47 protein-coding genes (1 of these 47 running past the window's edge) are annotated in these 57671 nt (G+C 67.8%); 29 read left to right on the top strand and 18 right to left on the bottom strand.

Translation table 11 applies throughout. The features are described 5' to 3' along the window. Nucleotides 1-209: the 5' end (the start) of a hypothetical protein gene (locus J7J50_RS17045; protein ID WP_215060848.1), read on the bottom strand. It extends 259 nt beyond the left edge of the window; only the first 209 of its 468 coding nucleotides appear in the window; the start codon lies at nt 207-209; its stop codon lies beyond the left edge, outside the window. A gap of 174 nt (nt 210-383) precedes the next feature. Between J7J50_RS17045 and J7J50_RS17040 the strand changes: the two genes are divergently transcribed. After that, entirely contained in the window at nt 384-1220 is an 837-nt protein-coding gene (locus J7J50_RS17040) for a transglutaminase-like domain-containing protein (RefSeq protein ID WP_215060846.1), read from the top strand. Nucleotides 1221-1234: 14 nt separating this feature from the next. On the opposite strand, the gene J7J50_RS17035 is transcribed toward J7J50_RS17040, so the two are convergent. Then, a complete protein-coding gene (locus tag J7J50_RS17035) occupies nt 1235-1693 on the bottom strand; it encodes a hypothetical protein (RefSeq protein ID WP_215060844.1) in 459 nt (152 codons plus the stop codon). Nucleotides 1694-2201: 508 nt separating this feature from the next. Continuing rightward, on the bottom strand, nt 2202-3845 hold the full coding sequence (locus J7J50_RS17030; RefSeq protein WP_215097516.1) for a TonB-dependent receptor: 1644 nt from the start codon (nt 3843-3845) through the stop codon (nt 2202-2204). Nucleotides 3846-4232: 387 nt separating this feature from the next. On the opposite strand from J7J50_RS17030, the gene J7J50_RS17025 reads away from it, so the two are divergent. The 3 genes from J7J50_RS17025 (at nt 4233) to J7J50_RS17015 (ending at nt 9052) form a co-directional block, all read left to right on the top strand. Then, nucleotides 4233-5222, top strand: a complete 990-nt coding sequence (locus J7J50_RS17025) for a helix-turn-helix domain-containing protein (RefSeq protein WP_215060840.1) — start codon at nt 4233-4235, stop codon at nt 5220-5222. Nucleotides 5223-5839: 617 nt separating this feature from the next. Then, nucleotides 5840-6610 carry a response regulator transcription factor gene (locus tag J7J50_RS17020; RefSeq protein WP_215060838.1) on the top strand — a complete coding sequence of 257 codons (771 nt, stop codon included), beginning with the start codon at nt 5840-5842 and terminating at the stop codon, nt 6608-6610. A gap of 42 nt (nt 6611-6652) precedes the next feature. Further along, nucleotides 6653-9052, top strand: coding sequence for a two-component regulator propeller domain-containing protein (locus tag J7J50_RS17015; RefSeq protein ID WP_215060836.1), 2400 nt, complete (start codon nt 6653-6655; stop codon nt 9050-9052). Here the strand turns inward: J7J50_RS17015 and J7J50_RS17010 are convergent. Beyond that, the gene (locus J7J50_RS17010; protein WP_215060834.1) at nt 9022-10497 is read right to left on the bottom strand and encodes an ATP-binding protein; all 1476 of its coding nucleotides are present in this window, start codon (nt 10495-10497) and stop codon (nt 9022-9024) included. The two genes, J7J50_RS17015 and J7J50_RS17010, sit on opposite strands and share 31 nt — an antisense overlap. 1175 nt (nt 10498-11672) lie before the next feature. On the opposite strand from J7J50_RS17010, the gene J7J50_RS17005 reads away from it, so the two are divergent. From J7J50_RS17005 to J7J50_RS16995, 3 genes are all read left to right on the top strand, one after another. Then, on the top strand, nt 11673-20498 hold the full coding sequence (locus tag J7J50_RS17005; RefSeq protein ID WP_215060832.1) for an ESPR-type extended signal peptide-containing protein: 8826 nt from the start codon (nt 11673-11675) through the stop codon (nt 20496-20498). 141 nt (nt 20499-20639) lie between these two features. Next, nucleotides 20640-21473 (top strand): OmpA family protein, encoded by an 834-nt coding sequence (locus J7J50_RS17000; RefSeq protein WP_215060830.1) that lies wholly within the window; start codon nt 20640-20642, stop codon nt 21471-21473. A 46-nt stretch (nt 21474-21519) separates the two neighbouring features. Then, the gene (locus J7J50_RS16995; RefSeq protein ID WP_215060828.1) at nt 21520-22002 is read left to right on the top strand and encodes a DUF4019 domain-containing protein; all 483 of its coding nucleotides are present in this window, start codon (nt 21520-21522) and stop codon (nt 22000-22002) included. Here the strand turns inward: J7J50_RS16995 and J7J50_RS16990 are convergent. Further along, entirely contained in the window at nt 21992-22693 is a 702-nt protein-coding gene (locus tag J7J50_RS16990) for a TetR family transcriptional regulator (protein WP_215060826.1), read from the bottom strand. The genes J7J50_RS16995 and J7J50_RS16990 overlap by 11 nt on opposite strands. Before the next feature lie 307 nt (nt 22694-23000). On the opposite strand from J7J50_RS16990, the gene J7J50_RS16985 reads away from it, so the two are divergent. Continuing rightward, entirely contained in the window at nt 23001-23702 is a 702-nt protein-coding gene (locus J7J50_RS16985) for an O-methyltransferase (RefSeq protein ID WP_251044027.1), read from the top strand. A gap of 203 nt (nt 23703-23905) precedes the next feature. Here the strand turns inward: J7J50_RS16985 and J7J50_RS16980 are convergent, their stop codons facing one another. Both J7J50_RS16980 and J7J50_RS16975 read right to left on the bottom strand, forming a co-directional pair. Then, nucleotides 23906-24382, bottom strand: a complete 477-nt coding sequence (locus tag J7J50_RS16980) for an SgcJ/EcaC family oxidoreductase (RefSeq protein WP_215060824.1) — start codon at nt 24380-24382, stop codon at nt 23906-23908. A 108-nt stretch (nt 24383-24490) separates the two neighbouring features. Then, entirely contained in the window at nt 24491-24637 is a 147-nt protein-coding gene (locus J7J50_RS16975; protein ID WP_215060822.1) for a hypothetical protein, read from the bottom strand. Between the two features lie 93 nt (nt 24638-24730). Here J7J50_RS16975 and J7J50_RS16970 point away from each other — a divergent pair, with 93 nt between their 5' ends. Both J7J50_RS16970 and J7J50_RS16965 read left to right on the top strand, forming a co-directional pair. Then, nucleotides 24731-25702, top strand: coding sequence for a hypothetical protein (locus J7J50_RS16970; protein WP_215060820.1), 972 nt, complete (start codon nt 24731-24733; stop codon nt 25700-25702). After that, entirely contained in the window at nt 25699-26715 is a 1017-nt protein-coding gene (locus tag J7J50_RS16965; RefSeq protein ID WP_215060818.1) for a hypothetical protein, read from the top strand. Before J7J50_RS16970 ends, J7J50_RS16965 begins: the two co-directional genes overlap by 4 nt. Before the next feature lie 125 nt (nt 26716-26840). Here J7J50_RS16965 and J7J50_RS16960 read toward each other — a convergent pair whose 3' ends face one another. Next, a complete protein-coding gene (locus J7J50_RS16960; RefSeq protein WP_215060816.1) occupies nt 26841-27122 on the bottom strand; it encodes a hypothetical protein in 282 nt (93 codons plus the stop codon). Nucleotides 27123-27404: 282 nt separating this feature from the next. On the opposite strand from J7J50_RS16960, the gene J7J50_RS16955 reads away from it, so the two are divergent. Together J7J50_RS16955 and J7J50_RS16950 are read left to right on the top strand one after the other, a co-directional pair. Continuing rightward, on the top strand, nt 27405-27656 hold the full coding sequence (locus tag J7J50_RS16955) for a hypothetical protein (protein WP_215060814.1): 252 nt from the start codon (nt 27405-27407) through the stop codon (nt 27654-27656). A 217-nt stretch (nt 27657-27873) separates the two neighbouring features. Then, nucleotides 27874-29148 carry a DUF5077 domain-containing protein gene (locus J7J50_RS16950; RefSeq protein WP_215060812.1) on the top strand — a complete coding sequence of 425 codons (1275 nt, stop codon included), beginning with the start codon at nt 27874-27876 and terminating at the stop codon, nt 29146-29148. 70 nt (nt 29149-29218) lie between these two features. Here J7J50_RS16950 and J7J50_RS16945 read toward each other — a convergent pair whose 3' ends face one another. The 5 genes from J7J50_RS16945 to J7J50_RS16925 all read right to left on the bottom strand — a co-directional run bounded on the left by J7J50_RS16945 (nt 29219) and on the right by J7J50_RS16925 (nt 34072). After that, nucleotides 29219-29530: a hypothetical protein gene (locus J7J50_RS16945; protein WP_215060810.1), complete on the bottom strand. Its 312-nt coding sequence runs from the start codon at nt 29528-29530 to the stop codon at nt 29219-29221. Between the two features lie 82 nt (nt 29531-29612). Next, nucleotides 29613-30002: a nuclear transport factor 2 family protein gene (locus J7J50_RS16940; protein ID WP_215060808.1), complete on the bottom strand. Its 390-nt coding sequence runs from the start codon at nt 30000-30002 to the stop codon at nt 29613-29615. Between the two features lie 108 nt (nt 30003-30110). Beyond that, nucleotides 30111-32237 carry a M13 family metallopeptidase gene (locus tag J7J50_RS16935; protein ID WP_215060806.1) on the bottom strand — a complete coding sequence of 709 codons (2127 nt, stop codon included), beginning with the start codon at nt 32235-32237 and terminating at the stop codon, nt 30111-30113. Nucleotides 32238-32682: 445 nt separating this feature from the next. After that, nucleotides 32683-33486, bottom strand: coding sequence for a thioesterase family protein (locus J7J50_RS16930; RefSeq protein ID WP_215060804.1), 804 nt, complete (start codon nt 33484-33486; stop codon nt 32683-32685). A gap of 193 nt (nt 33487-33679) precedes the next feature. Continuing rightward, complete coding sequence (locus tag J7J50_RS16925; protein WP_215060803.1) at nt 33680-34072, bottom strand: nuclear transport factor 2 family protein; 393 nt, start codon at nt 34070-34072, stop codon at nt 33680-33682. Between the two features lie 196 nt (nt 34073-34268). Here J7J50_RS16925 and J7J50_RS16920 point away from each other — a divergent pair, with 196 nt between their 5' ends. After that, nucleotides 34269-35141, top strand: a complete 873-nt coding sequence (locus tag J7J50_RS16920) for an MBL fold metallo-hydrolase (protein ID WP_215060801.1) — start codon at nt 34269-34271, stop codon at nt 35139-35141. A gap of 3 nt (nt 35142-35144) precedes the next feature. Here J7J50_RS16920 and J7J50_RS16915 read toward each other — a convergent pair whose 3' ends face one another. Further along, nucleotides 35145-35561 (bottom strand): nuclear transport factor 2 family protein, encoded by a 417-nt coding sequence (locus J7J50_RS16915; protein WP_215060799.1) that lies wholly within the window; start codon nt 35559-35561, stop codon nt 35145-35147. A 475-nt stretch (nt 35562-36036) separates the two neighbouring features. Between J7J50_RS16915 and J7J50_RS16910 the strand changes: the two genes are divergently transcribed. From J7J50_RS16910 to J7J50_RS16855, 12 genes are all read left to right on the top strand, one after another. Next, a complete protein-coding gene (locus J7J50_RS16910; protein WP_148649061.1) occupies nt 36037-36228 on the top strand; it encodes a hypothetical protein in 192 nt (63 codons plus the stop codon). A 240-nt stretch (nt 36229-36468) separates the two neighbouring features. Continuing rightward, the gene (locus J7J50_RS16905) at nt 36469-38592 is read left to right on the top strand and encodes a cysteine peptidase family C39 domain-containing protein (RefSeq protein ID WP_215060797.1); all 2124 of its coding nucleotides are present in this window, start codon (nt 36469-36471) and stop codon (nt 38590-38592) included. Then, nucleotides 38570-39808, top strand: a complete 1239-nt coding sequence (locus J7J50_RS16900; RefSeq protein WP_215060795.1) for an efflux RND transporter periplasmic adaptor subunit — start codon at nt 38570-38572, stop codon at nt 39806-39808. The genes J7J50_RS16905 and J7J50_RS16900 overlap by 23 nt, the downstream gene beginning before the upstream one ends. Further along, complete coding sequence (locus J7J50_RS16895) at nt 39795-40484, top strand: ABC transporter ATP-binding protein (RefSeq protein WP_215060793.1); 690 nt, start codon at nt 39795-39797, stop codon at nt 40482-40484. The genes J7J50_RS16900 and J7J50_RS16895 overlap by 14 nt, the downstream gene beginning before the upstream one ends. 4 nt (nt 40485-40488) lie before the next feature. Further along, the gene (locus J7J50_RS16890) at nt 40489-41700 is read left to right on the top strand and encodes an ABC transporter permease (RefSeq protein WP_215060791.1); all 1212 of its coding nucleotides are present in this window, start codon (nt 40489-40491) and stop codon (nt 41698-41700) included. After that, nucleotides 41697-43022 (top strand): ABC transporter permease, encoded by a 1326-nt coding sequence (locus J7J50_RS16885; protein ID WP_215060789.1) that lies wholly within the window; start codon nt 41697-41699, stop codon nt 43020-43022. Before J7J50_RS16890 ends, J7J50_RS16885 begins: the two co-directional genes overlap by 4 nt. 9 nt (nt 43023-43031) lie before the next feature. After that, nucleotides 43032-43676: a thioredoxin domain-containing protein gene (locus tag J7J50_RS16880; protein ID WP_215060787.1), complete on the top strand. Its 645-nt coding sequence runs from the start codon at nt 43032-43034 to the stop codon at nt 43674-43676. Between the two features lies 1 nt (nt 43677). Continuing rightward, the gene (lanM, locus tag J7J50_RS16875) at nt 43678-46449 is read left to right on the top strand and encodes a type 2 lanthipeptide synthetase LanM (protein ID WP_215060785.1); all 2772 of its coding nucleotides are present in this window, start codon (nt 43678-43680) and stop codon (nt 46447-46449) included. Between the two features lie 369 nt (nt 46450-46818). Further along, nucleotides 46819-47556 carry a DUF3348 domain-containing protein gene (locus J7J50_RS16870; protein WP_215060783.1) on the top strand — a complete coding sequence of 246 codons (738 nt, stop codon included), beginning with the start codon at nt 46819-46821 and terminating at the stop codon, nt 47554-47556. Between the two features lies 1 nt (nt 47557). Beyond that, the gene (locus J7J50_RS16865) at nt 47558-49741 is read left to right on the top strand and encodes a DUF802 domain-containing protein (RefSeq protein ID WP_215060781.1); all 2184 of its coding nucleotides are present in this window, start codon (nt 47558-47560) and stop codon (nt 49739-49741) included. Continuing rightward, complete coding sequence (locus tag J7J50_RS16860) at nt 49738-50370, top strand: OmpA family protein (RefSeq protein WP_215060779.1); 633 nt, start codon at nt 49738-49740, stop codon at nt 50368-50370. The genes J7J50_RS16865 and J7J50_RS16860 overlap by 4 nt, the downstream gene beginning before the upstream one ends. A gap of 6 nt (nt 50371-50376) precedes the next feature. Further along, nucleotides 50377-51036 carry a DUF2894 domain-containing protein gene (locus J7J50_RS16855; protein WP_215060777.1) on the top strand — a complete coding sequence of 220 codons (660 nt, stop codon included), beginning with the start codon at nt 50377-50379 and terminating at the stop codon, nt 51034-51036. A 3-nt stretch (nt 51037-51039) separates the two neighbouring features. Here the strand turns inward: J7J50_RS16855 and J7J50_RS16850 are convergent, their stop codons facing one another. Continuing rightward, the gene (locus J7J50_RS16850; protein ID WP_215060775.1) at nt 51040-51360 is read right to left on the bottom strand and encodes a hypothetical protein; all 321 of its coding nucleotides are present in this window, start codon (nt 51358-51360) and stop codon (nt 51040-51042) included. A 168-nt stretch (nt 51361-51528) separates the two neighbouring features. Between J7J50_RS16850 and J7J50_RS16845 the strand changes: the two genes are divergently transcribed. The 4 genes from J7J50_RS16845 to J7J50_RS16830 all read left to right on the top strand — a co-directional run bounded on the left by J7J50_RS16845 (nt 51529) and on the right by J7J50_RS16830 (nt 54456). Then, nucleotides 51529-52026: a lipocalin-like domain-containing protein gene (locus J7J50_RS16845; RefSeq protein ID WP_215060773.1), complete on the top strand. Its 498-nt coding sequence runs from the start codon at nt 51529-51531 to the stop codon at nt 52024-52026. Between the two features lie 139 nt (nt 52027-52165). After that, nucleotides 52166-53464 carry an alpha/beta fold hydrolase gene (locus tag J7J50_RS16840; RefSeq protein WP_215060770.1) on the top strand — a complete coding sequence of 433 codons (1299 nt, stop codon included), beginning with the start codon at nt 52166-52168 and terminating at the stop codon, nt 53462-53464. 117 nt (nt 53465-53581) lie between these two features. Further along, nucleotides 53582-53962, top strand: a complete 381-nt coding sequence (locus J7J50_RS16835; protein WP_215060768.1) for a VOC family protein — start codon at nt 53582-53584, stop codon at nt 53960-53962. Further along, complete coding sequence (locus tag J7J50_RS16830; protein WP_215060766.1) at nt 53950-54456, top strand: bleomycin resistance family protein; 507 nt, start codon at nt 53950-53952, stop codon at nt 54454-54456. Before J7J50_RS16835 ends, J7J50_RS16830 begins: the two co-directional genes overlap by 13 nt. 67 nt (nt 54457-54523) lie before the next feature. Here the strand turns inward: J7J50_RS16830 and J7J50_RS16825 are convergent, their stop codons facing one another. The 3 genes from J7J50_RS16825 to J7J50_RS16815 are packed head-to-tail and all read right to left on the bottom strand — an operon-like array spanning nt 54524 to nt 57039. Next, nucleotides 54524-55315 carry a MetQ/NlpA family ABC transporter substrate-binding protein gene (locus J7J50_RS16825; protein ID WP_215060764.1) on the bottom strand — a complete coding sequence of 264 codons (792 nt, stop codon included), beginning with the start codon at nt 55313-55315 and terminating at the stop codon, nt 54524-54526. 36 nt (nt 55316-55351) lie between these two features. Further along, nucleotides 55352-56035 carry a methionine ABC transporter permease gene (locus J7J50_RS16820; RefSeq protein WP_215060761.1) on the bottom strand — a complete coding sequence of 228 codons (684 nt, stop codon included), beginning with the start codon at nt 56033-56035 and terminating at the stop codon, nt 55352-55354. Beyond that, a complete protein-coding gene (locus tag J7J50_RS16815) occupies nt 56032-57039 on the bottom strand; it encodes a methionine ABC transporter ATP-binding protein (RefSeq protein ID WP_215060759.1) in 1008 nt (335 codons plus the stop codon). Before J7J50_RS16815 ends, J7J50_RS16820 begins: the two co-directional genes overlap by 4 nt. Between the last annotated feature and the right edge of the window lie 632 nt (nt 57040-57671).

Here is a 57671-nt window from a genome sequence, read left to right as displayed (position 1 = left end):
AACGCCCGTCGATAGCTCGCCGGCGCCGGCGATTTGTCCAGGCTGTCGCCCTTGATCCGGACGCCGGCCTCCGCCGACACCGCGCCGAGCTTGCGGTAAGCGCAAGCGGGCGTCGCATCGAGGACCGGAACCGCGGCAGCCGCTTCACCGCAGGCGAAGCACCACCACAGCAGTGCAGCGGCGAAGACGCAGCGTTGCCGATCGGACATGACGATTTCTCGTGAGTGGACGGGCGATGATAGATTGCCGGCCGACAGGAATCTGTAATTAATGGTGCGTGGGACGCACGGCCGGGGCTTCATCGATCCGCAAAAGCAATCGGCGGCCCCGGACCAACCCGCGTCGATACCGATTAGCGGTCAGGAAGCCCGGGAAGCTGGCGCATGAAGTCGAAGCAATTTCTGCTATGGACGTTGCTGGTCCTGTCTTCGGGTTGGATTGGCGTCGCCGGCGCCGCCGATAGCGTCGCTTCCGAGGCCGAACTCAAGGCGCAGATCCAGGCGCTGCTGGTGCCGTCGCCGTACCGGATGTCGCCGGCGGCGCGCCACGGCACCATCCGTTACCGGCTGAGCGAGCGCGACGCGGCGGTGGGCTGGCCGTGGCCGCAGACCGGCGAGCAATACGCGATGCGCTCCTCCGATGGGCTGGAAGTGACCGTCTGCAGGGATTGCGGCCGCGAAACCGCACCCGACGCGGAAGCGCTGCGGCGCTACCTCGCGCCCACGCCGTGGCTGCAGAGTGGCGATCGCGCGGTGACCCGCTTCGCCCGTGCCGCCGGCCGCGGCAGCACAGACGCGCGCATGCGCCACTTGGTGGCGGCAGTGCAGGCGCACCTGTCCGGGCCGGTGGTCTATCGGGATTACCTCAGCGCGCGCGAGGCCCTGGCCGGGAACGAAGGCGATTGCACCGAGTACGCGCTGTTGCTCGCCGCGGCCGCACGGGCGCGCGGCATACCGGCTCGGGTGGTCGCCGGCTTGGCCTACGGCAGCCGCTTCGTCGGCCGCGCGCATTCGTTCGGGCCGCATATGTGGGTGCAGGTCTGGAACGGGGAGCGCTGGGTCAGTTACGACGCCGGCATGGGCGAATTCGACGCCGGCCACCTTGCGTTGGTGGTCGGCGACGGCAATCCGGAGAGTGTGCGCGGAGCGATGCAGGCGATCGCCGGGCTGCGCATCGAGGATGCGGTCGGCGTGTTAGGCGAGGACCGCGCCGCGAACTGAGACGTCGCGAGCGCTTACTCGCGCGGCGGCGGTTCGCGCCGCATCGGCAGTTCCGGCAGGTCGCGATCGTCCTCGACCCATTCGGCTTCGTCGGGCCGGCTGATGCCGCCGACGAAGATGGATACCAAGCCAGGGTCGGCCAGGGTCTCGGGCGCTACCGGCGACTGCGCCTGCGACGCGGCGTTGGGCGCGGTCAGCGGCGCCGTCTGCGATGGCGTCGCCGGGGCGGCGGCGTCCGTCGGGCCGGCCGCCGTCGGCGCGACGACCGACAAGGCCAGGGCCGTGCCCAGCGCCAACCGATACGAGACGCAGATCGGGCCGCTGGCTTGCCGCAACAAGGCCGCGCGCTCCGCGTCGCTGCGTCCGTCCAGGCAGTGCACGGTCTTGCCGCACAGGCCGCAATGGCCGTCGATGCGCAGGCGCGCCTGCGTGTCGAGCGGGCAGGGCTGGTCGATCCTTGGGTAGCGGGCCATGGCGGGGTCTTTTGCGCCGAATGATGGGCCTTTGTAGCACGAGGCCGGCGGTTTGCGCCGCCCGGACGTCGTGTGCGGCCCGGCCGGCGAGTTTGTCGCCGGGACGCCGATTCGGACTGCGCGGCCATGTCGTCCGCGCCGGTGGTCGCCGGTAACGTCGAGGCGCCCGATGCGTCCGCGACGATGGAGTGAGTTGGTGCTTGACGAACCTCGATTGATTCCCGCGGCGCACCACGATGATTCCGTTCGCGGATCTACAGGGCGATCGCCCGGCTCTGTAAGTTCATCGTCATCAAGAATGGCCAACTGGGCGTACTGATGCCAAGGCGACTGGATGGAAAAGCCCCGCGATCGCGGTGTTTCTTCTGAATATCCGTCGCCCGGCTGGCTTGAGCCTTGGTCGGCTCAAGCCAGCGTTCTCGATCCCGTTTTCGGTGCGTCCAGGCCGGGGGCATCGGTCGCCAACGCAAACGATGGAAGGACGATGGTGAGCCCTGCCGGAACCAGCTCACTCACTCGGCCCGAAGGTGAGCGTAAGCACGGCCCGGATCGTCGGCGGCGCAATCGGCGACAGCAGTCCCGAGCGCGCGGCCAGATAGCCATCCGCCCCGGTAATGTTCGAGGCCACGATGCGCAATGCGGCGGGCCGACCGGCGAGTGTGAAGTTATGGCGCAGGCCGATGCCCAGTGTGGTGACCGCCGGCGCCCGCAAGGTGTTGGCGGTGTCGGTCCAGCGTTCGCCGGAATAGTTGAGGTTGGCGTCGAGCGACCATCCGTCGCGAAGCTGATACTCGATGCTGGCGCTGGCCGCGCGCTGCGACACGCCGACGCCTTCCGAGCCGACGATGCCCGCATCCACCAGCGCACCGGTCACCGCGGAATCGAAGGCGACAGCGCCGACGACGATTTTGATCCGGTCGTTGAGTTCACCGGCGATCGAAGCTTCGACGCCGCGATGGTCGACTTCTCCGACCAGCCCGAACGAGCCGTCGGAGCGAAGACCCTGGCTGGGTTTGGAAACATCGAAGAACGCGCCGATGAAGGTCAGCCGCGGCGAAAGCGCATGACGCACGCCCAGTTCGAATTGCTCGACATCGCCAGGCGGGAGCACTTCGTCGCCGTTGCTGGCGAACAGCGGCGCCACGCCGCTTTCTTCCAGTCCCGTCACCCAGCTTCCGAACAGCGCTGTGCGGTCGGTCAGATTGAACACCGCCGAAGCGTTGTAGTGCGTGCTCTTGCTGACGCGCCCGGTCTGGGTGCCCAAAATGGAACGTACCGCTTTGTCGTAACGGATGCGATGAATCCCAAGACGAAGCTGAAGGCGGTCGTCCCAGGCAAGCGTATAGCCCGCCGACGCGGTGACCTGTTCGACCCGGTCTTCGCCGCGCATGCCCGACCACTTGATTTCCGGCACCTCGGGCGGATCGCCCGGGAGCTGGAACGCGCCCAGGGGAACGGCGAGGTTCGAGCCGAATTCCGCGGTTGTGCGGCCGCCTCGCAGCGACAGGGTGACGCGCTGGTCGAGCGCGCCGGCTTCGAACGGGCGTCCGATCCGGGCTTCGACCGAGTCGGCGATCTTCGTGCGCCCCGGGCTTCGCAGCGTGGTTGCCGTCGCTCGCCCCGCGCCGTCCGACGAAATCAGGGTGAAGTCGTTTTGCTCGATGTCGAAGATCGAACGAAACGCCGACGCATCGACGCTGAAACGGCCGAAGCGGGCATCGTAGAGGACGCCCATGTTCGTGCTGTTGGCGGCCGTCTCGGCCCAACGCGGCGAGTACTGATGCAGCCTGCGCAACGGCGGCGGCATCGCGCCCGCGTTGGCGACCACCGCATAGTCGCCGTCGTAGTGGCGCTTGTACATCGATGCGAACGCGCGCAGCCGCTGATCGGGCGCGATGTCCCAGGCGAACACACCGCCCAGATTGAAGGCGACGCCTTCGTATCCCTGCGGGTGCCGGTGCAGCGGACGCCACAGGAATCCGCCCGCGAAGCTGAAGGCTCCGCTTCGGTATGAGCCGTCGCCCTGCAAGACTTGGGTGCCGAAATCGCGAACGCCCGCGCCCAGCCGCAGCTCGTTCGCCGGGCCCGCTTCGCGCAGCCGGTAGTTCACCACGCCCGACGGCGCGGGATAGGCAAGACGCGCGGCGTTCACGCCGACGCGCACGCTGGCGCTCGACAGCACCGTGTCGTCCAGGGCCGCGGCGCGGCTGAAATAAGCGTCGTCGATGCGGTAGGCGCCGCTGTCGTTGAGATCGAAACCGCGGACTTGGCTCTCGCTGTACAGGCCGGATTGTTCGATTCCCGCGCGTTCGCCGAAGGCGTCGACCGCGGATGTGAGTGCGTTGTCCTGCGCCGTCGCGCGCATCGCGGCGGCGTACATGATGACAAGACCTGCAATGCGTCGAACGTGGTGGCTCATCGACTACTCCCGGTGCCTTCGCGTATCGGCCGGGCAATCTTGCAGGCCACGCAAAGCGCCGAGCGACGCCATTACGATTGATTAGATTGCATTTCTTGCCACCTGGCGTAATGTGCGCGAATGCGCAATCGCACTCGCGAAGTATGGTTCGTGGTGTTCCCGGGCTCTGAGCTGCTCGACCTCAGCGGGCCCTGGTCGGTGCTCGGATATGCGAACGAAGTGCTGGGCCGGCCCGCATACGCGCCCAAGATCGTCGCACCCGCGAGCGGGGCCGTGCCCACGCGTCACGGCGTCGTGCTGGGCGGCGCCTGTTCCATCGACGAAGCCGCGCGCGACGGCACGCCGAGCACGGTGGTGATCGCCGGCGCCACGCCGGCCAACGGCCGTTCCGCCGGCGAAATGCGCGTGGCGCAGTGGCTGCGCGCGAATTCGCGCCGCGTCTCCCGGATCGTGTCCATTTGCACGGGAGCGTTCGTACTCGGCGAGGCGGGTTTGCTCGATCGCCGCGCGGCCACCACGCATTGGGTCTATCGCGACGAGCTGCGCAACCGGTTCCCGCGCGCGCGCGTGGAAAGCGACGATCTGTTCTTGCGCGACGGACGCATCTGGACATCGGCCGGCATCACCGCCGGTCTCGATCTGATGTTGGCGATCATCGAAGAAGATCACGGCCATCAGGCGGCGCTGACCGTCGCCAAAAGCCTGGTGCTGTATTTGCGGCGCCCCTATCAACAGGCGATGTTCTTCGACGAGAGCATCGTTCCCGAGCGCGGGCCGGTCGGCAGAATCCACGCATTGACCGCGCTGATCCAGGGCCATCTGGCCAAGCCTTTGCCGATCGGCAAGCTGGCGAAACTCGCCGGCATGAGCACCCGCACGCTCGCCCGGGTATGCGAGCGGGAGTTCGGGCAAACGCCGTCGTCCGTCGTTCGTCAAATGCGCCTGGAGCAAGCGCGGCGCATGCTCGAACACACCTCGTTGCCGCTCAAGACCATCGCGGTAAGAACCGGGGTCGGGGATGAAGCGACCTTATGGCGGCTGTTCCGCCGCCAACTCGGCATAGCGCCGGTGGAATACAGAAGGCGCTTCAAGCCGAGCGCGGCTGTTTGAAGGCGGTGTCCGCAGGCTTGCGCGATGCTCCCTGTGTCCGTTGATGCGGCGGGAGCAGGGCCGCCTGGCTCTGAATTCTTCCAAAGGACTCGCATGCACCCGCAAATCAGCCGCGGCGACATCGCTCAGGCCCGGGCCAATCCGCGGCTCGGCTCAATCCGGATGTCGGCCGCGACGACGCCCCGTTTCCGTCGCCGATTTTCGGGGCTGATCTTTCTCGCCTCCCTGTCTGCGTGCGCGTGGCCTGCCAGACACCCGCCCGTCCCTGTGCCCGACTCGAAACGAGAGCGCGCCGAGAACTGCGCGCTGGCGAAAGAACGACAGAATCAACTGGCGATCGATCACTGGTGCCAGGGGCGGGAGTAGAGAAAGCGGGCTCGACGCCCGGCCGTTGCTTCAAGCCGCGAGGCGAGCGCGGCCGCGAGGTGTCGACGAACGAGCGCGAGGCTACCCCGATTCGAAGACGCGTCACTCCCGACGACTCATCCATTAGTCGAATGCCGCTGAGTTCGGCCAACCTCCAGCCGCCCGGGCGATGTGATAATTATCACGAAAGCAGGTTTCGTAACGATTCGCCTTAAAGCGCGATGCTAGGCTGACTCGAACGCGGATTTGCATTGGGGTGTCCGCGCATATCAGGAAGCCGGCACAGGCTTCCTTCGGGGGAAATGATGATGAGCGCTCGCTTGCGAGAGGCCGCGCGGCGGCTGCCCGTGCTTGCGGTGGTGGACGACGATCGTACGTTCCGCGAAGACGTGCTGTTGCCGGTGCTGTCCCATTCCGGGTTCTGCGTCGTCGGCATGGACGGGGCGCTGGAGCTGTACCGGTCGATGACGCTTCGCTCCTACGATCTGATCCTGCTGGACGTCGGTCTGCCCGATGAAGACGGCTTCAGCATCGCCGCGCATCTGCGCAGGCTGTCTCCGCGGGTCGGGATCGTCATGTTGACCGGATACGACTCCGCGCAGGATCGGATGCGCGGCTTGCGCGCGGGCGCGGATGCCTACCTGCCCAAGCCGGTCGATATGGATGAGGTCGTGACGACCTTGCACAATCTGGCGCGATGGGTGATTCCGGACGCGAGCGCCGCGCCGGCGTCCAGCCATTGGCGACTGGACGAACGCGGCTGGTGCATATTGACCCCCGGCGGCGTCGAAATCGAATTGAACCTGGCGGAGCGGCAAGTCATGGCGATGCTGGCCGCGGCCGCCGGCCTTCCGGTGCAACGCGAGACCTTGATCGCCAGCCTGGTGAAGAACGCGTACGACTTCGATCCGCACCGATTGGAAATGCTGGTTCACCGCCTGCGCAAGAAATGCCAGCAGGCGGCGGAAGAGGAGCTTCCTCTGCGCGCCGTGCGCGGCATCGGATACGTGCTCAACTGGTAATCGATCATGCCGGCGCCATGCCGGCGGCGGGGAAGAGGCAGGGTGAGAGCCATAGAAGTCTGGCTGCGGTCGATGGCGTGGGTGGTCGGTCTGTTCGTCATAGGCGCGAGCGCCTCGGCATCGTCGAAGATCCAGCCTCGCTACCGCGCCGGCTTGCACGTGTTCACCGCGGACGACGGGCTTCCGCAGGCGGGCGTGAATTCCGTGGTGCAGACGCGCGACGGTTATTTGTGGATCGGTACCTTCGGCGGCCTGGCGCGTTTCGACGGCCTGGCCTTCACGGTGTTCCGCGGCAAACCTTCGCTCGATACGCCGGGGCCCAAGGTCGGCGCGCAAGGCGGGCCGCCCAGCGATCGCGTGCTGGCGCTCCATGAGGACGACCGCAAGCAGCTGTGGATCGGCACGCAGGACGCGGGGCTGAGCGTCTACAGCCAGGGGACGTTTCATCACTTGTCGATTTGCGGCGGTACCTGCCAGATCAACGCCATCGCGCAATCGCCCGACCGCAGGCTGTGGGTCGCGAGCAACGTCGGTTTGTTCAATCTGGACCCCGTGCGCAAGCGAGCGACCTGGGTCGATCCGGTGAGGACCGGCCATGCGGCCATGGCGTATGACGCCACGGGCCGTCTCTACGTGGGCGGCGGCGAAGGTTTTTTCGTCCTGGACGATCGGCGGCTTCGCCGCATCGCGCTGCCCGATGGCGACCAATGGGTGCAAACCTTGCACGCCGACGGCGGCGCCTTGCTCGTCGGCACGGATCGCGCGCTGTATCGCTATGAGCCCGATCCAGGGCGATGGCGCCGGCTCGGTGTCGCCGTCCCCACCGCCGCGGCCAAGGATGCGGACGGCCGGTGGTGGGTGGCCACGGCCTCCGGACGAGTGGTTCGCGAGAACGGCTCCGGGGAATGGCAAGACGTCCCGGAATTGTTCGGCATGGGCATTTCCAGCCTGGCCAGGGACGACGAAGGCAATCTGTGGCTGGGCAGCGGCAGCAAGGGCCTGTTGCGCGTGCGCAAACCGTTGTTCGGCCAAGTTCCGGTGTTCCGGGACGCAGTGATCATGGCCGGCCGCGCGGTGGTCGCGGACGGGCAGGGCGGCTTGTGGTTCGGATCGGCTTGCGGCGGGCTGTACCACTGGCAGGCCGACGGCGCGATGGCGCGGCGGCCGCTGCAAACCTGGCCGCATGTCGATTGCGTCACCAGCCTGGCGCTGGATCGCGACGACGCGCTGCTGGTCGGCACCGCGGAAGGGCGCCTGGTGCGCATCGCCAACGGCAAGCCGACGCCCGTCGGCGTGTGGACGGGCGTGGGCGCGATCAACGTCTGGCGGTGGGGCGAGGGCCGTTTCCTGGTCAGCGCCGGACGCTTCACCTTCGAGGTCTGGATCGACGGCGAAGGACGCATCACCGGGCAGCGCCGCATCGACGCCCTGCGCGGCATGAGCGTGAACAACGTCGTGCCCGCCGCGAACGGCGGCGAATGGTTCGTCGGCGACCGCGGCGTGTGGCGGTTGCTCGATAACCGCATCGTCGAGCGATGGACGCCGCAAGAGGGTTTGTCCTCCCGTTTCGCCCGCGCCTTGTTCGAAGACAGGCAGACCGCCACGCTGTGGGTGGGAACCTACGGCGGCGGCTTGAACCGGATACACGCCGGCCAGGTGCATCACTACGACACCCGCAACGGCCTGTTCGACGATACGGTCTCCTGCATCCTGGCCGACGGCCGCGGACGGTTGTGGCTGGGAGGCAATCGCGGCGTCACCTTGTTGCCGAAGCCGCGCCAGGCCGCGGCCGACATCGAATCCGTCGGCTACGCCGTGGACGACGGGCTGGTTCCGTCGGAAATCAACGGCGGGCATTCCACCGCCTGTCATCGCGATACGCGGGGGCGGTTGTGGTTTTCGCTGGTGGAAGGATTCGCCGTGATCGATCCCGCCGAGGTTGCGCCGGTCGCGTCGGTGCCGCTGCGGCCGCGCATCGAAGAAGTGGCGATCGCCGGGCGCGTGCAGAAGATCGCTGGATCGTCGCTGGTCCTGGAGCCCAACGCGCGCAGCCTGGAAATTCATTACACCGCCATCAACCTGAGCCGGCCGCGGGAGACGTACTTCCGCTTTCGCCTGCGGGGCTTCGATCCGGACTGGGTGGAGGCGGGGCAGAACCGCAGCATTCTGTATCCCCTGATTCCGTGGGGAGAGCACGTGTTCGAAGTCCAGGCGCGTACCCAGGGCGGGCGATGGTCGCCGGTGCCGGCGCGATTGCAGATCCTCAATCCGCAGCCTTGGTATCTGCGGCCGTGGATCTTGATCCTGGCGACCTCGTTAGGGTTGCTGGTGCTGGTGATCGGCACCCAGCTCGGCGCCGGCCAGGAGCGCAGTGGCGGCGACGAACCGCCGCAGGCGAACAATCGCCGCGGTCAACGCGTTCCCGAGCCGATATCGCGATAGCCACCGGCGGTTCGGCGTTCGATCGCGGACGCAGCGCCGCCGTAATCGCCGGCCACCGCCGGCGCCGGCGGAATGTCCAGGTCGGCGCCGTCCCCGATCTCGCTCCCGGCCTGCGCCAGCGGCAAGCGGATGCGCATGCGCGTGCCCTGGCCCGGGGCGCTGTCGACATCGATCTCGCCGCCGTGTTCGGCCACGAAGCGCTGCACGGTCGTCATGCCGATCCCGGTGCCCTTGTCCTTGGGCTTGGTGGTGAAGAACGGTTCGAACACGCGCGCCAGCACCTGCGGTGTCATGCCGGTGCCGGTGTCTTCCAGCTTGAGCGCGGCATGCGTTCCGTCGGCTTCGACGGACAAGAAGAACCGGCCGCCTTGCGGCATCGCATCGCAGGCGTTGCTGACGATGTTGAGCAGCGCCAGCACCAGTTCGTCGCGATCGGCCCTGACCAGCAGGCCGGACGCGGAGGTGTCGAGCGAGGCCTGGATGCCGCGCGGGAACATCGGCAGGATCAAAGGCCGCACCTCGTCGATGGCTTCGGCCAGATCGAACGTGGACACCTGGCGCACGTGCGTGCGGCTGAAGCTGAGCAGGCGCCGGGTCAGCGTGGCGCCGCTGCGCGCGGCCTGGCGGATGCCCGGAAGCACGGCGTCGATGGAACCGCCTCGCTTGTCCACCGAGGTCGCGTGCCCCAGGATCACGCTGAGGATGGCGTTGAAATCGTGCGCGATGCCGGTGGACAACCGGCCCACGGTTTCCATCTTCTGCGTCTGCAGCAGGCGTTCGTAGGCGCGCTCCTTTTCCTCCACCTGGCGAGTGAGCTCCAGGCAGAGCGCGTTGAGTTCTTCGCTGCGATTGATCGCCCGCTGCGACGACAGGATCAGCCGGTCGAGAATCATCACCAGCACGAGAAAATTCATCCCGGCCAGGAGCAGGTTGGACAGCACCTGCGAGGCCTGCATGGAATCGGTCGCCAGCCGCAGGTCGGTGTGCGCGCCGATACCCAGCACCGCGGCGTTGGCCAGCGCCGTCCACCACACCGCGCCGCGGCCCAGGAACAACCCGGAAAACAGCAGCGGCAGCAGCAGGGTGATCTGCAGTCCGGATTGCGCCTGCAATCCGTAGGCCTGATAGCTCGCGCCGATCAGGAGCAGGCCGCCGGCGACAGTGAGGCTGGTCGCCAGCCGGAACCAGCCGTTGCGCAGCAGGCAGAAGCACAGGCCGGTATAGGCGCTGATCACCAGGATCAGGCCGTTCTCGCCGCCGCCGCCCCGGTCCGCGCCGGCCGCGCACGACGCGATCGCCATGAACAGCGTCGCGGTCGTGGCGACGGCGAGGATCGCCTGCAGGGTCAGCGCGTTGCGCCGGTCGCGCCTGGCGTGGATGGGCACGCGGTTCATCCAGCCGATGAAGCCGTGCCACAGGGACAGGAGCGATACGCGGGCGATCATCGGTGCGGTCGATGCGAGCAAGGGGGTGATGGCCAAGGGCCGGCCGGTACCGCGGGAGGACGAGCGGCCCAGGAGCGATCCGCCCCTTCCCGCTGCGACGCTCGCGCGATCGACGGACTCGCCGTGGCAGACGCGATCTGCCTTGAATGACATCGGTAGTCAGACTAGCACCGCGTTTCGGCACGGTAACGCTGGAATAGGTGTGCCGGGAAGGAATCGCGATCTGCGTCACCTTTTATGGGGCGCCATTGGGCGAATCGGCGGTGCGGGTTTGCTTGCATTTCTCACCATCGGTGAGGAAAGGGAAATTTCTTGGGTGGTGGCGCGCCGGGGCGCGCTGCGCCGACCTGCTTCGCGAAGGGCCCGGCGACGGTAAGCCGCTGATCCGCGGGCGGCATGGCGCAGACCCGCCGACGACCCCGGCGGCGCCGTGGGCGCGGCACCTCTGGCGAGCGGGTGAGGATCTCCACGTCCCCGCTGGACGCCACGCTCGCGAGCGGCGCGCTCGATCGGCGCCGCGCCCATTGTCCGCGCGGCAACCGTTCGGCGAGGACTCGGGATGCGAACGCGCCGGTCGATACCGCCGATGCCGCGCGGGTTTGATTTGTCGCCGAGCCATCGGCGCTTCCTCGGTTGCGCGATAGCGATTGCGCTCGCGCCGCATTTGCCGCCGACGAAAAATATTCATCGTCATCGCACAAAACCGATCGGGCCCATGTCTCGATAAAGCGACGAATGCGATGCCGATCGCCGAAATTATTCGTGAGGGCTTGTGCGTGTAATGGCGGAAGTCGATCGCTAGTGTTCGACGCGCATGAGCGGTGCGCGATTCGTAAATCACAAGGATTGCGCGCTTCGAACACTCCTCACGATGGGCGGCGCATGAAACGGAAATTCGACGTGCGTGATGGTGCCTCGGCGCGAAGCGAACGTCCGGCCCGCGCCGGCATCGCCACCATCCGAACCGTCCGCGTTCCGGCGACGCCATCGTCCAGGCCGCCTCGCGCGAGGCCGGCCGGCGCATCGCCGGCAGCGACGACCCCACCCATTGCGCGCGCGGCGCCGGGCCGGGCCGCGCGGCCGCTACGACTTTCATCGAAAGAGCCGGCAGGCCTGATCCTGCCGCTCTCAATCCCACAGCCCATCGGATCGGCTAGTAACTGGGGAAGCATCCAATGAATAAAATCTACAGCGTTGTCTGGAGCCGCTCGCTCAATCAGCTGGTGGTCACGTCCGAATTGGCCGGAGGCGGCGGCAAGGCCTCGCGCGACCGTCGCAAGGGCCCGCGCCCGGCGGCGAGCTTGAGCGCGGGGGTCATGACCGCGCTGCTGGCGATGGGCGGGACGGGATGGGTGCCATTGGCGCAGGCGCAATCGGTGGACTGCACCGCAGCGCCGTACAACCAGTACAACGACTCCGCCTCATGCATGGGCTGGCAAGCCAGGGCGACCGCGCCCGGCGCCACCGCGCTCGGGTATCAGGCGGTGGCCTCCCTCAACTGGGCGACGGCCGTGGGTTTCCAGGCCGTGGCATCGGGACAGTACACGGTGGCTGTCGGTCGGCTGGCCTCGGCCACGGGGCCGGGAGGCGCGATCGCCATAGGCGGCAGCACGGTCTCGAACAACGTCAATACGATCGCGATGGGCGTCAACGCCAGCGCCACCGCGGCCGGCGCCAGCGCGTTGGGCACGTTCTCGGTTTCGTCCGGAGGAAATTCCACCGCGGTGGGTGTCAGTTCCCTGGCCAGCGGCGCGACGTCGTTCGCGGGAAGCTGGGGGAGCGTCGCGTCCGGCCAGAATTCCGTCGCCATCGGCGCGCAGGCGCGCGCCTCGGCATTGAACTCCATTTATCTGGGCTCTCGCACCGCCGCCGGAACAGGCGCGCTGGCCGAAAGCGCCATCGCCATCGGCACGGACGTGGAGGCCAGTTCTACCAGAACCGTCGCCATCGGCATTCAATCCAAGGCAGTGGGCAATCAGTCGATCGCACTGGGATTGAACGCACTCGCGGGCGTTGTCGGTACGCCCGCCACGCCGAACGACATCGCCATCGGCGTTAATTCGCGCTCTACCGGGGGTTTCGGCGTCGCACTCGGCACTGCCGCCAATGCGGCCGCGCAAGGTAGCGCTGCGATGGGTAACACGGCTGCCGCCACTGGGATCAACGCGACCGCATTGGGCGCCCAGACGAACGCGAGCGCCACCAATGCGGCCGCGGTCGGCGCGGCCGCCGAGGCCACCGGAGCCGCCGCCAGCGCCTTGGGTTCTTTCGCCAACGCCAGCGGCGGGTTTTCCACTGCGATCGGTTCTGGCGCCAATGCCAGCGGCGTCAATACGTTCGCCGGCGGCCGTTTGGCGACGGCGACCAGCGCCGCCGCCACCGCCCTGGGCAACGCCGCTCGGGCGGAAGGCAATAGTTCGCTTGCGCTGGGAGCGCAAGCGATCGCGTTCGGGGCCAGCACCGTCGCGGTCGGCCAGGGCGCCGGCGCGGGTTCGACCACCGCCAATACCGGTTCGGCCGCACTGGGCGTCGCCGCCGGCACGCTGGTCAGCGGCGCGCGGAACGCCGCCGTGGGCGGCGGCGTCGCCAGCGCGATGCGCGGCGCCGGTTCGGGCGTCACCGGAACGCGCAATCTCGCCTTCGGCACGGGCGACGGCACGGTCGCCTACGATGCCACCTTGAGTGCCGCGGCCGGCAGCCTGGTAAGCGGCAACGACAATATCGCCATCGGCACCAACGCGGGCATCGGTGTGGCGGACAACGCGACGACGTCGATCGGCCTGAACGCGAATGCCAGCGTGGGCAACGCGATCGCCGTCGGCACCCAGGCCAACGCATCCGCACTGGATGCCATCGCGCAAGGCAGCAGCGCCAACGCGGGCGGCCGCAACGCCATCGCCATCGGCTTCCAGTCGATCGCGTCCGCGATCAACTCCATCAATCTCGGCGCGCGCACGTTGGCCGGATCGGGCGCGCTGTCGGCGGGTGCCATCGCCATCGGCACGGACGTGACCGCGTCGCAGGATCGCGCCGTCGCACTGGGTGTCGGGAGCCGGGCAACCGGCGTGGACGCGCTGGCGGTCGGCACCCGGACGAACGCGGCGGCCGACTTCGCGACAGCGCTCGGCTCGGGCGGCAACAGCGCGGCAACAGCAGTGCGCGCCACCGGCATCGGTTCGGTCGCCGTCGGCGGCAATTCCACGCTGGGCGCGCTCGCCTCGGGCGCCAACGCCATCGCCATCGGCGGCGAATCCGTCGCCGATGCCGATGACGCGGTCGCCATCGGCCGCGGCTCCACCGCCACCGGCGGCCGCGCCGTCGCTATCGGTTCGGGCAACTTCGCCAGCGGCAACGGCGCCGTGGCGATCGGCGACCCGAACACCGCCAGCGGCAATGGCGCGGTGGCGCAGGGCCTGGACAACACCGCGACCGGCAACGGCTCGATCGGCATCGGCAACACCAACATGGTCGGCGGCGGCGGTCAGGCGGTCGGCGTGGCCGGCACGCCGGCGCAGGGCGCGGTTGGCATCGGCTTCCAGAACGCCGTGGTCGGCCAGGGCAGCGTCGCCATCGGCAGCACCAGCCGCGCGCTGGCGGCGGGCGCGGTCGCGTTCGGCGACACCGCGGTGGCCAACAATGCGCGCGACGTGGCGCTGGGCTCGGGTTCGGTGACCGCGGCAGCGGTGGCGACGCCCAGCGGCACCATCGGCGGCACGACTTACAACTTCGCCGGCATCGCGCCGACCAGCACCGTCAGCGTCGGCAACGCCGGCACCGAGCGGACCATCACCAACGTGGCGGCGGGGCGCATCTCGGGCGGTTCGACCGATGCGATCAACGGCAGCCAGCTGTTCGCCACCAACCAGGCGATCGAAGCCATCGCGGCCAGCACGCCGCTGCACTACTACAGCGTCAACGACGGCGGCACGCACGGGGCGAACTACCTCAACGACGGCGCGACCGGGGCCAATTCGATGGCCGCCGGCATCGCCGCCACGGCGTCGGGCGATCAGGCCGTGGCGCAGGGCTATCAGGCCAGCGCATCGGGCGGCGACGCGGTCGCGCTCGGCACCGGCACCGCGGCCTCGGCGGTCAGCAGTGTCGCGATCGGCGTCGACGCCCAGGCATCGGGCGTCAGCGGCTCCACCGCGGTGGGCGCCTTCGCCAATGCCAGCGCCACCAACAGCCTGGCGCTCGGCGAGTTCGCCAGCGCATCGGGCGAGTTCGCCTCCGCGATCGGCCCCGGCGCGAGCGCCACGGCGGCGCGCGCCACCGCGATCGGCGCGTCCACGCAGGCGTTGGCGGCTTCGACCGTGGCATTGGGCGATACCAACACAGTGGCGGCGACGGCCGGCCCGGGCTCGGTCGCGATCGGCCGCAACTCGCAGGTGCTCGGCGGTACCGGCGCGGTGGCGATCGGTGAGAGCCAGAGCGTCAACGGCGACGGCGCCGTGGCGATCGGCGATCCGAACACCGTCAGCGGCACCGGCGCGGTGGGCGTGGGCGCGAACAACACCGCCACCGGCAACGGCGCGGTGGCGCTCGGCAACGCCAACATCGCCAACGGCCTCGGGGCCGTGGCGCTGGGCAACACCGCCAACGCCGCCGGCGCCAGCGCGCTCGCCTTCGGCAGCACCGCGGCGGCCAGCGCGGACAACGCCATCGCGCTCGGCGCCAACAGCGCCGCCGCCCAGGCCGGCGCGGTCGCGCTGGGCTCGGGTTCGGTCACCGCGGCAGCGATGGCGACGCCCAGCACGACGATCAACGGCACGAGCTACAACTTCGCCGGCGTCGCGCCGACCAGCACGGTTAGCGTCGGTACGGTCGGCGCGGAGCGGACGATCACCAACGTCGCCGCCGGCCGGGTATCGGGTGCCTCGACCGACGCGATCAACGGTTCGCAGTTGTTCGCGACCAACCAGGCGATCGAACAGGTCGCCACCACCGCCAACGCGGGCTGGAACGTCAGCGCGCAGGGCGCCAACGCCAGCAACGTGGCGCCGGGCGAAGCGGTCGATCTGAACAATACCGACGGCAATATCGTGGTCAGCAAGACCGCGGCCAGCGATAACGTCAGCTTCGATCTGGCCGACGACATCACCGTCAACAGCGTCACCGCCGGCAACACCGTGTTGAACAATAACGGCCTGACCATCACCGGTGGGCCCAGTGTTACCACTTCCGGCATCAATGCCGGTGGGTTGGTCATCAACAACGTCGCGCCCGGCGTGGCCGGCACGGATGCGGTCAACGTCAGTCAGTTGACCGATGCGACCACGGCGGTGCGCACGCACTACTACAGCGTCAACGACAACGGCGTCGTGGGCGGCAACTACAACAACGACGGCGCGAGCGGCGTCAATGCGTTGGCCGCGGGCGTGGGCGCGACCGCGACCACCGCCGGCGCGACCGCGGTGGGCTTCGGCGCGACCGCCGCGACCCAGGCCGGCGACGTGGCCCTGGGTTCGGGTTCGGTCACCGGTACGGTTGTGGCGACGGCCGGCGACACCATCGCCGGGACCGCGTACAACTACGCCGGCATCACGCCGACCAGCACGGTCAGCGTGGGTACGGCCGGCGCGGAGCGGACGATCACCAACGTCGCCGCCGGCCGGGTGTCGGGTGGCTCGACCGATGCGATCAACGGTTCGCAGTTGTTCGCGACCAATCAGGCGATCGAACAGGTCGCCACCACCGCCAATGCGGGCTGGAACGTCAGCGCGCAGGGCGCCAATGCCAGCAACGTGGCGCCGGGCGAAGCGGTCGATCTGAACAACACCGACGGCAACATCGTCGTCAGCAAGACCGCGGCCAGCGACAACGTCAGCTTCGATCTGGCCGATGACATCACCGTCAACAGCGTCACCGCCGGCAACACCGTGTTGAACAACAACGGCTTGACCATCACCGGCGGACCGAGTGTCACCACTTCCGGCATCAATGCCGGCGGCCTGGTCATCAACAACGTCGCGCCCGGCGTGGCCGGCACGGATGCGGTCAATGTCAGCCAGTTGACCGACGCGACCACCGCGGTGCGCACGCATTACTACAGTGTCAACGACAACGGCGTCGTGGGCGGCAACTACAACAATGACGGCGCGAGCGGCGTCAACGCGTTGGCCGCGGGTGTGGGCGCGACCGCGACCACCGCCGGCGCGACCGCGGTGGGCTTCGGTGCGACCGCCGCGACCCAGGCCGGCGACGTGGCGCTGGGTTCGGGTTCGGTCACCGGCACCGTCGTGGCGACGGCTGGCGACACCATCGCCGGGACCGCGTACAACTACGCCGGCATCACGCCGACCAGCACGGTCAGCGTGGGTACGGCCGGCGCGGAGCGGACGATCACCAACGTCGCCGCCGGCCGGGTGTCGGGTGGCTCGACCGATGCGATCAACGGTTCGCAGTTGTTCGCGACCAATCAGGCGATCGAACAGGTCGCCACCACCGCCAATGCGGGCTGGAACGTCAGCGCGCAGGGCGCCAATGCCAGCAACGTGGCGCCGGGCGAAGCGGTCGATCTGAACAACACCGACGGCAATATCGTGGTCAGCAAGACCGCGGCCAGCGATAACGTCAGCTTCGATCTGGCCGACGACATCACCGTCAACAGCGTCACCGCCGGCAACACCGTGTTGAACAATAACGGCCTGACCATCACCGGTGGGCCCAGTGTTACCACTTCCGGCATCAATGCCGGTGGGTTGGTCATCAACAACGTCGCGCCCGGCGTGGCCGGCACGGATGCGGTCAATGTCAGCCAGTTGACCGACGCGACCACCGCGGTGCGCACGCACTATTACAGCGTCAACGACAACGGCGTCGTGGGCGGCAACTACAACAACGACGGCGCGAGCGGCGTCAACGCGATCGCTTCCGGCGTGAACGCCAGCGCGACCGGTGTGGGGTCGTATGCCGCGGGCTTCGGCGCGACGGCGAGCCAGGACAACGGCGTCGCCATCGGCACCAACGCGCAGGCCATCACCGGCGGCGTGGTGGCGCTCGGCATCAACAGCTTGTCCTCGGCCCAGAACACGATCGCGATCGGCGTCGGCGCCACGGCCAATGTCCGCCTCGGTATCGCCATCGGCGGGGCGTCCCTGTCCGGCGGCAACGGCGCGGTGGCGATCGGCGACGCATCGCGCGCGACCGATGCCTACGCGGTCGCGCTGGGCATGGTGTCGACGGCCACCGCGAGCCAGGCGGTGGCGATCGGCCATTTCGCCGATGCGACCGCGACCTCGGCCCTGGCCGCGGGTTACGACGCCAACGCGACGGGTCTGTATTCCACGGCCTTGGGCCGGTCGAGTTCGGCGTCGGCGGAAAGCGCCCTCGCCATCGGCAACACCGCCAACGCCAGCGCCACCGGCGCGATCGCCATGGGTCTGAACGCGGCGTCCAGCGGAGTCAACGCCATCGCGATCGGCACCGACGCGATCGCCACGGGTTCGGTCGCGATGGGCGCCTCGGCGCGCGCCGGCAACGGCGGCGCGGCGTTCGGCGACGGCGCCAATGCGACCTACAACGGCGGCGTGATCGATCCGGCGCTGGTAGCCGGCGCGGCGCTGGGCCGCAACGCCATCGCGGATGTATCCGGCGCCACCGCGTTGGGCACCAACACCTCGGTGACCGCCGTCGATGGCGTGGCCCTGGGCCGCGGCTCGGTGGCCAACACCGCCGCCGGCGTGGCCGGTTACGACCCGGTCAGCGGTCTGCCTTCCACCGATACCTCGCCGACCTGGCGCAGCACCTTGGGCGCGGTGAGCGTGGGCAATGGGACCGACACGCGCCAGATCACCGGCGTGGCGGCCGGCGCGCGGGACACCGATGCGGTGAACGTGGCGCAGTTGACCGCGGCGGCGCGGGCGGCGACCACGCATTACTACAGCGTCAACGACAACGGCGTCGCCGGCGGCAACTACAACAACGACGGCGCGAGCGGCGTCAACGCGCTGGCCGCGGGCGTGGGTGCGAGCGCCACGGTGGCCGGCGGCACGGCCGTGGGCAACGGCGCGGTCGCCGGCACGCAGGCCGGCGATGTGGCGCTGGGTTCGGGTTCGGTCACCGCTACGGTGGTGGCGACGAGCAGCGACACCATCGACGGGGTGGCCTACAACTACGCCGGCATCGCGCCGACCAGCACGGTCAGCGTCGGCGCGGTCGGCGCCGAGCGCACCCTCACCAACGTCGCCGCGGGCCGGGTGTCGGGCGCTTCCACCGATGCGATCAACGGCTCGCAGTTGTTCGCGACCAATCAGGCGGTGGGCGCGCTGGGCGTCAACCTGGATCAGCTGGGCAACAGCACCGCGGCCTCGCTCGGCGGCACCTCGGTCTACAACCCGGCCACGCACACGGTGACGGCGGGCCTGGCGGTCGGCGGCAACAACTACACCAACGTGCAGGACGCGCTGACCCAGGTGAACAACAACGCCAGCGCCGGCTGGAACATCGCCGCCGGCGCCAACAGCGGCAATATCGCGCCCAACGAAACCCTGACCGTGGCCGCCGGCAGCAACGCCACGGTCGCCTACGACGACGCCTCCGGCACCTTGACGGTCGGCGTGGTGCCGGACCCGAGCTTCAACAGCGTGGTGGTCGGCAATACCACGATCACCACCAACGGCCTGACCATCGCCGGCGGCCCCAGCATCACCAACGTCGGCATCAACGCCGGCGGCACGACCATCACCAACGTGGGCGCCGGCGCCAACGGCACCGACGCGGTGAACCTGGATCAGTTGAACCAGGCGGTTTCCTCCGGCACCGCGCATTACTACAGCGTCAACGACGGCGGCGTGCAGGGCGGCAACTACGCCAACAACGGCGCCACCGCGACCGGCGCGATCGCTTCGGGCGTGAACGCCAGCGCCACCGCCGGCGATGCGGTGGCGATCGGCACCGGCGCCACCGCCGGCACCGCCAACAGCGTGGCGCTGGGCGCGGGCTCCTCCACCGCCGCCGCGGTGGGCACCGCCAGCGCCACCATCGCCGGCACCACGTACAACTTCGCCGGTGCCGCGCCGGTGGGAACGGTGAGCGTGGGCAGCGCGGGCGCCGAACGCACCCTCACCAACGTCGCCGCCGGTCGCTTGTCGGAGACTTCGACCGACGCGGTCAACGGCTCGCAGTTGCACGCGACCAATCAGGCGGTCAATGCGCTGGACGGACGCGTGACCAACGTCGAGGGCGACATCGCCGACCTGAGCACCACGGTCAACGGCTTCGACGGCCGCATCACCCAGGTCGAAGGCAACGTCGCCAATCTGTCGAACACCGTCAACGGCTTCGACGGCCGCATCACCAATGTGCAGAACGGTTCCGACGGCATGTTCCAGGTCAGCCAGGAAGGCAACATCGCCAAGCCGCAGCCGACCGGCACCAATTCGTCGGCGGGCGGCAACGGCGCGGTGGCCAGCGGCAACAACGCCTTGGCGGTGGGCAACCAGAGTACGGCCAGCGGCAATGCCAGCACCGCGCTGGGCACCGGCGCGACGGCCAGCCACGCCAACAGCGTGGCGCTGGGGTCCGGATCGGCCACCACGGTCGGCGCGCAGAGCGGATACAACGCCGCTTACGTCGGCAACAGCACCTCCACCGGCGAGGTCAACGTCGGCGGCCGCACCATCACCGGCGTGGCGCCCGGCATCGCCGGTACCGACGCGGTCAACGTCAGCCAGCTCAACGCCGGGGTGAGTTCCGCCGTCGATCAATCGAAGGCCTACACCGACGCGCGCTTCCAGAAGTTCGACTACGACGTGTGGAACCTGCGCAAGGACTTCCGCGCCGGCACGTCCTCGGCGATGGCGATGGCGGGCTTGCCGCAGGCGTATCTGCCGGGCAAGAGCATGCTCGCGATCGCGGCCGGCGGCTATCAGGGCGAATACGGCATGGCGGTGGGCCTGTCGGGCATCACCGAGAACGGCCGCTGGGTCTACAAGGCCCAGGCCAGCGGAAACACCGCGCGCGACTGGGGCTTCTCGGTCGGCGCGGGTATCCAGTGGTGAAGCGATGCGCGCGGCGCCGAAGGGCGCCGCGCGCAATCCGATGAGGTCTTGGTCGCGGAACCCGAACGAATCAGAACTCTGTCCGGCGGCGCGCGTCATGTGCGCCGACCGATGGTCACCAGTCAAAGCGAGGAACATCCAATGGAAGCCAAACGATTCGCTGGCATAGCGATCGCGTGCACGGTCGCGATGGGACTGCTGTCCGCTTGCGGTACCCGACATGTCAGTCGCGATATTTCCGCCGACGGCGTGCCGGGCGAAGTGGTGTTTCCGGCGCCCGAGCGCGCGGTGCTGAAAGACGGAACCTTTCCCAACCTCGACAACCTGCGCCTGGTCGCGCCCGGCGTCGGCAAGGAGCAGCTTTATCACCTGCTGGGACGCCCGCACTTCCGCGAAGGCTACGCCGGCGTTCGCGAATGGGACTACCTCTTCCATTTCCGCCGCGACGGCAGCGTGACCACCTGCCAGTACAAGGTGATTTTCGACCAGAACTATCTGGCGCGCAGTTTCTACTGGCAACCGCAAACCTGCGGCGAACTGCTGCGCGAGCCCGTCGCGGCCATGCCGGCGGCGCCTGCGGCGGCCACCACGCGTAACTTCTCCGTGTCCGCCGATGCCTTGTTCGCGTTCGGCCGCTCCGGCGCCGGCGATCTGCAGGCGGGCGGCCGGGCTGAGGTCGCGCGCATCGCTGGCGAACTGCGCAATGCCAAGACCTTGCGCTCGGTGCGGGTGATCGGACACACCGACCTGATCGGCAGCGAACAAGCCAATCAGGCGCTGTCGCGCCAGCGCGCCGAAACCGTGCGTCAGCTCTTGATCGACGAAGGCGTGCCGGCGCGGCTGATCTCCGCCGAAGGCCGCGGCGAGACGGAGCCGGTCGTCGGAAATTGCGAGTCCTCGATGCAGCGCAGCGACTTGATCGCCTGCCTGCAGCCCAATCGCCGCGTCGAGATCAAGGCCGATGTGGAAGAGTGAATCGCCGCGTCGTTTTCATCCATCAAGCAACAACCGAGGTAGGGCCATGAAATTTTTCGTAACCGCGATGGCGGCGGCGTTGTGCGTCGTGTCCGCATCGGCGATCGCCCAGGGGCAGAGCCAGGGTCAGGCGGCGCGACCGGCCGCGGCGACCCAGTCGGCCGCCGCGCGCGACATCGACCCCAATACCCTGGCGAACTCCGCGTTGCAGTTGCTGCAGGCGATCGATCGCGATCAGGCCGGCGCGTTGTGGGACAACTCGTCGAACGTGACCAAGCGCAGCGCCAAGCGTGAAGACTTCGTCGGCTATGTCGGCAAGAGCCGCAAGCCGCTGGGCGCGGCCAGTTCGCGCAACTGGATCGCGGTGCGGCGCGAAATGGTGGGCAACGGCGCCAAGCTTCCTCCGGGCCTGTACGCCAGCGTCGAATTCTCCAGCCAGTTCCAGGGCAAGCGCGCGGCGACGGAACTGGTGTCCCTGCGTCGGGACGAAGACGGGATGTGGCGGTTCTCGGGCTACGTCATCCAGTAAGCGCGCCGTCGAGGCGCATCCGCGCTTTGCGTCCATGCGCCTTCGATGAAGCGGACGCCTGGGTCGAACCGATGCGTTCGATATAGGCCAGGAACATGTCCGACATGGCCTGCGAGTAGGCCTTGATCTGCGCCGCGGTGCGCGGAGTTTCCGAGAACTGTTTGCCCACGGTGCTGAGCGTCGTGCCGATCAGGTCGCCCGCGCGCAGGCGCGCGGCGCTGGGCGTGTTCGGCAGGATCTCGCGCATGAAGGCCTGCAGCGTGCGCTCGCCCCGGGCGCGGGCTTTCTTCGTCTCAGGCGCGTCGCGGTAGAGCGGGGCGGCATCATTGAGCGCCACCCGCATCTGCGCTTCGTCGCATTCGGAGCGGATGAAGGCATGGACCAGCGCCCGCAGGCGCTCATGTGGCGGTTTCGCGGCATCTTTCAGGATGGCGCTCAGCAGATCGGTCGTCTGCTGCCATTCGTCGCTCTGCAGCCGGAACAGAATCGCGGCCTTGTTGGGAAAGTACTGATACAGCGATCCGACGCTGACGCCGGCTCGCTCGGCCACCCGTGCGGTGGTGAACCGCTGCGCGCCTTCCACCGCCAGAACCTGCGCGGCCGCCTGCAGGATCGCGGTGACGAGCTGGTTCGATCTGGCCTGTTTCGGCTGCTTTCGCGAAGAAATTCTGGGCGCTTTGCGAGCGGTCATGGCCGGCCTGTCGATGCGGATTCGAGATGAGGTGCTGACCGCATCATAGGCCCAGTCGGGAAAATCGGCGCGCCGCGGCTGCGGCCGCGAGCGTTTGCGTCGGTCAACGCGAGACGGCTGGCTTTGTGTTTGCGCAGGGTCGATCGACTTGCGGCCCTGAAATGCGAACAGCGATGCGCAGATGACCTAAATACGCTCGGTCAGGAAAGCCGTCTGTCATCGAAATAACAGGTAAAAACAGGCGATTCGCCTTGGCTGGAATCGGACGAAATCTAATGCGAATACAAAATACGACGGTTTATTCGTATTGTGTGTCGACACCGGATTTCCCCCAATCAAGGCAGATATCGCTATGAACACCCTTGCAGTGTCACCCCTCGCGCCCTTGCTCGAACGGCTCTTCAAGGAGGCCGATGCGGCGACCAGCCCGGCGGTCGCCGAGATGTCGCGCGACGAGCGTTTGCGCCTGATGACGAGCAAAACCGAGTACCTGGATTTCTACGAACGGATGAAGGATCTCTGGCTTCCGGTCTCGCGCGAAACCGGTCATCTGCTCTACATGCTGGCGCGCGCATCCAACGCCCGCAGTGTCGTCGAATTCGGCACCTCTTTCGGAATCTCGACGCTGCATCTGGCCGCGGCCGTTCGCGACAACGGCGGCGGCCGGATCATCACCACGGAGTTCGAGCCGGCCAAGGTCGCGCGCGCCAGGCAACACTTCGCCGAGGGCGGATTGCTCGATCTGGTGGAGGTTCGCGCGGGAGACGCGTTGCAGACCCTGGCCTCGGACCTGCCCGATTCGATCGACTTGCTCCTGCTCGATGGCGCCAAGTCGCTTTACCCGGAAGTGCTGGCGCTGGTGGAAGCCCGCCTGCGGCCCGGCGCATTCATCGTCGCGGACAACGCCGACTACAGCCCGGACTATCTGGCGCATGTGCGTTCGCCGGCATCGGGCTATATGTCGATTCCCTTCGCCGACGATGTCGAGCTTTCGATGCGACTGCCGTAAGTCGCTGCCAGTCCGGCGTGCACCGATCGGACCTCGAGCCTGTTGGCCGACACCGATCAATCGTCCTACTTCGCCGGCTGAGTGCCGGTGGATGCATCTAGCGAAAACGCGTTCGGCCAAGCATGGCGCGCCATGCCTGGCCGTGTCGCGATGCGCGGAACGTCATTGCGCCACACACGCAACCTGAGCGTCGCCGGCCCGGGCTACGGGTTGGCGATCGGCGTGGTCGTATCCGCGCTCAACCGCCATTGACCGCGCACCTTCGCCCAGTTGGCGACATCGATCGCGTGCAGGGTGATGCCGGCGGACGGAATGGTGAACTCGATGCGGTCGACGACCACGGCGCTCGAACACTGGCTGATCGTCTGCGCCAGCAAGGTGCGCTTGAACACGTACTCGTTGGCCATCACCGCGCGATAGAACGCGGTGATCGCCGGTTTGCCGTTGAGCACCTGGCCGAGGCTGTTGACCTGGATCGCATCGTCGGCGAAGCCGGCCATGAATCGATTGAGGTCGCGGCGGGCGAAGGCATCGCCGAGCGCTTCGGAAACGCGCTCGAATTCGCGTTCGCAATGACGATGCTGCGCCGCCATCGGGTCTTGCGCCATCGCCGTGAGCGGGATCAGGCCGGACAACGCGAGCGTCATGCCCGCAGCGGCCATCGAGGTGCGACTCTTCATGTTCGGTCCTTGCTGAAGTGGCTGGAGACCGAACGTTATCCAACGCGCATGCGCGGCGATGTACCCGGATCGCGAAAGGAACTGACCGGGTTATTCAATACGCGATGCTTATTTGTCGCCCTCGCAATCCACGTCGCCGCCGCCCATGTGGTCGAAGCCGATACGCGCGATCGAGGTCTCGCCGCGGCCGGGGTCGCCGGCGCGGCGGCCCGGGGCGTCGTCGCTGCTCAGCGGATACTGGACGCAGGTGTCCATCAGGTTTTCCGGAACGCCGGTTGCAGGTATGCGAAACTCAGCCGCTCGCAGCGCCCGCCCTGCCGATGACAGCCGCAAGGCCGGCGGACTACGGTGGGGCCGCATGGCTGGCGTCATGGATCGCAGGAGGCAAGCGTGGGTATGGAAAGGCGCACAAGAGGCCGCTGGATAGTCGGGGCCTCGATAACGGGATTGGCGGTGCTCGCGCTCGGCCTGGGCGGTTGGTGGGGGTTGAATCGCGATCGTCGGGCCAGCGACGGGCAGGCGTCGGCTTCGGTGGCGGCGGATACCGGTACACGCGTGTCGGGTTCCGGCCCGGCCGCGGCGCCGCTGCCCACGGGGACGTTCCAGGACATCCACAAAGAACTCGAAGTCCGCGCGCGCGCGGGCGATGCGCGGGCGGCTTATCGCCTGGGCCAGATCATCAGCCGCTGCCGCGAGTACAAGCCGATACCCGGCGGCGAGTTTACCGAGATGCTGGCGGGCGTGGTCGCGCACGCCGGCGCCTCCATACGCATGGGCAGCCGCAAACTGGACGATCCGGATCTGCTGGACATGATGCTGTACGCCAAGAACGAAGCCGATGCGATCTGCGGCGGCGTGGGAGACCTGCCGGCGTCGGTGCGCAAGGGCGACGCGCGCGCGTGGTTCGAATTGGCGGCGCAGCAGGGCCATACGAAAGCGATGACCGACTACGGACGTTTCGCGTTCGACGATCTCGCCTCCGATGCCGATCTGCTGGACAAGGCGGACGAGGTGGTCGCGCGGCGCGAACGGGCGCGCGGCTACCTGCGCCGCGCGTTCGAATCGGGCGAGCCGGAGTCGCTGCTGGCGTTGGCGGCCGCGCACGGGAACATGCCGTTTCTGGGCCGCGATACGACGCAGTCTCTGGCTTACTGGAAGGCTTATCGTCGCACCGCCGAGGGGCGCAAGTTGCCGGAGGGCGTCGTGAACATGATGGAGGAGCAATTGCTGGCGGCGTCCACGCCTCAGCAAGTGCGCGATTCCGAGCGGCGATCGGCCGAAATCGTGCAGGCCTTCCAACAACACAGGGCGCCGCGATGAAACGCTGGCTGGGATGGGGTGGACTGTCGTTGGCGCTCGTCGCGCTGGCGGTGTGGTTTTATCTGACGCGGCTGACGCCGGTGCGCAGCGTGCCGTCGCCGGACATCGCAATCGTGGAGGCGGCGGCGACCGGACCGCAGGGTCGCCCGGCGCCGGGCGCGCAGAATTCCGCCGATGTACTTCGCCAGCGTTTGTCCAAGCTTCCGCAAAGCTCGGCGAAGCAGCGTGCCGCAACAAAGGCGATCGTTCTGGCCGACATGGAGAAAAGGAGCCCGAACGCGCGATGGTGGCTCCTGCCGATCGACGAGATCCACGGCGAAATCCGCGCCGCGGCGGAACGCGGCGATCTCAAGGCCGCGTATGCCTTGGGAACACGCTATGGACAATGCAGCAAGGCGTTGGAAGACTACGCGCCGCAGAAATTGCTGGCGGAACTTGATCAGGAAATGGAGTTCGCAGGTTCGGCGCCCGCATCGCAAGGCCGCATGGAGAACCTGGGCAACAGATTCAGCGAGGATCTGGCGACCTACGACGCCTGCGCCAGCCTGGACCGTGCGACCCTGGACGAGTCCATGTCGTGGCTGGAACGCGCCGGCCGGGGCGAGGTCAAGGGCGCCAGACTCTCCTATGTCTATGCCTGGACACAGCAGGCGCAGCGCGGCCGCAACGAACTGATCGCCGATATCGAGCGCGTGGCCGCGCAGCGAACGCTGGCGCGCGAATGGCTCCAGCAGGGCTTGGCCGCGGGGGATTCGAGCGCATTGGACCAGTACATCGAAGCGTATTCCGGTCAGGGTGGATTGCTGCCCCGCGACCGGGTGCAGGAAATGGCGTATCGCTACGCGCGCGATCTGGTCCGGGGCCGGCGCGGTTCCGAATTCGACGCGCTATGGGCCAGCGGCCCGACTCGTTTCGGCAAAGATTTGACCTCGCAGCAGTGGGACGCGGCGGAGGCGCAGGGCCGCAGCATTTTCAAGACTTACTACGAAGCCAGGCCGATCCGGCCGCAGTAAGCGATCCAGGTTCGACCCCGCCGATGCGGCCGCCATCGGCGCCTGGCCCAACGCAAAAGCCCCGCCGCAGCGGGGCTTTACTCGATGGTGCCCGGGCTAACCCACAGGGCTAGACGGGGCCTGGGTCATGATTGCGGCAGGTCGCATTTCATTCGTGCATCGACGTGAAACGGCTTGGGAACATCGGGGTTCGAGCTTTTCTGCTCGCCGTCGAGTTCGAAGGATTTCGCGTCGGGCGTGCCGCCGCGATCCTTGCAGGCGGCGGTCAGTTTTTCCTTGACCGCGGCAATCGCGCTGTCCCGGGTCGCGCCGTCGGCGCTGTTGGTCACGTTGACGATTTCCGCGAACGCGTTCTGGCTCATTCCGAAAGCGAACCCCATCAGGGCGGTCAGGTACAACTTCCTCATGATCTGTTCTCCATTAAACGACTGACATCGATGGTGGCGGTGATGCTGCGCTGGGCTGCGGACGTAAGTTATCCATAGCCGATCGTTAACGCAGCGAGAAGGATCGCGCGGGCTCGATCCGTCATCGCTTTCGAATGCGCGCTCGATCGCGTCACACGGGCCTGTTAATTCAATCTGATGTTATGAAAGTGCCGTCTGGCACGCCCCGAAGGCGTTGCGCGGAAGTGACGCGGATGTCGAGATGAAACGGCAACCGGTATTCGGCGCTGCTTTCCGTTATGCATGCCTTGTTTTTCGGTGATGGTATCGAAACCGGACGTTCTAAATTTCCAGGCAAGCGGCGAGCCGCCGAACGGCTCGAAAGCGGCCGCCCCGGATGCCGCCGTCGGCGCGTTTCGCGCCGTCGCGTCCCGCGCGAAGGCCGCGGAAAAATTTCATGAGCGCCTGTTAATCCTCGCAAAGCCGCGTCGTGGCGTGATCGCGGAATTACACGCCTCGCGCTCCATTGACGTTGTTCGAAAGGCTGTGACGTAATCGCCGCCACCTCGCCTGCCCCCAACGTGGCGACACGCACGCCGCTTGCGATGCGGCGCCTGCGATTTCCTTGCCGGCCTCACTGGCCATCGCGCGATTGCGCCTGTTCCGACCCATGGGGGTACACGCAATGCGAAACGGCAATTCGAACGCGCAGCGCCTCATCGCCGGCGGTTTCCCCGACGCACCGCCCGCACTTCGCATACGGAGAACGACCATGCGACACCTCGCTTTCTGGTTCCTGTTATCCCTGGCGCTCCTGCCCGGCTCCTCGTTCGCGCAAACGAAAACCGTCGTTCCATTGGGAGGCAACGCCTTCATCACCCGTCCGGCCGCGAACGGCGAAGAACTGGTCGACAACACCGGCCTGCACAACTGGAACTCGGACCAGGCCGTCGCCAGCGTGTATGTCTACGTCAAGCAGGCCGGGAAGCTCGAGGTCTCGCTGGTGGGCGCCTTGAACGGCGCCAACCGGAGCACCGTCGAGGTGTCCATCGACGGCCAGCGCCGGCTCGCGTCGCTGTCGGGCACGGACACGGCCTCGTTCCACGCCGGTACCTTCACCATCGGCCATCCGGGCTACGTCAAGGTCGATCTGCGCGGCGTCAGCACCGACGGCAGCTACTACGGCGATATCTCCGGCCTGGAAATCGGCGGCAGCGCCACCGCCGCGGGCCTGGTCTTCGCCGACGACCCGGCCAACTTCTACTGGTCGCGCCGCGGGCCTTCGGGCCATCTGGGCTTCGCCGTCCCGGAGAACACGGAGTATTTCTACAGCGAGCTCACCGTACCGGTTAAGTACGATCCGATCGGCTCGTACTTCATGGCCAACGGCTTCGCTCAGGGCTATTTCGGTATCCAGGTCAATTCAGCGACCGAGCGTCGCGTGCTGTTCTCGGTCTGGGACGCGCCCAACGGCAAGACGACGCTGCTGAAGAAGGGCAAGGACGTGATCGCGCAGGACTTCGGCGGCGAGGGCACCGGCGGCCAGAGCTTCCTGCGATACGACTGGAAACCCGGTCATACCTATCGCTTCATCACCCGGGCCCGTCCGGACGGACAGGGCAACACTGTGTACTCGGCCTGGTTCGGCACGCCGTGCCTGCTCGGCTATGGCGATTGCCAGTGGAAGTTCATCGCCAGCTGGAAGTACGAAGGCCTGTCCACCTACCACAAGGGCGTGTACTCGTTCATCGAATCCTTCAATCCTGATCTGGGCTACCTCGACCGCATGGCGCTGTACGGAAACCAGTGGGCGGTCGGCAGCGACGGCGCATGGACGGAAGTGAAATCGGCGCGCTTGTCGGTCGATGCGACCGCGCAGAATCGCCAGCGCCTGGACGTTACCGGCGGCGCCGTCGCTCCGGCGTTCTATCTGCGCAATGCCGGCTTCTTCGATAAGTCGGCGACGCCGGGCACCACGTTCAACCGCACCGCGTCGTGGTTCAAGCCGCGCGTGGATTTGCGGGCGCTGCCGGAACCGGCGCGCTGAGCCGTACGATCATGCAGCGCCCCGGCTAAGCCCGGGGCGCTGTCGTTCGCCGCGGGAACTTGCCGCGCCCTCAGGCCTTGGCGGAAATCGCGCTCAGCTCTTCGAGGTCGAGGTCGAGGTCGCGGTCCAGTTCGTGCAGCGTCTCGTCGTCGATATCGCCGGCGCGATGCAGACGGATGAGCTCGTGGCGTCCGCAGGCGACGGCTTCCAGGACGACATCGAAGTGGGCGTGGATCAGCGACGTGTAGTGCTCGGTGCGCTCGGCGTAATCGACGATCGCCACCGACTTGCGCTGATACTTTTCCAGCAGCTTGGGATGGATGAGGTTGCCTTCGCTGTCGTGGGCCAGGGTCTGCACGACGGCGAATTGCACCTGGGCCATGGCCGCTTCGGCCTCCGAGCACGGCGCAGGCGGCCCAGGGCAGCGCCGGAAACAGAAGGTGCGTCCGCGGCGGCCCGCGTATTCACTGGCTGGCTTGCAGCGATGCGCTCATGCGCTGATGGATCAGATTGATCGCCTTCAACGGCCGCAGCATGACCTTGAACTGAGTGATCTGCCCGGCCGCGTTCCAGGTGATGATGTCGACGCCGTTGACGATGATCCCGTCGATCTGCGTTTCGAATTCGAGCATCGCGTCGCTGTCGCCGACGATCTCGCGCACGTAGCGGAAGCTGTCGTTGAAGAACACCTGGAACGCCGCGTTGAGATACCACGCCGTCAGCTTGCGGCCGTGTTGCGGGGTATGCACGACCGGCGAATGGAAGGTGGCGTCCTCGGCGAGCAGCGCGTACAGACCCGAGGGGTCGCGGGTCTCGACCATCCGATGCCAGGTCGCGAGTGCCGAATTCGTCACGGTGTGCCTCCGGTAGTGGATTGAACGCCTGTAGAGAAGACTACGCGCAAATACGAAGTCGTCCCGGCCGATGGCGGCCGGGACAACGGTTTCTTCCGGCGATGCCCGTTACCAGATCCTGATGCGATCGGCCGGCGCCAGATACAGCTTCTCGCCCGGCTTCGCGCCCCAGGCGTCGTACCACGCGTCGATGTTGCGCACGGTCTGCGCGCGCTGCGCGGCCGGCGCGTGGCCGTCGGTGAGGATGCGCTGGCGCAAGGCGGCGTCGCGGATCTTGCTGCGCCAGGTTTCGGCGTAGGCGAGGAAGAAGCGCTGGTCGCCGCTGAGGCCGTCGATCACCGGCGCCTGCTTGCCGCCGAGCGATTTGCGATAGGCCATGTAGGCGATGGTCAGGCCCGACACATCGGCGATGTTCTCGCCCGAGGTCTGCTTGCCGTTGACGTGCAGGCCCGGCAACGGCTCGTAGGCGCTGTACTGGTCGGCGAGTTTCTTCGTCGCTTCCTGGAAATGTTGCGTGTCCGCCGGCGTCCACCAGTTGGCCAGGCGGCCCTGGCCGTCGAACTCCGCGCCGGTGTCGTCGAAGCCATGGCTGATTTCGTGGCCGATCACCGCGCCGATCGATCCGTAGTTCGCGGCCGCATCGGCGTTGGGATCGAAGAACGGCTTGTCCAGGATCGCCGCCGGGAAGTTCATCGCGTTCTGCAGCGGCAGTTGCACGGCGTTGACCGTCTGCGGCGTCATCCACCATTCGCCGTTATCGACCGGCTGGCCGAGTTTGCCGAGCTGGTAGCGGTACTCGTGCAGTTCCGCGCGCAGGCGGTTGCCGAGCGCGTCGTCGGGACGGATGTCGAGCGAGGCGTAGTCGCGCCAGCGTTCGGGATAGCCGACGCTCACGCGCATCGACTTGGCCTTTTCGCGCGCCTTGGCCTTGGTCTGCGGCGTCATCCAGGTCAGCGAATCCACGCGCTCGTCGAAAGCGGCGAGGATGTTGCCGACCATCTCCTCGACCTTGGCCTTCGACGCCGCCGGGAAGTACTTCGCCGCATAGAGCTTGCCCAGCGCGTCGCCGAGCGCCGAGCTGGTCGCGTCGAGCGCGCGCTTGCCGCGTTCGCGCGCCTGCGGCGTGCCCGCGAGCGCGGTGCCGTGGAAGCCGAAGGCGAGGTCGGTGTAGGCCTTGGGCAATTCGCCGGGGCCGCGCAGGGCCTCGTTCCAGGCGGCGTGATCCAGGGCGTGGAAGGCGAGGTAATCCTTCCACACCGGCAACGGCTCGCTGCCGACCAGACGGGCGATGCCGGCGATCGCGCCGGGTTGCCATGCGACGATCTTCTTCTGCGCCGCCAGTCCGGCCGCATCGAAGAACGTCGCCCATTCGATGCCCGGAGCGCGCTGGGCGAAGGCGGCGGTGTCCCAGGGGTTGTTGGCCTTGTGCACGTTCTGCGAATCGAGCAGCGGCGCGTGCGCCTGGGCGATCTTGGTTTCCAGGGCGATGATCGCCTTCGCCTTGCTGTCGGCATCGGCGATGCCGGCCTGCTTGAGCAGCGCGATCACATAGGTTTCGTACTTCTTGCGCGTTTCCACCATCTCCTTGTCGGACGACAGGTAGTACTCGCGATCGGGCATGCCCAGGCCGCCCTGCATCAGCGTGGCGACATACGCCGGCTCTTGCAGATCCTTGGCGACGAACACGCCGAACAGGTTGTCGGTGTGGAAGTTGGTCGAGTTGAGCGGATCGGTGTCGGCGCGAATGCCGGCGCCGAACACGCGCGAAAGATCGCCGCGCGAAGCGATCGCGCCGATCGCGTCCAGCCGCGGTTGCAGCGACTGCAGGCCGCGCTTCTCGGTGCCGGCTTCGTCCATGTAGGCGGTGTGGAAATCGGCGATGCGGCGCGCGTCAGTGCCGGCCGCGGGCTTGCCGGCGGACAGTTCCGCGATCAGCTCGGCGTTGCGTTTCTCCGCGGTCTCAAGCAACTGGGTGAACGCACCGTAGTTGGAGCGGTCGGCGGGGATTTCGAAAGTCTTGCGCCAGCCGCCGTTGGCGAACGCGTCGAAGTCGTCGCCGGGCTTCACCGTCTTGTCCAGGCCGGTCAGATCGATGCCGGACACCGGCGCGGCGGCGGGGGCCGCTGGTTGCGCGGGCGCGGACGCGGTTTCGTTCGTGGCGGGTTTGCACGCGGCGAGGCTGCCGGCCAGCACCAGGGTCAGGCCGAGAGACAGAGCATTCAGTCGGTAGGGCATCGTGGTTTTCCGAAGCGGAGCATAGGGCGGCCGTTCGTTCACCCGGGCCTTGGCCACCGCGTCCGAGCAATGGGTTGCGACGGGTGATCGGCGAACTGTCACCCGCGATGGATGACAGCGAGCGGCCTTCGAATTGCGCCCCATTGTGCGTCAGCCGGTCGGCGGCGTGGAAGGGCGCGAATATCGGTAAACCGTGCTGCCGCCCGTATCGGAAAAGCCGGCGGCCCATCGGCGGGTTGTGGCGTTGCTGAACACGGTTGGGGCGTGGTCGTGGCGCGGCGGGATTAAGCGGGCGACGCGAGGAAAATCGAGGCGCTGGAGTGCTACGCCATCACCACGCCGGCGTGGACGAAGGACGACGACATCCTGACCACGGCGGCGGAAGGCTCGCCCAAGTAAGTCGGTTACTCTCCGCGATAGGCCCGCCGCAGGGCGGGCCCGTCGATCACAGGCGAGGCCGGACGGTAAGGCACTGCGACACCGCGCCGATAGGGCCGCCGCTGTCGTGAATGATGCTGTGGGTGAGGCCGAAACCGCCCGCGCCGAAGCTGACCGTGGTGTCTAGCCCCAGCCATTCGCCGCGGGGCGGCGCGAACCAGTGCGCGGTGAGATCGAGATTCGGAAACGCGATCGCTTCCGGCGTCGCCCGCGGCGTGATGCCGTTGGAGATGTCGAGCATGCCCAGCGCCCGCGCGGTGGCGCTGACCTGCTCGCCGTCGATCATGGCCACCGCGGTGCGCAGCCAGTACAACGCCCGTCCGGGTTCGATCTGGGCGCGGCGCACGTCCACGCTGCGGACGAATCCGCCCGGCCATAACGAGCCCGGTTCCCACGGCTCCATCTGGTCCGGCGGGGCGATGCGCGGCAGCGCGGTGCCGGCGTGGGCCGCGGTGTCGTATTCCTGCATGAGCCAGGCGCGCAGGATCAGGGCGACGCGGCCGGCGTGGCTCAGGCGCGCTTCGACCAGTTCGATGGTGCGGCCGGGCCTGAGCACGGCGACCTCGATGTCGACGACGTCGATCGGAATGATGCCGAGAATGTCGTAGGACAGGCGCGCGAGGCGCAAGCCGTCGCTGCGGCGCGCATCGCGATCGGCCTCGACCGTGTGCGCGAGCAGGCCGAAGGCGGGGGCGACGTGCTGTTCGGCGGGATTCCAGCCGCCGCCGACCTGCTCGGTGGCGCGAAAGCGCTTCGTATCGATCCGCTCGAAATAGGCGGCCGGCGACCGAGGCCCTGAAGGTTGCTGCATTTTCGATCCTCTCCTGTCGGCTTCGCCGGGCGAAGCTCGACAAGTAGTTCGCGAGCATCCCGGACGTGAAGGGATGCTCGCTCACCGGATCGATTCTTGGCAACGACCGGCGCGCCGGCCGGGCAGGCGCGCGGAGAATGTTCGTTTGCCCCAGCGCCGCGTCCCGGATCAATTCAAGGGCGCGGCGGCGCGGTCAATGTTTCGAGGCGACAGGGCTCTCGGTGTGCATCACGCACAGCCAGCGATCGTCCACCTTGACCCAGGTGGACGTGTCGTACACCTCCATCTCCAGGGGTTTGCCGTTCATCTGCATCTTCTGGTTGACGTGGTAGCTGGCGACGGCGACATCGTCGGTCGGGAAAATAACGTCCATCCCGGATATTTCGTAGTCGGTCAACTTGAATTTGTCGTCGTTCGCCATCTTGAGGTAAGCGGCATGGTCGAACTTGTTCGTGCCGTGCGCGCTGACCATGACCGCGGGTTCGGTTAACATGCGGGTGGCCACTTCGGGCGCGCCGTCCAGCATCGACTGCCAAAACGATTTCTCCAGCCGCTCGATCTCGCCTTTCTGATTGGACCTGTTCATGGCATCGCGCCTTTCAGGATGGGAGCGCCCATGGATAAGCGCTGCGGCGTTATCTCCCGGTGAGAAGGACGCGGACGTCGCGTAACAATTCGGCTGTACCGAATAACGCAGTGGCATTCGATTTGTCGCGTGAATGGCTCTGGTCCGAATACAGGGCCTGACCATACTGGCCGCAGGTGATCCGAGGCTGAGAACGATGCGCTGCGATAATCCGTTGAGCCGGCTGCTGATGTTCGCCGCGATGGTCTTGGGGTTCGGCGCGATCAGCCCCGCCGCGCAGGCGCATCCCGCCTACCAGACCACCCAGGTCGCTCCCGGGCTGTACAGTTTCGGCGCCGGAATGGCCTTCAACGCTTTCATGATCACCGACGACGGCGTGATCGTCATGGACAGCTTCGACAAGGAATTCGCCGAGGCCTCGCTGCAGGCCATACGCGGATTGACCGACAAGCCGATCCGGTATCTGCTGTATTCGCACAACCACTACGATCACATCAGCGGCGGCGAAGTCTTCAAGGCGCAAGGGGCGACGGTCCTGAGCCACGAGGCGACCATGAACTGGCTGAAAAGCCATCCCAGTCCCGATGTCGTCATGCCGGACAAAACCTGGTCCGGGTCGAAATACGAACTCAAGCTGGGCCGCGGCGCGGTCAATCTGCTTTACTTCGGCCCGAATCACGGCGAAGGCATGACCGTCTTCCAGTTTCCGAACGAGCATGCGATCTACACCGTCGATCTGGTCGTGCCCAAGCGCGTGGGCTTCACCTACATGCCCGATTTCGCGCCGCGAGAGTGGGAAAGAACCCTCGCCGAAATGGACAAGCTCGATTTCGATCAAGTGATGTATGCGCACAACGCGGCGGTCGGGCCCCGGTCGAGCGTGGCGGAGCAACTCGATTATCTTCGCGACCTGCGGGCGGCGATTCTCGCCGAGCTGAAGAAGGGCACGCCCTTCATGAAGATTCCGAACACGGTGAAACTGCCGAAGTACGAGAAGTGGGACGGCTATGAGGAATGGTTGCCGATGAACGCCTGGCGGGTTCTGCTGGAAATCGCGATGGGCGTATAACCCTCAAGGCACGCGCGTCACCTGCCCGTAGGTGGCGCGCCAGCGGCCGTCGCGCTTCGCCCAGACATAAGACACCCGCAGCGTGCGCGTCTGATGGCGGCCGTCCTGCGTCCAACTCAGATGGAGCAGGCCGCCGATCACCGCGCCGTCGCCCCAGACCTTTTGTATCCGCTCCTGCAGCGCATACGGATCGATCTTGAATCCCGGCAGGTGGAAATCGGCCAGGAATTGCTGCTTGTTTTCCACCGACGCGTCGGAATTCACCAATATGTAGTCGTCATCGACCAGCCGCGCGAGCGTCCGCGTGTCGTTGCCGACTTGCGCCCGATCGTAGTCGCTGATCGCTTTGGCGAGGTCCGGCGGCAATTCAGTCGCAACGGCCGGCGTGGTAATCAGGGCGAGAATGACGGCGAGTTTCACGGCGGACTCCGCGGAGGGTGGAGGTTGAATGCGACGGGGCGCGAGTCAAATCGCTGAATGCGGGCTTCGACGTGCGATCACGATGCCGGTCGCGCCTGGGTGAGACAACGGCCATTTAACGGATCGGATCGATGCCACTTGGATTTGCGGCATCGCGGGCGCGATCGCGCCGGCAACGCCATGGCCACGCGGCGATCTGCGCATCAAGCTCACAGTGATCTGCATGCAAGACAACGGCAGCGATGTCCGCTGCATGCGCACACGAGTGAGACGATGATGCCCTCATGTAAAAATTCCGCAGATTTTTCTGCGACGTAGTGCTGTCGAAAAAGCGTCATAAGCTCATGACGAAACGATCTATGACGACGGCCTCGGAACCGCGCACGTCATCGTGATAACAAGTGCAACGTCGAAAGTCAGGGGGGCATCGACCCACGCAGCGCATCAGCTCGTGGTCAAAACTGAGGACTTCCCCATGTTGCAGCAACACGATCTCGTCCAGGATCCAAGCACGACAGCGGTCCCGTTCGCCGAGGAACTCTCGGACGAAAATCTCGAAGCGTTGTTCGGCGGTAAGCCGGTGGTCTGCGGTTGCGGTTGGCTTTGTTCCTTCACCGGCGAGTGCGGCTGTTCCAACGGCCACTCGGTGTGTGTCGGTCACTGCTGATCGGCTTCCCGGAGCCGCCTGGCCGCAAGCGGGCGGCTCCTTCGAGACTGCGACCCCAGCCCTGATCCACGCTGCGATGCCCGACGCGTCGCGCGGCGCCGGATGCCTGTCGCGAAAGCGCGACGCGCATTCGCGCGGCCCGCGCGGCGGTCGTCGTGCCGATTCTTCCGGCCATCGCGGCGCGGATCGGACGGGGTCGCTTGCGCGCCCCTCGCGGGCTCCTGCCTGGACGAATAGCACGTGAATCCTTCAACGCGGCGCGGCGCGGCCCGGACCAAGTTCGTCAGTCAGACCTCGGCCGCCGACTGCGGCCACGCCTGTATCTCGATGCTGTTGTCCGGGCTCGGGTTGCGCATGCCCATGCTCGCGCTGGCGGCGCGCTACCCGGTCAGCCAGCGCGGCATGTCGGCCAAGGAAATGCTCGATGTCCTGCGCATGTGCGGCGTGCGTCCGCGCGCACTGCGGGCCAGCGACGGCGGCGTGGAAGCGCTGAAGCACGTGGCGTTGCCGGTCATCGTGCATCTGCGCCGCGAGCATTTCGTCGTGGTCAGCAGCATCGACGAGGGCGAGGTCACGGTGCTGGACCCGGCCACCGGCGAAAGCCGCGTCGCCCACGCCGAATTCCAGTCGCAGTGGAGCGGCGTGTTCATCGGCGCCGAGCGCGACCCGTCCATGCCCGCGGGTGCCAAGACTTCGCCGCTGGGCCAGTTGTTCAAGGAATTTCTCGGCGAGAACTGGTCGCTGTGGCTGTTCCTGCTCAGTGTGATCGCGCTGACCGTGGCGACGACGATTTCCTTCCCGTGGTTGCTCAGCCGCGCGGTGACGTTCCTGGCCTACGGCGGCCAGGGCAGCGCGACCGGGCTGGGCGTGGGATTGCTGGTGCTGTCGCTGGCGTTCGTCGCCGCGCACTGGATGCGCGCGCGAGTGTCGCTGCTGATCCAGCTGCGCCTGGATCGAACCTTGATCACCCGCTTCGTCGACCGCCTGCTGCGGCTGCCGCTGCGGATCTTCTCGCTGCTGCCCGCCGGCGATCTGATCGCGCGGGTCAATTCGGTCTCCGGCGTGCGCGACTTCCTGTCCGCGCGCATCACCGGCCTGATCCTGGATTCGGGCGTGCTGGTGGCGACCTTGGCGGTGCTGGCATTCCAGAGCGCACAGGTCGCGCTGCTGTTTCTGGCTTTGACCTTGCTGTCCACCGTGGTTCTGGTGCTGTGCTGGAAGCGCCTGCTGCGCCTGACCGGCGGCGAAGTGCTGGCCTATTCGGGTTACTACAGCACTCTGGCCGAAACCCTGACCATGGCGGTGGACGTCAAGGTCAACCGAAAAGAGAAAGTCTTCGCCGACCGCCTGATGGAACGCTTCGGCGAACATCAGAAGTGGCTGGAGGCGCGCGGCAAGCTCAATGCGATCTTCGAGGCCTTGTACGCCTATCAGGACAAGGTGGTGCCGATCGCGGCGCTGTTGCTGCTGTTCGTCGCGTTTCCGTCGATCGACCTGTCGGATCAGACCGCGTTCTATTGCTACTTCCTGCTCGGCTGGACCGGCCCGTCGGTGCGCGCGATCCAGATGTTTTTCATGCAGCTGGTGGTGGTGCGGATCAACGCCGACCGCATCGAGTCGATCCAGGGCCTGATGAGCCTGGACGACGCGACGCCGCCGGCCGACGCCCAGGCGCCGGTGTGGGACGAGCCCAGCCAGGTGACGGTGCGCGATCTGGGCTTCTCCTACCTGGGCACCGGAACGCCGGTGCTGGAGCATTTGAACGCGCGTTTCGACGACCGCGGCCTGAACGTGATCGTCGGGCCCTCGGGTTGCGGCAAGAGCACGTTGCTGAAACTCATCGGCGGCCTGTTGCTGCCCGACGCCGGCAGCGTGCAGATCCGCATCAAGGGCGAGCGCGAAGGCGCCGCCGGCGCGGCCGCGGTGGCGTATCTCAATCAACATCCGGCGTTGTTCGCCGGCAGCGTCGCGCAGAACATCGCCATGTTCGATCCGCAGGCCGATGTCGAGCGCATCGAACGCTGCGCGCGCGCGGCCTGCATTCACGATGAAGTCGCGGCCTGGCCGCTGGGTTATCAGACCCAGGTGGTCGCGGTCGGCCAGAGTCTGTCGGCCGGGCAATGCCAGCGCATCGCCCTGGCGCGCCTGCTCTACAGCCACGCGCCGATCATGCTGCTGGACGAATTCACCAGCGATATCGACGCCGCCACCGAAGGCGCGATCCTGCGTCATCTACGCCAGTGGCCGGGGATGAAGATCATCGTGACCCACCGCACCCAATGGATCCAATCGGGCGATCACGTGCACGAACTGGGCCGGATCGCGCAAGGAGAATCGCGCCATGAACTCCCCGTCTACGCCTGAGCGCCGCCCGCGGCGTCTGGCGATCGCCGCCGGCGCGCTGGCGCTGTGCGTGTTGGCGCTGGGCTTGCTGGCGACGCGCAACACCGTCGCATCGGTGGCGCCGGTGGCGGTGGTCAATCCGAAACTCGACGCGCTGCCGACGGTGATCTTCGCCGACGGCACGCTGTCGTACCGCAACGAACTGGCGATGACCGCCGAGGTGCTGGGCGCTGTGGAGGAGATCTACGTGCGCCAGGGCGACGAGGTCAAGCGCGGCCAGCCGCTGATGAAGCTGCGCTCGCAGCAGTACGAGGCGCAGTTGGCCCAGCGCGAAGCCGGGCGCGACGGCGAGGTCGCTTCGCTCGAAGTCAATCGCGCCGCGCGCGAGTTGGCCGCCTCCAAACTGCGCAGGTTCACCGAGCTGCGCAAGCAACAGTTGGTCAGCGAGGCCGACCTGGACGAAGCGCGCGCGGCCTATCGCCAGGCCGACGCCGAATACCGCCAGGGCGGCACCCGCATCCAGAATCAGCGCGCACTGGTGGACGAAGTGCAGGACAGCCTGCACAAGTCGCTGCTGCGTTCGCCGATCGACGGCACGGTGCTGTCGATCGACGTGTCGGCGGGCGAAACCGCGGTCCCCAGCGCGCTGAGTTTCAGCGGCTCGACCGTGGCCCGCATCGCCGACACCAGCGTGCTGGTGGCCACCGCCAAGCTCGGCGAATACGACGTGTGGAAGATCCGGCCCGGCGCGATCGCCAACGTGGTGGTGCCGGCGTTCGACGAAACGCCGTTGCAGGGCACGGTGCGGTCGGTGTCGATGGCGCCCACGCGCGCGGCCGCCGGCAGCGGCAACGGCGCCGCCGCGACCGGCGCGGCGAGCTACGAGGTGCTGATCGACATCCGCAACACCCGCCGCGCCAGCCTGCGCACCGGCATGACCTGCCGGGTCGAGTTTCCCAGCCGCAAGGCCGCGCCGGTGCTGACCGTGCCGATCGCGGCCCTGCGCGAAGACGGCGACGCGACGGCGGCGGCGGGCAAGGGCAACACCGGCACCGTGCTGGTCGTGCGCGACGGCATCGCCAGCCTGCGCGAGGTGCAATTGGGCGAGGCCAACGACAGCCGCCAGGAAATCCGCCGCGGCCTCAGCGCCGAGGATCTGATCGTCGTGCCCGCGTCGGGCCAACCCTCGCTGCAGCCGGGCACCCGCGTGCGCGTGATCTCGTATGAACGCGGTTGAGCTCAGTGGCATCCGCAAGAGCTATCGCCTCGGCGCGACCGAGGTGACGGTGTTGCGCGGCGTCGATCTGCAGGTGGCGCAGCACGAATATGTCGCGGTGATGGGCGCATCGGGTTCGGGCAAATCGACCCTGCTCAACATCATCGGTTTTCTCGACACCCCCGATGCCGGCGAAATCCGCATCCACGGCCGGCCGGTGCAGCGCCAGGACGACGCGGCGCTGTCGGGCTTTCGCAATCGCACGATCGGTTTCGTGTTCCAGAGTTTCCATCTGCTGGGCAATTGCTCGGCGCTGGAGAACGTGATGCTGCCCTTGCGCTATCGCGGGCTGGCGCGCGCCGCGGCGCGCACGCGCGCATCCGCCGCGCTGGCCGAAGTGGGCATGGAGCGCCGCGCCGCGCACCGTCCGGACGAATTGTCCGGTGGCGAGCGCCAGCGCGTGGCGATCGCCCGCGCCATCGTCGGCGAGCCGGACATCATCCTGGCCGACGAGCCCACCGGCAATCTGGATTCGAAGACCTCCGACGAAGTCCTGGACGTATTCGCGCGCATCCACGCCAACGGCCGCACGCTGATCGTGGTGACCCACGCGCCGCACGTGGCCGAGCGCTGCCAGCGCACGATCCGGGTGTCCGACGGCCGCGTGCTCGACGCCGCTGCGCCTGCGACCGCCTGAGCGCATGGACGGCTTGCGCCGCTGGCTGGCGGGTGTGGCCGACGCCGCGCGCTCGCTGGCGCGCAGTCCGCGTCCGACCGTGCTGTGCGCCAGCGCGATCGTGCTGGCGGTGATGGCGTATTCGACCGTGGCCAGCATCGCCGAGGGCATGGCGCAGGTGCTCGGCCGGCGCTTCGAGACCTTGGGCAACGACACCCTGGTGATCCGCGGCCAGTCCACCGCCAGCGGCGGCTTCGTGCCGTCGCTGAGCGATCTGTCGGACCTGCAACGGATGCCGCAATGGGTGGCGCGCGCGGCATTGGTGCAGGAGCTGTCCGGCGCGGCGACCTTGCTGGAAGGGCCGGGCACGCGCCAGGTGACGCAGGTGCTGGCGGTGAGCGAGGACTACTTCGATATCGATCGCATCCAGGTCGGGCAGGGCCGCGGGCTCGGCCGCGGCGCCGGATCGGGCAAGCGCTGCCTGCTCGGCGCGCGCATCGCCGCGGCCCTGTTTCCCGGGCGCGCGCCGGTGGGAAAATTCCTGCGCGTGGGCGGGCAGTGGTACGTGGTCGGCGGCGTGCTGGCGGCGACCGACGAGCCGGGCAAGTTCGTGTCCAACGACGACGCGGTGTTCCTGCCGCTGGCCGGCGCCGGCGCGCTGGTCAAGCCCGGCGACGACGGCGGCCGGCTGGTGGTCAAGGCCGCCGCCGGCGCCGACATGGAGCGCCTGCGCGCGAAATTGTCCGCGCTGTTGCTGCGCAAGTACGGCGGCCGCTTTGATGCGGACGATTTCCGCATCGAGGCCAAGCAGGCGCTGCTGGACAGCGCGCGCGGCGCGACCCAGAGCCAGGGTCGCACCGTGGCGTGGATCTCGCTGCTGGCCTCGCTGGTCGCCGCGCTGGGCGTGATGAACATGATGTTCCTCAGCGCCGACGAGCGTTCGGGCGAAATCGGCCTGCGTCGCGCGATCGGCGCGACCCGCGCCGACATCGCGTGGATGTTCGTGTGCGAAGCGCTGCTGCTGTGTCTGATCTCGATCCCGTTGGGCCTGTTGCTCGGCCGCATCGCCGCCGGCGCGCTCAAGAACGTCTTGCGCCTGGATTCGGCGCCGGTGCTGGGCTGGCAAGCCTGCGCGCTGGTGGCGATGGCGACCACCGCGCTGGTGCTGGCGTTCTCGCTGGCGCCGGCCTGGCAGGCGGCGCGCAAAGATCCGAAAAACGTGTTGCGCAGCCAATGACCGCAGGCGCGCGCCCCGGCCATGACGACACCGCGATCGCCGCCGCGCAGGCACGCGCCGATGGCGCATCGATCCTGCCCGCGTCCGCGCCGGGCGCGTGGTTCGTGCTCGGCGAAGCCTTCCACGCCGCGCTGCGCCAGTTGCGCAGTTTTCCGGTGCGCACGGCGGTGGCGATGCTGAGCGTGGCCCTGGGCGTGGCCGGCATCGTGTCGGTCGCCTCGCTGTCGGAAGGCTTGTCGCGCACCCTGGTGCGCTCGTTCGAATCGATGGGCCGGCAAGTGGTGATCGTGCGCGCCGATCCGTCGTACGAATCCTTGCTGCTGGGCACCGCCAACCGCTTGTCCGAGCAGGACCTGCGCACGGTCTCGCGCGCCTTCCCGCAGCGGCCGGTGGCGCCGTTCCTGCGCTACGGCGCGTTCAACAACCCGATCGCGCTGGGCTCGCGCAAAAGCACCGCGGCGGTGTACGGCACCACCCTGGACTACTTCGCGCTGGGCGAAATCGAACTGGTCGCCGGCGCCTGGCCCTCGCGCGAGGACTGGCGCGGCGGCGGCGGCCGGCAATGCCTGGCCGGACGCAGTCTGGCGGCGGAGCTCGGCGGCGCGTCGGCGCTGATCGGCCGCGATCTGGTCTTGCCCGGGCGCAGCTGCCGCGTCAGCGGCGTGGTCAAGGGCGCCGGCAGCGCGTTGGGATTCGACTTCGAACGCCTGGTGATCGCGCCGATCGGCCTGGTACGGGCGATGGACAGCGACGGCAGCCGCAGCGATCTGGAACTGCACGCGGGCTTCGCCGGGCAGGACGACATCGACGCGATCGGCCGCCGCCTCAGCGCCGAGTTGCGCAAGCACCGCCACAGCGCGCGCGGCGAGGACGACTTCATCGTGGTCACCGCGCAACGCCTGCGCAGCTACCTCGACACCACCCTGGCCAGCGTGCGCGCCGGGTTGTTCCTGTTGATGGCGGTGGTGTTCGCGGTGGCGGCGCTGGGCATCGGCAACGTGATGTTGTCCGGCGTCAATGCGCGCCGCCGCGAGATCGCCGTCAAGCGCGCGATCGGCGCCTCGCGCGGCGGCATCTTCCTCGAATTCCTGGCCGAGGCGGTGATCCTCACCGGCTTCGGCGGCGTGCTCGGCGTGATGCTGGGCGCGGCGGCGGCATGGGCGATCACCGCCACGTCGAGTTACTTCGGCGAACCGACCGTATCCGGTTCGGGTTGCCTGATCGGGATTGTCACGGCGCTGCTGGTCGGCCTGCTGACCGGCGTGTGGCCGGCGGCGCGCGCGGCGCGATTGGACCCCGTGGCCGGTTTGCATCATCACTGAGGTGAAAACATGAAAGGACCGTGGATCTGGATCGGGGCGTCGGCGTTGGTGGTGTTGCTGGCGGTATCGCTGGGTTTCGTGTTGATGGCGGCCGGGCGCTCGGAGCCTTTGCAGACGATGCAGATCGACGACTTGCCGGTGCTGGGCCGCATGGATGCGGCGCACGAAATCGTCCTGGTCACCGACTACGGATGTCCGGCCTGCAAGCGTTTCCATGCCGAGATGCTGCCCAAGTTGATGGCGCGTTTCGTCGATGGCGGGCAGGCGAAGATCCGCGTGCTGGCGTTTCCGATCCGCGACGGTTCGACCGAACTGGCGCATGCGGTGACCTGTTTGCAGGAACGCCCGGGCGTTGACACCAAGGCCTTGTACGACCGTGTCTACGGCCAGGATCTGGTCGGCCTCGCCGCCCCGGAGCTGGCGCGGCGCTTGATTCCGGGCGCGCCCGCGGACGGTTTCGGCGCGGCGCAACTGAGCGCGTGCATGCAGCGACCCGACATCGCGCAACGGGTCGAACGCCAGCGTTACCGCGCGATCGTGCACGGCATTTCCTCGGTCCCGACCGTGGTCGTCGATCGCGTGCTGATGCCCGAGCCGTGGACCTTCGGCCGCTACGAAGCAGCCTTGAACGCACCCAAGACGGAAGCGCGATGACATGAGCAGTCTGGATTTCGATCGTTACTACATCGCCGCGATCTGCCGCGAGGAAGCCGAGGCCTTGCGCGGCGTGATCGTCGAACGCGTCGCCGCCAGCGCGGTGCCGGCCGGCCTGCATCCGGCGTTGATCGACGGCGCCGGCGAGTACCTGTTGCAACGGCTGTGCTGGATGTTCCAGAAAGTGTTCGTGTTCGAGCTCAATCGCTATGCCGGCGCCGCGCCCGGGCCGCAGGCCAAGCCGGCCACCGCGGTCGGCGATCCGGTGTTCGTCGCCTTCGTCCAGGCCATCGCCGAGGGCGAGCGCGCGCGCGATCTGCGCCAGCGCTACGCCGTCCTGTATCAACGCGCGCAGCGCTTCTGCGATGGTTTCGTCGAATTCCTTCGCGATCACCTGAGCCATCTGGCGGCCGATGCGCAGGCGTTGCAGGCGTTCGGCCTGCGGCCCGATCTGGCGCCGCTGCGCGTCGAGTTCGGCCAGGGTGATCCGCATCGCGGCGCGCGGGCGACCATCCGTTACCGCTTCGACGCCTTCGATCTGTACTACAAACCGCGCGGACTGGGCCTGGATTTGCTGTACGCGCGCCTGCAGCGCATGGCCGATGCCGATATCGCCGTGCTGCAATCGATCGATCGCGAACACTACGGCTGGCAGCTCGGCGTGCGCGGCGGCGGCGCGCAGGGCGAGCCGGCGGCCACGCGCTTCTATCGTTCGCTCGGCACCTGCACCGCGGTGGCGCACCTGCTGTGCGGCACCGACATCCACTTCGAGAACATCGTCACCGATGCGCAGGGCCGGCCGTTCTTCGTCGATGTCGAGGCCTTGTTCACCAACACCGCGCGCATCGACCGGCAGGCGGCCTCGGCGGTGACGATCATGGACGCCGAGCACGAGCTGGACCGGCGCCTGGGCGAATCGGTGCTCGGCGTCGGCGTGGTGTCGTTGCGGCGCACGCGCGAGGGCGTGTTCTCCGGCGCGGCGCAGGGCGACCGCGTGGCCGCGCCGGTGTCGCGCGAGGTCGCGGTGGACGCCAAGACCGCGAGCATGCGCCTGTCGCGGGTGCACGATGCGATCCGCATCGACAGCCCGGTGCCGCGTGTGGACGGCGAACCGGCGGCGTTCGCGGCCTACTTCGATGCGTTCGCAGAAGGTTACCGCTCCGCTGCTGCGGCGTTGACGGCGCAGGCGCGGGAGGTCGCCGCGCTGCTGGATGATGCCGCCTCGCTGCGTTCGCGGCAGATCATGCGCCACACCTATCTGTACGGGCTGTTCCTGGCCGAAACCACCCATCCGGCCCTGGCCGAACCGGCCGCGACCGATGCGCTGCTGCTCAAGTTGCGCCGCGAGGAAGCGAGCAAGCCGTTCCTGCGCCATCTCTACGACAGCGAGCGCCTGCAGCTACTGCAGTTCGACATTCCCTATTTCGAAGCGCGGCTGGACGGTTGCGATCTGCACAGTCCGTCCGGCACGATCAATGGTTTCTTCCAGCGCTCGGCCCTGCAACTGGTGCGCGAGCGCCTGGATCGTTTCGCCGATGCTTCGTGGATCACGCGGCAACTGAGCTACGTCGCGGTGGCGCTGGGATGCCACGGTGGCGCCGGCTGCGCCGGGCATGCGCACGGCGATCTCGCCGCATCGGTGGCCGCGGCGCTGGACGAGGGCTCGGTGAGCGGCGAGGGCGACGGCAGCGTGCTGTGGACGTACAGCCCTCCGGCCGGCACGCCCGGCGGCGATTTCGCGATCATGCCGATGGGACCGGACCTGTACACCGGACTCGGTGGCATCCTCGCCTTCCTGTCGCGCCGGCATCCGCCAAGCGCCGATGCCGGCGTGGACGCCTTGACCGAACGCCTGATCGCGACCGGCCGGCGCATCCTGGTCGAGCGCAGCGCGATGCTCGGCAGCGGCGCGTATTCGGGCATGGAAGGATTGATCCTGGTCTTGGCCGAAGCCGCGGTCGAACGCGGCGACGAGGAACTGCGGCGGTTGTCGATCGAAGCCTTCCTGGCGCGCGAGCCGCAATGGAGCGCGGATCGCTTCGACATCATCGACGGCGCCGCGGGCATCGCCTTGGTCGCGCTGGCCTTGCATCGTCTCGATGGCGACACGCGCCTGCTGGCCGTCGCGCGGCGTCTCGGCGAACGTCTGATCGCCGCGTCGCGGCCCGGCGACGACGGCCCGGAGTGGTGGCTGCACGGCGTCGATCGTTGCGTGACCGGCTTCGCCCACGGCGGCAGCGGCATCGCCTTCGCCTTGATGCAACTGGCGCAAGCGCTCGGCGACACCGCCATGAACGAACTGGCCTTGCACGCGCTGCGCCGCGAAGACCGATTGTTCGACGCCGATATCGGCTTGTGGCCGGACACGCGCGAGGCGCAGCCGCAGTACTCGCTGGGCTGGTGCAACGGCGCCGCCGGTTTCCTGCTCGCGCGCGCGCAGGCCTGGGACGCGCTGGAGCCGTGGCAGCGCGACTGCGTGCGCGCCGCGTTCGCGCGCAGCGTGGAATGGTTCGGACGGCTGAAGGACGATTCGCTGTGTCACGGCAGCGCCGGCGTGCATCTGGCGCTGGCCAAGGTCGCCGCCGCGCTGGGCTTCGATTTCGACATGGATGCGCCCGCGTTCGCCGTCGATGAATATCGGGCGGGCTGGACGCACGACGGCGGCAATCTGGGCTTGATGGTCGGTCTGGCCGGCGCGGGCCTGGCGCATTTGCCGGCGCGGCCGGCCGCTGGCGGCGCATCGCGAGGGTTCTGTCCGCTGACGCTGAGTTAGCGTCGGCGGCTCGCGGCGCGATCGAATCATCGTGACCGATAGGGGAGGGTCCGGCCGTCGCGATCCGCGCGATCGTGGCGGCCGGGTCGTCATAAGCGGGAGCCCGCACAAATCGATGGCGTTTGGCAAGGGCTGCGAAATTCGCCGCCCGCGGACGCCTTTGCAGGCCGGTTTCGCCTGACGAACCCGTCGCAAGCCGGCCGCCGCCGCAGGCACGATAGCCCGCGCCCGCAAGGGTTTGCGCGACTGTGAAGCAGCTGAATCAGCTTAGATTCGTGAATGTCCAGCCGCCGCCGAGCCCGCCGCGATGCCCGGCAAGCGGCAGGCGGCGGCCGCACGTGTAAAATGGCGATCTTTTAGCCAGTAGTAATGATGCAAGCACCTCGACGGGCCACGGTTCGCGGCCCGACGTTCATCCGCACGCTCGCTCGCCTGACGGCCGCAGACCTGCCCCAGCCCACGCGATCGTTGTCGGATCAGCTGAGTCACTGGATCGATTGGACTCATGCCGTTGCGCTGTCCACCGTGCTGGACAGGCCGGCGGCGGCACTCGACGACGAAGGCATCGACAGCGCCGCGGAAGCGGACGAATGCGCGCGCGTGCGCGCTGCGCTGACCGGCGCGATCGTCGGCGATGCGGCGTTCGCCGCGCCGCCGCGCGCGCCGGCTTCCTCGACAACCGACGCCGACGACGGCCTGGATTACGCGTTCTTTCGCCAGCGCTATCTGTTCCTGCAACAGACGATGGAAGCCGGCGTCGGCCGCTTGCGCGAGCGCCTGCGGCAGAAGCTGAGCGCGCAGTCGGCCGATCTGGCCCGCCTCGCCGCCGTGGACGCGGTGATGGAACGGGCGCTGAGCCGGCGCGAGCGCAGCCTGCTGTCGGTGGCGCCGGTGCTGCTCGCGGAACGCTTCGAATTCTTGCGTCAGAGCGCGCGCGACGGCAGCGACGACGCGCGCGTGCCGGGCGAGGCGCCGGCCGCGGCCGGCGACGCCTGGCCGGATGTGTTTCGCAAGGACATGCAAGACGTATTGCTCGCCGAACTGGATGTTCGCCTTCAACCGGCGCAGGGCCTGCTTGCCGCCCTCGCCACCAATCCACATGGATAACATGTTCAGAAATCTGCTTTATCCCGCGGTCTTTGTCGTAGGTTTGATCGCCGTGTGCTGGGTCGGCGCGGGTTATGTCGGCACCAACACGCTGGCGCTGTCGGTCGCGCTGTTGATCGGCGCCTGTTATTGCGCGGGCGGGCTCGAACTGCATCGCTATCGGCAGGCCACCGCCACGCTGGAACGCGCGCTGGCCGGGTTGTCGGCGCCGCCGGCGGATCTGAGCGAGTGGCTCGGCCGCCTGCATCCCTCGCTGCGCAATGCCGCGCGCCTGCGCATCGAAGGCGAGCGCGTGGCGCTGCCGGCGCCGGCGTTGACGCCGTATCTGGTCGGCCTGCTGGTGCTGCTGGGCATGCTCGGCACCCTGTTGGGCATGATGACCACGCTGCGCGGCACCGGGCTGGCGCTGGAAAGCGCCGCCGACCTGCAGGCGATCCGCGAATCCATCGCCGCGCCGGTGGCCGGACTCGGCTTCGCCTTCGGCACGTCCATCGCTGGCGTCGCCGCCTCGGCGATGCTCGGCCTGCTGTCGGCGCTGAGCCGGCGCGAACGCGGGCAGGCGGCGCAACGGCTGGATGTCGCCATCGCGACCACGCTGCGCGCTCACTCGCAGACGCATCGGCGCGAAGAAGCCTTCAAGCTGTTGCAACGGCAGGCCGACATGATGCCGGCGCTGGTCGATCGGCTGCAGGAGATGACCGCGGCGATGGAGCGCCAGAACCTGCTCGCGCACGAGCGGCAGACGGCGCGCCAGGACGCATTCCACGACAAGACCGAAGCGGTGTTCGCCCAGTTGGCCGCGTCGGTGCAGCGATCGTTGCAGGACAGCATCGGCGAAAGCGCGCGCGTGGCCGGCGCGGCGTTGCAGCCGATCATGCAGACCACGATGGCGGCGATCGCGGACGAAACGCGTTCGCTGCAGGCCACGGTCAGCGGCGCGGTGCAGCAACAGATGGACGGCCTGTCGGCCGGTTTCGCCACCACCACCACCCGCGTCGCCGAAATCTGGAGCGAGGCGCTGGTCGATCAGCGCCGCTGCAACGAAGCGCTGGCGCAGGACCTGGGCAAGACCCTGGACGGATTCACCGCGCGCTTCGATCAAGGCGCCGCCGGTTTGCTGGACACGGTGTCGGCGCGTTTCGACACCACCGCCGGCCATGCGGTGGAGGCGTGGGATAGCGCGCTGTCGCGACAGTTGAGCGCGCACCAGGACATGGCGGCGGAGAATCAGCAGGCGCAGCTGGCGGCGGCGCAGGCGTGGAACGAGGCGCTGTCGCAGCAACTGAGCGCCAACGAAGCCATGGCCGCGCGCAATCAACAGGCGCTGGCCGCGGCGGCGGCGACATTCGAATCCCATGCCGCCTCGCTCATCCGCACGTCCGAGCAATCGCATGCGCAGTTGCAGGCGACGCTGGAATCGCGCGACGAACAACGCCTGGCCGCGTGGACCGGCGCCTTCGATTCGATGGCGGCGAGCCTGGGCGAGCGCTGGGAGCACAGCGGCGAGCAGGCCGCGCAGACCCAGCGCGAGATCTGCGACACGCTCGCGCGCACCGCGCAGGAAATCACCGCGCAGTCGCAGGCGCAGGCCCAGGACACGATCGCGGAGATTTCGCGCCTGCTGGACGCGGCTTCGCAAGCGCCCAAGGCCGCGGCCGAAGTCGTCGCCGAACTGCGCCAGAAGCTGTCCGACAGCATGGTCCGCGACACCGCCATGCTGGACGAACGCAACCGCCTGCTGGCGACGCTGGAAACCCTGCTCGGCGCGGTCAATCACGCCTCCACCGAACAGCGCGTCGCGGTCGATGCGCTGGTCGTCACCTCGGCCGATCTGCTCGATCGCGTCGGCACCCGCTTCACCGATCACATCGAGGCCGAGACCGGCAAGCTCGGCACCGCCGCCGCGCAGATCAGCGTCGGCGCGATCGAGGTGGCCAGCCTCAGCGATGCCTTCGCCGCGGCCGTGCAACAGTTCGGCGAGTCGAACGAATTGCTGACCGCGCGCCTGCAAGGGGTCGAGACCGCGCTGGACAAGTCGCTCGCGCGCAGCGACGAGCAACTGGCGTACTACGTGGCGCAGGCGAAGGAAGTCATCGACCTGAGCATGCTCTCGCAGAAGCAGATCATTCAGGACATCCAGCAGTTGGCGCAGCCGCCGGCCGCGGCCGGAGCGCAGGCGGCATGAGCATGGACATCGACGGCGACGCCGAGTCGGCGACACCGGTGTGGGCCGCCTTCGGCGACCTGATGTCGGTGCTGCTGGGCGTGTTCGTGCTGATCCTGGTCGGCGTGCTCGGTGTGCAGATGCAGTTGTCGAATCGGCTCGACCAGGAGGTCAAGCAGCGCCGCCTCGAAGCGCAGCGGCGCAAGTCGCTGGAGCAGGCGCTGGCGGTGCCGCTGGCGAGCGGACGGGTGACCCTGGTCGACGGCCGTATCGGCATTCGCGGCAGCGTGTTGTTCGCGTTGAACTCCGATCAGCTGCAGCCCGAAGGCCGCGAGCTGCTCAAGAGCCTGGCCGGGCCGCTGTCGGATTATCTGCAGGCGCGCGATGAAATCCTGATGGTCAGCGGCTTCACCGACGATCGCCAGGTGCGCGACGGCAATTCGCAATTCGCCGACAACTGGGAGTTGTCGGCGCGGCGCGCCCTGACCGTGACCCGCGCCCTGGTCGCCGCGGGCGTGCATTCCTCGTCGGTGTTCGCGGCCGCATTCGGCTCCGAGCAGCCGGTGAGTTCCAACGCCGACGAAGAAGGCCGGGCGCGCAACCGGCGCGTGGAAATCGCGCCGATCCCGAAGCCGTCCAAGTCGGGATGATGCGTCGTGAGCCGTAATCCGACCCTGGCGCGCAAACGCGTCCAGCCCGATGCACGGGCGCAGATCGATGCCTGGCGCGAGCAGGGCGCCGATCGCCTGGACCGCGTGCGTTTTCATCGTATCGACGCGCTGGAGCGCCGCGCCGCCGGCCGTGACGGCGAAGCGCGGCGGCTTGCGGATGCGCGTTTGGCGCAGCTGATCCAGGCGTATGCCGGCGATCTCAAGCGCGCTGCGCGGAAAAACACGGCGGCGGGCGATGCCCGCGGCAGCGCGATGGGCGGGCTGATCGATTACCTCGCGCAGCAGACGGCGGCGCGCGACAGCGCCTTCGGCGTGGGCGAGGGTGTGGCGTTTCCGCAGCTTGCCGCGCTGGAAGATTTTCGCGCCGTTTGGTCGCGGCTCCGCGCCGAAAGTCAGTTGCGGCAATCCCTGCGGCAGGCGCCCGGCGATGCCGGCCCGCTCAACTCCGGCCGGCTCGTGCATCGCTCGCTCACCCTGATGCGCGAGCTGTCGCCCGGCTATCTGCAGCAGTTCCTGGCCTATGTCGATGCCTTGACCTGGATCGAACAGATGAGCGGCGACGGTGTCATGGAACTCGACGATGCGCTGCGCACCGGCAGCGTCGCCAAGCGCGGCCGCGACAAGCCGCGCAAGCGCCGCGAATAAGCCTCACGCGCCGAGCAGGCGCCGCCGGAGTTTCGGCGCCGCCAGCAGCACGAGCGATACGAATAAGGTCAGCACGCACATCGTCATGACCGCGGCGAACAGATAGTAGATTCCGTCGAAGGTCCCGCCGCCGGCCAGCAACTGCAGCGCGAACGTGCCGGCGAGCCCCAGCGCGAATCCCACCGCCGGGATCAGCAGCGCCTTCGCCCCGCTTTTCCAGATCAAGCCCGCGAACGCCGAGCCCACCACCAGCGCCGGGACGATCGACACGACGGTCAGGCCCAGGCCGGTCGCGCCGGCGAGCCAACATGCGATCGCGGCCATCGCCAGCGCCGCTACCGCCGCAATCCATTTGTGCGCCATGTCCGTTCCTTGATCGAGAGTGTGCGTGCGTGGCCATCTTAGCGAACCGGCGCGACCGTGGCCTTCACCGGCGGCAAGCCGCACGCGTAAGCTGCGCGGGCGTTCCGCTTCGGTCGTATGGAGGACTATGTGAAAGCCGGTATCGTCGTTTCAGTCATCGCGAGCCTGTTGGTCGGCTGCGCGACCGCGCCGGGGGCGAAGAGCGGCTCGCTCGGATCGCGCCTGGTGGGCACTTGGCAAGTCATGGAGCTGGTGGACACCGATCGCGCCGGCAAGGCCGTGCGTCCTTATGGCGAACATCCGCTCGGCTACATCGTCTACGACGCCACCGGGCATCTGCACGTGCAAGTCATGCGCACGCCGGCGACGCCGCCGTTCGCCGACGGCGATCAGAAGGGCAGCGATCGCGAAGTGCGCGGCGCTTACGACGGTTACATCGCCTACTTCGGCACGTACCGCGTCGATGAAGCGCGGGGCCAGGTGATCCATCAGGTGCAGGGCAGCCTGATGCCGAGCTACACCGGTACCGACCAGCCGCGGCCGATCAAGCTGATCGGCGATGAGCTGATCATCGAAGGCGATACCGACGACGGTCATTTCTACCGGCGGCTGCGACGGGTGAAATAAGCGATCGCCGGCGGCCGTTCGCGCCGTCAGGCCCCGCTTCAGCCCCCATTTCCGCGGTTCCGTCGCATCCGCATTGACCGGCCCTGGCGTACAGCGCAGTTTGGCGCGAATCGAAACCTGCGAGCCCGGGATGATCGTCATGACGCGTATGACACTCGCCGCAACGGCATTGCTGCTGGCGCTCGCGGGCGCGGCGCCGGCGTTCGCGGCCGAAGCCGCCGCCGCGCCGGCCTGCGAAATCGGCAGCTATCGCCTGGCCGACGGCAGCGCGCTCGACGTCGGTCCGGGCGCGCCGGGGCAACTGCGCTGGCGGCGCACCGACGGGCTTACCGGCGCGTTGACTCGCGCGGGCAAGGACCGCTGGACCAGCACCTACGGCTGGACCGAGCGTCCCGACGGACACGCGCTGACGATCATCGACTGCGGCCGCGGCGGCATTCGCTTCGACGATACTGCCGGCCGGCGCGAAGCCCTGATCCAGCGCGATACGCGCTTCGAAAGCAACGGCGTCGAATTGGCCGGGCGCTTGACCCTGCCGCCGGGCCGGGCGCGGGTGCCGATCGTGGTGTTGATCCACGGCGCCGAGCATTCCTCCGCGCTGGAGGACTATTCGCTGCAGCGTCAGTTCGCCAGCGCCGGCATCGGCGTGTTCGCCTACGACAAACGCGGCACCGGCGTATCGGGCGGCCGCTATACCCAGAACTATCTGCTGCTGGCGACCGACGCGGTCCAGGCCGCGCGCGAGGCCCGCCGCCTCGCCGGCACGCGGGCCGGACGCATGGGCTACCAGGGCGGCAGCCAGGGCGGGTGGGTCGCGCCGCTGGCCGCGCGCATCGAACCGGTGGACTTCGTCATCGTCAGTTTCGGCCTGGCGGTGTCGCCGCGCGAGGAAGACCGCGAGGCCATCGCCGCGGACCTGGCGCGCGCCGGCTTCGGCGGCGCGGAGACGGCGAAAGCGCTAGAAGTCGCCGATGCGACCGCGGCCATCGTCGAAAGCGATTTTCGCGAAGGCTTCGAACGGCTCGACGAGGTCAAGCGCAAGTACGCCGCGCAGCCGTGGTTTTCCGCGATTCGCGGCAACTACAGCGGCTTCATGCTGGGCGTCTCGGCGCAGGACCTGCGCACGCAGGCGCCGGCGCTGGTGGCGGGCATCGAGGTGCGATACGACCCGATGCCGGTGTTGAACAATCTGGCGGTGCCGCAGCTGTGGCTGCTGGGCGGCCAGGATCGCGACGCGCCGCCGGGCGAAACCGTGCGCCGCCTGGATGCGCTGAAACAGTCCGGCCGGCCCATCGACTACGTCGTTTTCCCCGATGCCGACCATGGCCTGTACGAGTTCGAGACGCGCAAGGACGGCGAGCGCATATCGACCCGGCAACCGCGGGACTACTTCCCGCGGATGCGCGACTTCATCCTGGGCAAGTCCGCGGCGAAGTGAGCGGGACGGCGCGCGCCGTGCATCGACAGTCTGCACGCCCTGCATCCGCCGACACTGCATCGACGCTCCCACGGGTTTAAGCTCGCCGCAGCGACTTGACCAATCGAGGAGACCGCCATGCACCATTCCCGTCTTTGCGCGCTGTTGATCGACTGCCAGACCTCCGACATCGACCAGGCCGCCCGGTTCTGGGCCGATGCGCTCGGCCGCCCGATGGATTTCGACCACCCCGGCACGCGCGGCAACTACCGCATGCTGGAAACGCAGGAGGACGAGCCGATCGTGCAGATCCAGCGCGTCGAGCACGAGAGCCGGGTCCACATCGATATCGAGACCGACGATATCCCCGCCGAAGTCGCGCGCCTGGAAGCGCTGGGCGCGACCGTGGTCGATCGCCTGGAACGATGGGTGGTGATGCAGGCGCCGACCGGCCAGCGGTTCTGCGTGGTGCGGGTTCAGCGTCCCGGCTTTCCCAAGAACGCCACTTGCTGGGATTGAGCGGAACTTGCGGCAGCGCTTGCGCCGCGCGACGACTCCCCACCTCGGTGGACCCGACGTCAGACTCCGAAGCGAGGCCGCAGATGTACGCAAAAGCCATCACCCCCATCCTGAACGTCTCCGACATCCAGCGTAGCTTCGATTGGTTCGGAAAACTCGGCTGGAAGAAATGCTGGGACTGGGGCACGCCGCCCACGTTCGGCAGCGTCGGCTCGGGCGAGTGCGAAATCTTTTTGTGCGTGAACGGGCAGGGCGGTCGCGGCGACGGCGAGAGTCGGCCGAGCTTCGGCCCCGATGCGAACGCGGCCGCGGAGACGGGCGTGTGGATGTCGATCTGGGTGGACGATGTCGATGTCGTCCATCGGCGCTGTATCGAGCAGGGCATCGAAGTCTGCTGGGGACCGGAGAACATGCCGTGGGACGTGCGCGAGATGCATGTCCGTCATCCCGACGGACATGTGTTCCGCATCGGTCGCGGCATCGACCACTCCTAGGCCGGCGCCGCGCCCGGCGAGCGCCCGGGCCTTGCGACGCCGGGCGCTTTGCCCGTCGCGGTCGCCGTCAGAACGCCGGCAACACCGCGCCGCGATACTTCTTGGTGATGAAGTCCTTGACCTGCGGGCTGGTCAGCGCCGCCGCCAGCTTCAGCACGCGCGGGTCCTTGAGGTTGTCCGGACGGCCGACCAGGAAGTTCACGTATGGCGAATCGCTGCCTTCGATCGCCAGCGCGTCCTTGGTCGGGTCCAGGCCGGCGTCGAGCGCGTAGTTGGTGTTGATCAGGGCCAGATCGACCTGATCGAGCACGCGCGGCAGCATCGCCGAATCGAGTTCGCGGAACTTGAGCTGCTTCGGGTTCGAGGTGATATCGCGCAGCGTCGCCAGCGAATCGGTCGGGTCGCGCAACTGGATCACGCCGGCCTTGTGCAGCAGGATCAGCGCGCGGCTGTTGTTGCTCGGATCGTTGGGAATGGCGACGTCGGCGCCCGCCGGCACATCCTTCAGCGACTTGAACTTGCGCGAGTACGCGCCGAACGGCTCGATGTGCACGCCGACGATGGTGGTCAGCTGGGTGCCGCGGCTCTTGTTGTAGGCGTTGAGGTAGGGCTCGGTCTCGAAGTAGCTCACGTCGATGAGCTTCTGCGCGACCTGATCGTTGGGCTGCACGTAGTCGTTGAACACGCGCACGTCCAGTTCCACCCCTTCCTTGGCCAGCAGCGGCTTGACCACTTCCAGAATCTCCGCATGCGGCACCGCGGTGGCGGCGACGGTGAGCTTCTTCGATGCGGTGTCGGACGCGCCGCAGCCGCTGAGTCCGGCGACGGCCAGCAGCAACGGCAGAAGGACTTTTTTCATCGGGTGATCCTCATTTCGAATATGGAAGGCGCCGGCTCAGCGTCGGCTGAAGCGCGCGACCAAGCGGTCGCCCAGAGTCTGCAACGCCTGCACCAGCAGCAGCAAAAGCAGCACCGTCACGAACGCCACGTCGGTGTGCGAGCGCAGATAGCCGTCGCGGTAGGCCAGATCGCCGAGACCGCCCGAGCCGATCGCGCCGCCCATGGCGGTGTAGCCGATCAGGGCGACGGTGGTGACGGTGGCGCCGGCGATCAGGCCCGGCAGCGCCTCGGGCAGCAGCGCGCGCAGCACGATCTGGCGCGTGGTCGCGCCCATCGCCTGGCAGGCTTCGATGATGCCGCGATCGACTTCGCGCAGCGCGGTCTCGACCAGGCGCGCGTAGAACGGCGCCGCGCCGATGACCAGCGGCAGGATCGCGCCGCGCACGCCGAGCGAGGTGCCCATGATCGACAGCGTCAGCGGAATCATCACGATCATCAGGATGATGAAGGGCACCGAGCGCAGGATGTTGATCACCAGCGACAGCGCGGCGTACAGGCGCGGCTGCGCGCGCAACTGCCGCGGCGCGGTCAGGAACAGCGCGATGCCCAGCGGCAGTCCGATCAGCAAGGTCAGCGGCAGCGCGCCGGCCAGCATCAGCAGGGTGTCGAGCGTGGCCTGGCCGATCTCGGTCCATTTGCCCGCGTCCAGGTGGGCGAACCAGCCTGCGTTGACGGTCATCGCGCGATCTCCTCGACATGCACGCCGGCCGCGCCCAGGGCCGCGATCGCGGCATCGCTGTCGCCTCCGACCAGGGCGATGGTGAGCTGGCCGTAAGGCAGGTCTTTGATCCGGTCGATGCGGCCGGCGAGGATGTTGTAGTCCACGCCGGTCTCGCGCGCGATGCGCCCGAGCAGCGGCTCGTAGGTGTGCTGGCCGAGGAAGGTCAGCCGCAGCAGGCGGCCGGAGACCGCGGCGAAATCGCTGTGCAGGGCGCCTTCGTTGACGTGCTCGGCTTCGGAGACGAAGCGGCGCGTGGTGGCATGGCGCGGGTGCAGGAACACGTCCGCGACCTGGCCGCTTTCGACCAGATGGCCGGCGTCGAGCACGGCCACGCGGTCGCAGACGCGGCGGATGACTTCCATCTCGTGGGTGATCAGCACCACGGTCAGGCCCAACTCGCGGTTGATCTGCGCCAGCAGCGCCAGCACCGAGGCGGTGGTCTGTGGATCGAGCGCGCTGGTGGCTTCGTCGCACAGCAGGATGCGCGGCCGGCAGGCCAGGGCGCGGGCGATGCCGACTCTCTGCTTCTGCCCGCCGGACAGCTGCGCGGGGTATTTGTTCGCGTGTTCGTTCAGGCCCACGCGCGCCAGCAGTTCGGCGACGCGGCTGGCGATCTCGGCCTGCGGCGTGCCGGCCAGTTCGAGCGGAAACGCCACGTTGGCCGCGACCGTGCGCGAGGACAGCAGATTGAAATGCTGGAAGATCATGCCGATGCGCCGGCGCAGCGCGCGCAGCCCGGCGGCGTCGAGCGTGCCGGGGTCTTCGCCATCGACCAGCACGCGCCCGCCGCTGGGGCGTTCCAGGCCGTTGATCAGGCGGATCAGGGTGGATTTGCCGGCGCCGGAGTGACCGATGATGCCGAACACTTCGCCTTCGACGATCTGCAGGTCGAGCGGTTGCAAGGCCGCGACCTCGCGGCCGCCGACGCGGAACGATTTGTGGACCTGCTGGAATTCGATCATGGACCGTCGCGAAGGCAGTGCGGTGCGTGGAAGGACAGCGCCGTGCAGGCGGTGGCGCGACGTCGGTCCGGGGCGGAGTGTTGCGCCGCCAGCCTAGCATTCGGCGCAATCGGGGGCGGACGGCATTGTAAGGCGGGGCGCCGGGGCGGGTGTTGCGGGCCGGTTATTTGCTTAGAACCGCTGGCGATGCCGTCTAAGTGACGGAAGCGCGGAGTTAGCCCCTCTCCCGCCTGCGGGAGAGGGGTTGGGGTGAGGGCGCGCGAGTAGCGGTGAGGCTTCGAGCAAGAGCATTCGCGCCTATGGCGCTCATCCCCTCACCCCGGCCCTCTCCCGCAAGCGGGAGAGGGAGAGGAGCGATTTTGTCAGCTCGTGCCGCCTCGCCGTCCGGCGGTCGCATGAGTCCCACCACTGTGCGCAATCCGCTCTCACGCAGTAGCCTGTCGCGATGGACTCTCTGAAGCGCCGAGTTGGCCCCTCTCCCGCCTGCGGGAGAGGGAGAGGAGCGATTTTGTCAGCTCGTGCCGCCTCGCCGTCCGGTGGTCGCATGAGCCTCGTCACTGTGCGCAATCCGCTCTCACGCAGTAGCCTGTCGCGATGGACTCTCTGAAGCGCGGAGTTGGCCCCTCTCCCGC

It is taken from the genome of Lysobacter sp. ISL-50, assembly GCF_018612875.1.
Taxonomy (GTDB): Bacteria; Pseudomonadota; Gammaproteobacteria; order Xanthomonadales; family Xanthomonadaceae; genus Lysobacter.
The sequence above is the reverse complement of the archived record's forward strand: the minus strand, read 5'-3'. Positions and strand labels throughout refer to the sequence as shown.

What these genes read in the sequence shown, in the direction of transcription:
- J7J50_RS16990 (WP_215060826.1), bottom strand. Translation starts at nt 22,693, where the DNA reads ATGACCGCTCGCAAAGCGCCCAGAATTTCTTCGCGAAAGCAGCCGAAA.
- J7J50_RS16820 (WP_215060761.1), bottom strand. Translation starts at nt 56,035, where the DNA reads ATGACCGTCAACGCAGGCTGGTTCGCCCACCTGGACGCGGGCAAATGG.
- lanM (WP_215060785.1), top strand. Translation starts at nt 43,678, where the DNA reads ATGAGCAGTCTGGATTTCGATCGTTACTACATCGCCGCGATCTGCCGC.
- J7J50_RS16960 (WP_215060816.1), bottom strand. Translation starts at nt 27,122, where the DNA reads ATGAGGAAGTTGTACCTGACCGCCCTGATGGGGTTCGCTTTCGGAATG.
- J7J50_RS16910 (WP_148649061.1), top strand. Translation starts at nt 36,037, where the DNA reads ATGTTGCAGCAACACGATCTCGTCCAGGATCCAAGCACGACAGCGGTC.
- J7J50_RS16860 (WP_215060779.1), top strand. Translation starts at nt 49,738, where the DNA reads ATGAGCATGGACATCGACGGCGACGCCGAGTCGGCGACACCGGTGTGG.
- J7J50_RS16995 (WP_215060828.1), top strand. Translation starts at nt 21,520, where the DNA reads ATGAAATTTTTCGTAACCGCGATGGCGGCGGCGTTGTGCGTCGTGTCC.
- J7J50_RS17035 (WP_215060844.1), bottom strand. Translation starts at nt 1,693, where the DNA reads ATGGCCCGCTACCCAAGGATCGACCAGCCCTGCCCGCTCGACACGCAG.
- J7J50_RS17000 (WP_215060830.1), top strand. Translation starts at nt 20,640, where the DNA reads ATGGAAGCCAAACGATTCGCTGGCATAGCGATCGCGTGCACGGTCGCG.
- J7J50_RS16890 (WP_215060791.1), top strand. Translation starts at nt 40,489, where the DNA reads ATGGACGGCTTGCGCCGCTGGCTGGCGGGTGTGGCCGACGCCGCGCGC.
- J7J50_RS17005 (WP_215060832.1), top strand. Translation starts at nt 11,673, where the DNA reads ATGAATAAAATCTACAGCGTTGTCTGGAGCCGCTCGCTCAATCAGCTG.
- J7J50_RS16865 (WP_215060781.1), top strand. Translation starts at nt 47,558, where the DNA reads ATGTTCAGAAATCTGCTTTATCCCGCGGTCTTTGTCGTAGGTTTGATC.
- J7J50_RS16980 (WP_215060824.1), bottom strand. Translation starts at nt 24,382, where the DNA reads ATGAAGAGTCGCACCTCGATGGCCGCTGCGGGCATGACGCTCGCGTTG.
- J7J50_RS16840 (WP_215060770.1), top strand. Translation starts at nt 52,166, where the DNA reads ATGACGCGTATGACACTCGCCGCAACGGCATTGCTGCTGGCGCTCGCG.
- J7J50_RS16885 (WP_215060789.1), top strand. Translation starts at nt 41,697, where the DNA reads ATGACCGCAGGCGCGCGCCCCGGCCATGACGACACCGCGATCGCCGCC.
- J7J50_RS17040 (WP_215060846.1), top strand. Translation starts at nt 384, where the DNA reads ATGAAGTCGAAGCAATTTCTGCTATGGACGTTGCTGGTCCTGTCTTCG.
- J7J50_RS16955 (WP_215060814.1), top strand. Translation starts at nt 27,405, where the DNA reads ATGCCTTGTTTTTCGGTGATGGTATCGAAACCGGACGTTCTAAATTTC.
- J7J50_RS16975 (WP_215060822.1), bottom strand. Translation starts at nt 24,637, where the DNA reads ATGGACACCTGCGTCCAGTATCCGCTGAGCAGCGACGACGCCCCGGGC.
- J7J50_RS16835 (WP_215060768.1), top strand. Translation starts at nt 53,582, where the DNA reads ATGCACCATTCCCGTCTTTGCGCGCTGTTGATCGACTGCCAGACCTCC.
- J7J50_RS16825 (WP_215060764.1), bottom strand. Translation starts at nt 55,315, where the DNA reads ATGAAAAAAGTCCTTCTGCCGTTGCTGCTGGCCGTCGCCGGACTCAGC.
- J7J50_RS16965 (WP_215060818.1), top strand. Translation starts at nt 25,699, where the DNA reads ATGAAACGCTGGCTGGGATGGGGTGGACTGTCGTTGGCGCTCGTCGCG.
- J7J50_RS17010 (WP_215060834.1), bottom strand. Translation starts at nt 10,497, where the DNA reads ATGATCGCCCGCGTATCGCTCCTGTCCCTGTGGCACGGCTTCATCGGC.
- J7J50_RS16880 (WP_215060787.1), top strand. Translation starts at nt 43,032, where the DNA reads ATGAAAGGACCGTGGATCTGGATCGGGGCGTCGGCGTTGGTGGTGTTG.
- J7J50_RS16895 (WP_215060793.1), top strand. Translation starts at nt 39,795, where the DNA reads ATGAACGCGGTTGAGCTCAGTGGCATCCGCAAGAGCTATCGCCTCGGC.
- J7J50_RS16900 (WP_215060795.1), top strand. Translation starts at nt 38,570, where the DNA reads ATGAACTCCCCGTCTACGCCTGAGCGCCGCCCGCGGCGTCTGGCGATC.
- J7J50_RS16925 (WP_215060803.1), bottom strand. Translation starts at nt 34,072, where the DNA reads ATGAACAGGTCCAATCAGAAAGGCGAGATCGAGCGGCTGGAGAAATCG.
- J7J50_RS16815 (WP_215060759.1), bottom strand. Translation starts at nt 57,039, where the DNA reads ATGATCGAATTCCAGCAGGTCCACAAATCGTTCCGCGTCGGCGGCCGC.
- J7J50_RS16870 (WP_215060783.1), top strand. Translation starts at nt 46,819, where the DNA reads ATGATGCAAGCACCTCGACGGGCCACGGTTCGCGGCCCGACGTTCATC.
- J7J50_RS16930 (WP_215060804.1), bottom strand. Translation starts at nt 33,486, where the DNA reads ATGCAGCAACCTTCAGGGCCTCGGTCGCCGGCCGCCTATTTCGAGCGG.
- J7J50_RS16920 (WP_215060801.1), top strand. Translation starts at nt 34,269, where the DNA reads ATGCGCTGCGATAATCCGTTGAGCCGGCTGCTGATGTTCGCCGCGATG.
- J7J50_RS17025 (WP_215060840.1), top strand. Translation starts at nt 4,233, where the DNA reads ATGCGCAATCGCACTCGCGAAGTATGGTTCGTGGTGTTCCCGGGCTCT.
- J7J50_RS16950 (WP_215060812.1), top strand. Translation starts at nt 27,874, where the DNA reads ATGCGACACCTCGCTTTCTGGTTCCTGTTATCCCTGGCGCTCCTGCCC.
- J7J50_RS16945 (WP_215060810.1), bottom strand. Translation starts at nt 29,530, where the DNA reads ATGGCCCAGGTGCAATTCGCCGTCGTGCAGACCCTGGCCCACGACAGC.
- J7J50_RS16850 (WP_215060775.1), bottom strand. Translation starts at nt 51,360, where the DNA reads ATGGCCGCGATCGCATGTTGGCTCGCCGGCGCGACCGGCCTGGGCCTG.
- J7J50_RS16935 (WP_215060806.1), bottom strand. Translation starts at nt 32,237, where the DNA reads ATGCCCTACCGACTGAATGCTCTGTCTCTCGGCCTGACCCTGGTGCTG.